General features: G+C 66.2%; 53 protein-coding genes, 4 tRNA genes and 1 pseudogene (2 of these 58 running past the window's edge). 29 read left to right on the forward strand and 29 right to left on the reverse strand.

Annotated elements, in window-relative coordinates:
• Positions 1-440 carry the 5' portion of a helix-turn-helix domain-containing protein gene (locus tag ACWEO2_RS11710; RefSeq protein WP_452405256.1) on the reverse strand. Its footprint begins 130 nt before the window's first position, so only the first 440 of its 570 coding nucleotides appear in the window; its start codon is at positions 438-440; its stop codon lies off the left edge, out of view.
• A 132-nt stretch (positions 441-572) separates the two neighbouring features.
• Between ACWEO2_RS11710 and ACWEO2_RS11715 the strand changes: the two genes are divergently transcribed.
• Entirely contained in the window at positions 573-947 is a 375-nt protein-coding gene (locus ACWEO2_RS11715; protein ID WP_452405257.1) for a DoxX family protein, read from the forward strand.
• Positions 948-1,503: 556 nt separating this feature from the next.
• Here ACWEO2_RS11715 and ACWEO2_RS11720 read toward each other — a convergent pair.
• The 5 genes from ACWEO2_RS11720 to ACWEO2_RS11740 all read right to left on the reverse strand — a co-directional run bounded on the left by ACWEO2_RS11720 (position 1,504) and on the right by ACWEO2_RS11740 (position 3,633).
• Positions 1,504-1,917 (reverse strand): PIN domain-containing protein, encoded by a 414-nt coding sequence (locus ACWEO2_RS11720; RefSeq protein ID WP_452405258.1) that lies wholly within the window; start codon positions 1,915-1,917, stop codon positions 1,504-1,506.
• On the reverse strand, positions 1,910-2,161 hold the full coding sequence (locus tag ACWEO2_RS11725; RefSeq protein ID WP_452405259.1) for a type II toxin-antitoxin system Phd/YefM family antitoxin: 252 nt from the start codon (positions 2,159-2,161) through the stop codon (positions 1,910-1,912). The genes ACWEO2_RS11720 and ACWEO2_RS11725 overlap by 8 nt, the downstream gene beginning before the upstream one ends.
• Before the next feature lie 274 nt (positions 2,162-2,435).
• Positions 2,436-2,526 (reverse strand) — tRNA-Ser (locus tag ACWEO2_RS11730).
• A gap of 95 nt (positions 2,527-2,621) precedes the next feature.
• Positions 2,622-3,056: a nucleoside deaminase gene (locus ACWEO2_RS11735; RefSeq protein WP_452405427.1), complete on the reverse strand. Its 435-nt coding sequence runs from the start codon at positions 3,054-3,056 to the stop codon at positions 2,622-2,624.
• Between the two features lie 37 nt (positions 3,057-3,093).
• Positions 3,094-3,633 (reverse strand): tRNA adenosine deaminase-associated protein, encoded by a 540-nt coding sequence (locus tag ACWEO2_RS11740; RefSeq protein WP_354955378.1) that lies wholly within the window; start codon positions 3,631-3,633, stop codon positions 3,094-3,096.
• Positions 3,634-3,691: 58 nt separating this feature from the next.
• Between ACWEO2_RS11740 and ACWEO2_RS11745 the strand changes: the two genes are divergently transcribed.
• Positions 3,692-4,642 carry a prephenate dehydrogenase gene (locus ACWEO2_RS11745; RefSeq protein WP_452405260.1) on the forward strand — a complete coding sequence of 317 codons (951 nt, stop codon included), beginning with the start codon at positions 3,692-3,694 and terminating at the stop codon, positions 4,640-4,642.
• A 9-nt stretch (positions 4,643-4,651) separates the two neighbouring features.
• Here the strand turns inward: ACWEO2_RS11745 and ACWEO2_RS11750 are convergent, their stop codons facing one another.
• From ACWEO2_RS11750 to ACWEO2_RS11770, 5 genes are all read right to left on the reverse strand, one after another.
• The gene (locus ACWEO2_RS11750) at positions 4,652-5,257 is read right to left on the reverse strand and encodes a putative glycolipid-binding domain-containing protein (protein ID WP_452405261.1); all 606 of its coding nucleotides are present in this window, start codon (positions 5,255-5,257) and stop codon (positions 4,652-4,654) included.
• Positions 5,258-5,293: 36 nt separating this feature from the next.
• Positions 5,294-7,624: an ABC transporter transmembrane domain-containing protein gene (locus tag ACWEO2_RS11755; RefSeq protein WP_452405262.1), complete on the reverse strand. Its 2,331-nt coding sequence runs from the start codon at positions 7,622-7,624 to the stop codon at positions 5,294-5,296.
• Entirely contained in the window at positions 7,621-9,441 is a 1,821-nt protein-coding gene (locus tag ACWEO2_RS11760) for an ABC transporter ATP-binding protein (protein ID WP_452405263.1), read from the reverse strand. Before ACWEO2_RS11760 ends, ACWEO2_RS11755 begins: the two co-directional genes overlap by 4 nt.
• A 263-nt stretch (positions 9,442-9,704) precedes the next feature.
• Entirely contained in the window at positions 9,705-11,633 is a 1,929-nt protein-coding gene (fadD32, locus tag ACWEO2_RS11765; RefSeq protein WP_452405264.1) for a long-chain-fatty-acid--AMP ligase FadD32, read from the reverse strand.
• 106 nt (positions 11,634-11,739) lie between these two features.
• The gene (locus tag ACWEO2_RS11770) at positions 11,740-12,990 is read right to left on the reverse strand and encodes a KasA/KasB family beta-ketoacyl-ACP synthase (protein WP_452405265.1); all 1,251 of its coding nucleotides are present in this window, start codon (positions 12,988-12,990) and stop codon (positions 11,740-11,742) included.
• 310 nt (positions 12,991-13,300) lie between these two features.
• Here ACWEO2_RS11770 and ACWEO2_RS11775 point away from each other — a divergent pair, with 310 nt between their 5' ends.
• The 3 genes from ACWEO2_RS11775 (at position 13,301) to ACWEO2_RS11785 (ending at position 15,860) form a co-directional block, all read left to right on the forward strand.
• Complete coding sequence (locus ACWEO2_RS11775; RefSeq protein WP_452405428.1) at positions 13,301-14,434, forward strand: DNA cytosine methyltransferase; 1,134 nt, start codon at positions 13,301-13,303, stop codon at positions 14,432-14,434.
• A gap of 13 nt (positions 14,435-14,447) precedes the next feature.
• Positions 14,448-14,873 (forward strand): very short patch repair endonuclease, encoded by a 426-nt coding sequence (locus tag ACWEO2_RS11780; RefSeq protein WP_452405266.1) that lies wholly within the window; start codon positions 14,448-14,450, stop codon positions 14,871-14,873.
• A gap of 276 nt (positions 14,874-15,149) precedes the next feature.
• Positions 15,150-15,860, forward strand: a complete 711-nt coding sequence (locus tag ACWEO2_RS11785) for a DUF998 domain-containing protein (protein ID WP_452405267.1) — start codon at positions 15,150-15,152, stop codon at positions 15,858-15,860.
• On the opposite strand, the gene ACWEO2_RS11790 is transcribed toward ACWEO2_RS11785, so the two are convergent.
• A complete protein-coding gene (locus ACWEO2_RS11790) occupies positions 15,857-17,425 on the reverse strand; it encodes an esterase-like activity of phytase family protein (protein ID WP_452405268.1) in 1,569 nt (522 codons plus the stop codon). The two genes, ACWEO2_RS11785 and ACWEO2_RS11790, sit on opposite strands and share 4 nt — an antisense overlap.
• Before the next feature lie 71 nt (positions 17,426-17,496).
• Here ACWEO2_RS11790 and ACWEO2_RS11795 point away from each other — a divergent pair, with 71 nt between their 5' ends.
• Together ACWEO2_RS11795 and ACWEO2_RS11800 are read left to right on the forward strand one after the other, a co-directional pair.
• Positions 17,497-17,889: a RidA family protein gene (locus ACWEO2_RS11795; RefSeq protein WP_452405269.1), complete on the forward strand. Its 393-nt coding sequence runs from the start codon at positions 17,497-17,499 to the stop codon at positions 17,887-17,889.
• Positions 17,890-18,010: 121 nt separating this feature from the next.
• Positions 18,011-18,739, forward strand: a complete 729-nt coding sequence (locus tag ACWEO2_RS11800) for a maleylpyruvate isomerase family mycothiol-dependent enzyme (protein WP_452405270.1) — start codon at positions 18,011-18,013, stop codon at positions 18,737-18,739.
• Here the strand turns inward: ACWEO2_RS11800 and ACWEO2_RS11805 are convergent.
• From ACWEO2_RS11805 to ACWEO2_RS11825, 5 genes are all read right to left on the reverse strand, one after another.
• A complete protein-coding gene (locus tag ACWEO2_RS11805; RefSeq protein ID WP_452405271.1) occupies positions 18,642-19,127 on the reverse strand; it encodes a hypothetical protein in 486 nt (161 codons plus the stop codon). The two genes, ACWEO2_RS11800 and ACWEO2_RS11805, sit on opposite strands and share 98 nt — an antisense overlap.
• The gene (locus tag ACWEO2_RS11810; protein ID WP_452405429.1) at positions 19,127-20,260 is read right to left on the reverse strand and encodes a molybdopterin-dependent oxidoreductase; all 1,134 of its coding nucleotides are present in this window, start codon (positions 20,258-20,260) and stop codon (positions 19,127-19,129) included. The genes ACWEO2_RS11805 and ACWEO2_RS11810 overlap by 1 nt, the downstream gene beginning before the upstream one ends.
• A 128-nt stretch (positions 20,261-20,388) precedes the next feature.
• Positions 20,389-21,060: a methyltransferase domain-containing protein gene (locus tag ACWEO2_RS11815; protein WP_452405272.1), complete on the reverse strand. Its 672-nt coding sequence runs from the start codon at positions 21,058-21,060 to the stop codon at positions 20,389-20,391.
• Entirely contained in the window at positions 21,057-21,752 is a 696-nt protein-coding gene (locus tag ACWEO2_RS11820) for a TIGR04282 family arsenosugar biosynthesis glycosyltransferase (RefSeq protein ID WP_452405273.1), read from the reverse strand. The genes ACWEO2_RS11815 and ACWEO2_RS11820 overlap by 4 nt, the downstream gene beginning before the upstream one ends.
• Positions 21,749-22,420, reverse strand: coding sequence for a glycosyltransferase family 2 protein (locus ACWEO2_RS11825; RefSeq protein WP_452405274.1), 672 nt, complete (start codon positions 22,418-22,420; stop codon positions 21,749-21,751). The genes ACWEO2_RS11820 and ACWEO2_RS11825 overlap by 4 nt, the downstream gene beginning before the upstream one ends.
• A 125-nt stretch (positions 22,421-22,545) precedes the next feature.
• Between ACWEO2_RS11825 and ACWEO2_RS11830 the strand changes: the two genes are divergently transcribed.
• From ACWEO2_RS11830 to ACWEO2_RS11840, 3 genes are read left to right on the forward strand one after another with little or no spacing between them, the layout of a single operon-like run.
• Positions 22,546-23,886, forward strand: coding sequence for a hypothetical protein (locus ACWEO2_RS11830; RefSeq protein ID WP_452405275.1), 1,341 nt, complete (start codon positions 22,546-22,548; stop codon positions 23,884-23,886).
• 3 nt (positions 23,887-23,889) lie between these two features.
• The gene (locus ACWEO2_RS11835; protein WP_452405276.1) at positions 23,890-24,585 is read left to right on the forward strand and encodes a response regulator transcription factor; all 696 of its coding nucleotides are present in this window, start codon (positions 23,890-23,892) and stop codon (positions 24,583-24,585) included.
• Positions 24,578-25,603: a sensor histidine kinase gene (locus ACWEO2_RS11840; RefSeq protein WP_452405277.1), complete on the forward strand. Its 1,026-nt coding sequence runs from the start codon at positions 24,578-24,580 to the stop codon at positions 25,601-25,603. The genes ACWEO2_RS11835 and ACWEO2_RS11840 overlap by 8 nt, the downstream gene beginning before the upstream one ends.
• Before the next feature lies 1 nt (position 25,604).
• Here the strand turns inward: ACWEO2_RS11840 and ACWEO2_RS11845 are convergent, their stop codons facing one another.
• The 3 genes and pseudogenes from ACWEO2_RS11845 to ACWEO2_RS11855 form a co-directional block, all read right to left on the reverse strand.
• Positions 25,605-26,663 (reverse strand): NAD-dependent epimerase/dehydratase family protein, encoded by a 1,059-nt coding sequence (locus ACWEO2_RS11845; RefSeq protein ID WP_452405278.1) that lies wholly within the window; start codon positions 26,661-26,663, stop codon positions 25,605-25,607.
• Positions 26,664-26,872: 209 nt separating this feature from the next.
• Positions 26,873-27,946 (reverse strand): nitric oxide synthase oxygenase, encoded by a 1,074-nt coding sequence (locus tag ACWEO2_RS11850; RefSeq protein WP_452405279.1) that lies wholly within the window; start codon positions 27,944-27,946, stop codon positions 26,873-26,875.
• A gap of 786 nt (positions 27,947-28,732) precedes the next feature.
• A pseudogene (locus tag ACWEO2_RS11855) lies at positions 28,733-28,798 on the reverse strand (HoxN/HupN/NixA family nickel/cobalt transporter); the annotation flags it as partial.
• Positions 28,799-29,137: 339 nt separating this feature from the next.
• On the opposite strand from ACWEO2_RS11855, the gene ACWEO2_RS11860 reads away from it, so the two are divergent.
• A complete protein-coding gene (locus ACWEO2_RS11860) occupies positions 29,138-30,199 on the forward strand; it encodes an alpha/beta hydrolase (protein WP_452405280.1) in 1,062 nt (353 codons plus the stop codon).
• Positions 30,200-30,242: 43 nt separating this feature from the next.
• Here the strand turns inward: ACWEO2_RS11860 and hisC are convergent, their stop codons facing one another.
• Positions 30,243-31,325, reverse strand: coding sequence for a histidinol-phosphate transaminase (gene hisC, locus ACWEO2_RS11865; protein ID WP_452405281.1), 1,083 nt, complete (start codon positions 31,323-31,325; stop codon positions 30,243-30,245).
• Between the two features lie 95 nt (positions 31,326-31,420).
• Between hisC and ACWEO2_RS11870 the strand changes: the two genes are divergently transcribed.
• The 3 genes from ACWEO2_RS11870 (at position 31,421) to ACWEO2_RS11880 (ending at position 32,456) form a co-directional block, all read left to right on the forward strand.
• Positions 31,421-32,161, forward strand: a complete 741-nt coding sequence (locus tag ACWEO2_RS11870; protein ID WP_354955420.1) for a dienelactone hydrolase family protein — start codon at positions 31,421-31,423, stop codon at positions 32,159-32,161.
• 93 nt (positions 32,162-32,254) lie between these two features.
• Positions 32,255-32,344, forward strand: a tRNA-Ser gene (locus tag ACWEO2_RS11875).
• A gap of 39 nt (positions 32,345-32,383) precedes the next feature.
• Positions 32,384-32,456, forward strand: a tRNA-Arg gene (locus ACWEO2_RS11880).
• 549 nt (positions 32,457-33,005) lie between these two features.
• Here the strand turns inward: ACWEO2_RS11880 and ACWEO2_RS11885 are convergent.
• Positions 33,006-34,262: a cytochrome P450 gene (locus ACWEO2_RS11885; RefSeq protein ID WP_452405282.1), complete on the reverse strand. Its 1,257-nt coding sequence runs from the start codon at positions 34,260-34,262 to the stop codon at positions 33,006-33,008.
• Between the two features lie 622 nt (positions 34,263-34,884).
• On the opposite strand from ACWEO2_RS11885, the gene ACWEO2_RS11890 reads away from it, so the two are divergent.
• Entirely contained in the window at positions 34,885-35,232 is a 348-nt protein-coding gene (locus tag ACWEO2_RS11890) for a hypothetical protein (RefSeq protein ID WP_452405283.1), read from the forward strand.
• Between the two features lie 576 nt (positions 35,233-35,808).
• The gene (locus ACWEO2_RS11895) at positions 35,809-36,228 is read left to right on the forward strand and encodes a hypothetical protein (protein ID WP_452405284.1); all 420 of its coding nucleotides are present in this window, start codon (positions 35,809-35,811) and stop codon (positions 36,226-36,228) included.
• A 487-nt stretch (positions 36,229-36,715) separates the two neighbouring features.
• Here the strand turns inward: ACWEO2_RS11895 and ACWEO2_RS11900 are convergent.
• A tRNA-Ser gene (locus ACWEO2_RS11900) sits at positions 36,716-36,800 on the reverse strand.
• A gap of 54 nt (positions 36,801-36,854) precedes the next feature.
• Positions 36,855-37,346 carry a MarR family winged helix-turn-helix transcriptional regulator gene (locus ACWEO2_RS11905; RefSeq protein ID WP_452405285.1) on the reverse strand — a complete coding sequence of 164 codons (492 nt, stop codon included), beginning with the start codon at positions 37,344-37,346 and terminating at the stop codon, positions 36,855-36,857.
• Between the two features lie 339 nt (positions 37,347-37,685).
• Between ACWEO2_RS11905 and ACWEO2_RS11910 the strand changes: the two genes are divergently transcribed.
• Positions 37,686-38,690, forward strand: a complete 1,005-nt coding sequence (locus ACWEO2_RS11910; protein WP_452405286.1) for an NAD(P)H-quinone oxidoreductase — start codon at positions 37,686-37,688, stop codon at positions 38,688-38,690.
• On the opposite strand, the gene ACWEO2_RS11915 is transcribed toward ACWEO2_RS11910, so the two are convergent.
• A complete protein-coding gene (locus ACWEO2_RS11915) occupies positions 38,691-39,893 on the reverse strand; it encodes a cysteine desulfurase-like protein (RefSeq protein ID WP_452405287.1) in 1,203 nt (400 codons plus the stop codon).
• 228 nt (positions 39,894-40,121) lie between these two features.
• On the opposite strand from ACWEO2_RS11915, the gene ACWEO2_RS11920 reads away from it, so the two are divergent.
• The 8 genes from ACWEO2_RS11920 to ACWEO2_RS11955 all read left to right on the forward strand — a co-directional run bounded on the left by ACWEO2_RS11920 (position 40,122) and on the right by ACWEO2_RS11955 (position 47,708).
• Positions 40,122-40,721 carry a bacterial proteasome activator family protein gene (locus ACWEO2_RS11920; protein WP_452405288.1) on the forward strand — a complete coding sequence of 200 codons (600 nt, stop codon included), beginning with the start codon at positions 40,122-40,124 and terminating at the stop codon, positions 40,719-40,721.
• 294 nt (positions 40,722-41,015) lie between these two features.
• Positions 41,016-41,855, forward strand: a complete 840-nt coding sequence (gene wzm, locus ACWEO2_RS11925) for a galactan export ABC transporter permease subunit Wzm/RfbD (protein ID WP_452405430.1) — start codon at positions 41,016-41,018, stop codon at positions 41,853-41,855.
• A gap of 13 nt (positions 41,856-41,868) precedes the next feature.
• Entirely contained in the window at positions 41,869-42,708 is an 840-nt protein-coding gene (wzt, locus tag ACWEO2_RS11930; protein ID WP_452405289.1) for a galactan export ABC transporter ATP-binding subunit Wzt/RfbE, read from the forward strand.
• A gap of 299 nt (positions 42,709-43,007) precedes the next feature.
• Positions 43,008-43,958, forward strand: a complete 951-nt coding sequence (gene glfT1 / locus ACWEO2_RS11935) for a galactofuranosyltransferase GlfT1 (protein WP_452405431.1) — start codon at positions 43,008-43,010, stop codon at positions 43,956-43,958.
• Positions 43,959-44,161: 203 nt separating this feature from the next.
• The gene (gene rsgA, locus ACWEO2_RS11940) at positions 44,162-45,217 is read left to right on the forward strand and encodes a ribosome small subunit-dependent GTPase A (protein WP_452405290.1); all 1,056 of its coding nucleotides are present in this window, start codon (positions 44,162-44,164) and stop codon (positions 45,215-45,217) included.
• A gap of 125 nt (positions 45,218-45,342) precedes the next feature.
• Entirely contained in the window at positions 45,343-46,077 is a 735-nt protein-coding gene (locus tag ACWEO2_RS11945; protein ID WP_354959664.1) for a hypothetical protein, read from the forward strand.
• Between the two features lie 185 nt (positions 46,078-46,262).
• Entirely contained in the window at positions 46,263-47,114 is an 852-nt protein-coding gene (locus ACWEO2_RS11950) for an SDR family oxidoreductase (RefSeq protein WP_452405291.1), read from the forward strand.
• Positions 47,115-47,198: 84 nt separating this feature from the next.
• Positions 47,199-47,708 carry an O-acetyl-ADP-ribose deacetylase gene (locus ACWEO2_RS11955; RefSeq protein WP_452405292.1) on the forward strand — a complete coding sequence of 170 codons (510 nt, stop codon included), beginning with the start codon at positions 47,199-47,201 and terminating at the stop codon, positions 47,706-47,708.
• Positions 47,709-47,904: 196 nt separating this feature from the next.
• On the opposite strand, the gene ACWEO2_RS11960 is transcribed toward ACWEO2_RS11955, so the two are convergent.
• Together ACWEO2_RS11960 and ACWEO2_RS11965 are read right to left on the reverse strand one after the other, a co-directional pair.
• Entirely contained in the window at positions 47,905-49,800 is a 1,896-nt protein-coding gene (locus tag ACWEO2_RS11960) for a glycosyltransferase (RefSeq protein ID WP_452405293.1), read from the reverse strand.
• 123 nt (positions 49,801-49,923) lie between these two features.
• Positions 49,924-50,484: a GtrA family protein gene (locus ACWEO2_RS11965; RefSeq protein WP_452405294.1), complete on the reverse strand. Its 561-nt coding sequence runs from the start codon at positions 50,482-50,484 to the stop codon at positions 49,924-49,926.
• Positions 50,485-50,590: 106 nt separating this feature from the next.
• Between ACWEO2_RS11965 and ACWEO2_RS11970 the strand changes: the two genes are divergently transcribed.
• Entirely contained in the window at positions 50,591-51,550 is a 960-nt protein-coding gene (locus tag ACWEO2_RS11970) for a glycosyltransferase (RefSeq protein ID WP_452405295.1), read from the forward strand.
• Complete coding sequence (locus ACWEO2_RS11975) at positions 51,547-53,199, forward strand: DUF2142 domain-containing protein (RefSeq protein WP_452405296.1); 1,653 nt, start codon at positions 51,547-51,549, stop codon at positions 53,197-53,199. Before ACWEO2_RS11970 ends, ACWEO2_RS11975 begins: the two co-directional genes overlap by 4 nt.
• A 156-nt stretch (positions 53,200-53,355) precedes the next feature.
• Here ACWEO2_RS11975 and rfbB read toward each other — a convergent pair whose 3' ends face one another.
• Entirely contained in the window at positions 53,356-54,363 is a 1,008-nt protein-coding gene (gene rfbB / locus ACWEO2_RS11980; RefSeq protein ID WP_452405297.1) for a dTDP-glucose 4,6-dehydratase, read from the reverse strand.
• 305 nt (positions 54,364-54,668) lie between these two features.
• On the opposite strand from rfbB, the gene ACWEO2_RS11985 reads away from it, so the two are divergent.
• The gene (locus ACWEO2_RS11985) at positions 54,669-55,379 is read left to right on the forward strand and encodes a hypothetical protein (protein WP_452405298.1); all 711 of its coding nucleotides are present in this window, start codon (positions 54,669-54,671) and stop codon (positions 55,377-55,379) included.
• Between the two features lie 313 nt (positions 55,380-55,692).
• Here the strand turns inward: ACWEO2_RS11985 and ACWEO2_RS11990 are convergent, their stop codons facing one another.
• Positions 55,693-56,700, reverse strand: coding sequence for an alpha/beta hydrolase (locus ACWEO2_RS11990; protein WP_452405299.1), 1,008 nt, complete (start codon positions 56,698-56,700; stop codon positions 55,693-55,695).
• Positions 56,701-56,961: 261 nt separating this feature from the next.
• On the opposite strand from ACWEO2_RS11990, the gene rfbA reads away from it, so the two are divergent.
• On the forward strand, positions 56,962-57,304 hold the 5' end (the start) of the coding sequence (rfbA, locus tag ACWEO2_RS11995; protein WP_354959674.1) for a glucose-1-phosphate thymidylyltransferase RfbA. It continues 530 nt past the right edge of the window; 343 of the gene's 873 nt are visible here — the first part of the coding sequence; the start codon lies at positions 56,962-56,964; the stop codon falls past the right edge of the window.

The following is a 57,304-nucleotide window of genomic DNA, read 5'->3' on the forward strand; positions in this document are numbered from 1 at the left end:
GCCGTCCGCAGGCGCTGCCACTGCCGTACCCGTCCCAGCGGCACCCCGATAGCCGAACGTGCCAACGCACGAATGCGCGGCGCCGAGAGCCCGACCTCATGAGCGAGGTCGGCGAGGTGTCCGACGTCGCCGCAGCGGCGCAGGATCGTCTCCAGGCGCGGATCCAGTGTGGGCGCGGGCCCGAACAGTGTCGCGACTTCCGATCGCAGCGCATCGAGATCCCACTCGGCGCCGAGAGCGTCGAGGAGTCGACGGGTGACCGATGGCTCCAGCAACGCCAGCCCCACTCTCGGCGGCAGGCACCACGGTTCGAGCACGACCGCGACGAACCCGGAGGTCGTCACACAGTCGTGCGGTAGTTGCGGCGGGACGAGGGCTCCACCGGCAGCCAAGCCGTTCACGATGACCTGCCCGGACGTGGGCAGCACAAGCTTCCACACCGGGTGCCTGTGTCGAGCGGTCGAGGCCATCGCGGTCTCGCCGTAAGCATCGAGGTCGGCTCCGGTCACAAACCGCCGGACCCGATCGTTTTGTTCAATACGCCAGCCTGTCGACGTGGCGATCTGGTCGGTATGCCCACCGTCGCCGCCTTTCTGCTAGCTGTGCTCTTGACACTCACCGGGTTCGGTCACTTCATCTTCGTCCGCTACTTCCGATCGCTGGTTCCCCGGTGGATCCCCGCGCCTGGCTCACTGGTAGTAGCGACCGGGCTCACCGAGCTCGTCACCGCGACGCTCATTCTGCTGCCGGATACCCGTGTGCTCGGCGGATGGGCGGCGGCGGTGCTCATCTCCGGATTCCTGGTCGTATGGCTCGATGCGCTGCGGACCGCGACGCGGGATTCGACCGGTCTCACGAATCATCCACTGGGCGCGTTGATTTCGTTGCTAGTAAACCTCGGCTACCTTTCCTGGGCCATCTATGTCGCACTGAACGCTTCCCATTAACGGGGATGCAATTCGGTGAATGGATATGTCGACTTCCAAGCCACAGTTGACGCATTCAGCCATCCGCCTGAGATTCCATGAATCAACGCCAGTAGCAGCGCCGCGCCGCTGCTCATCACCTGATGACCGTCCCCGCGAGGGAGGAAGAAGCCCCTCACGTGCGCAAACAGGTGAGGGGCTCGAGCGGTGGCGACGGGATTTGAACCCTGCCGCAGCCGTATGTAGACCGCGCTTTCGGCCAGATTCGTTGCGTTTCAGCATGTTCCGGGGATGCCGACGACGATCAACGTGCGGCCAAGTGTTGACGTGGTCAACGCCCCTGGCGAGGCATTTCCGGGTGCGGATCGGTCCGCACCGTGGCCTACTCTCACGGGACCACGACGGTGCAGCCATGCTGCGCCGTCATAAGAAGGAGTGGTACGGCAACGCGCCCCTGCCGTGTATTGTGCCGGTGGACTCGCGGCGCGGGTCAAGTCGGTCGAGCGGAAAGCCCGCTGGCATCGGCTTGTTCGGGATGGTAGGTCTGTCACCCCCGGGGCAGGTGCCAGACGCTCGTCTACACCGCGACGATATTCAGCAGCGGTCCGAGCCCCTTGAAGTCGTCTGGGTTGCGGGTGTACAGCGGCAAGCTGTACTGGACCGCTGTGGCTGCTATCTGGAGGTCAGCCACTCGTCCTCGGGGTTTACGCCCGATCTGTTCGAGGAGAAAAGCCAACGACCCGTACACATTCGCCGTCTCAGCGTCGAACGCGAGTGGGTTGAACGATTTCGCGACCCACTGGAACTGGAGCTGGCGTTGGGCTTGTTTCAGCGGATCTTTAGTGGAGTGCAATCCGGCGGCGAGTTCGGCCAGACTTATCGCACTTATTGCGGCTTCCGCTTCATCGGGCAGCGATGTCTGCACCTCGAGATAATCGATGAGGACCGATGTGTCGAGCAGCACGTGCCGGGGGCTGGTGGGTTCACTCACGAGCCGGGATCTCCTGGTCGATCATCACATCCATATCGGCGCGCCACTCGTTGTAGTCGATACGCGGCAGATGGGCGCTGGTGCGGGCCAATTCGGCGATCGGTACGAAGGTTCGCCGTGTCAAGGGCTTGAGTTCAGCGACGGGTTTGCCATTGCGGGTAATGGTGAAGCTCTCGCCAGCTTCGACAGCGGCAAGAACTTTGCCGCTGTCGTTGCGGAGGTCGCGTTGCTGGATCGTTTTCATATCTCTAGGCTACCCGGCCTGCTACGCGGTGTACAGAGTGCTACAGACTGCCCCGGGAGTGGGGCGTGACCCGCACTTCGAATCCGGGGCCGGGCCCGCACCTGCGGCAATGCTCGCGAGGAATCCAATGCGGACCTCAGCCCCACGGACTCGGTCGAGTACCAGTCCGATTTCATGTCGGCACGTGTTGATCGGTCAACACAGCCAAGCCCCGAATCCCGCCCACCGCGGAGAAGAAAACAGCCCCTCACCTGTGTGAACAGATGAGGGGCTTTGGCGGTGGCGGAGGGATTTGAACCCTCGGAGGGGGGTTACCCCTCACACGCTTTCGAGGCGTGCTCCTTAGGCCGCTCGGACACGCCACCGCCGACAACCATACCGGACGGGGGGCGGATCGCTAAATCGGCTGTAGGGGCGGCCGGAGGGGTGCTCGGCAGGCTGTGGGGGTGTGGTGCGCGCCTCAGCGTTGGGCTCGGAAGAATTCGTCCAGCAGCGCGACGCATTCGGCTTCCAGAACACCGCCGCGCACTTCTGGGCGGTGATTGAGACGGCGGTCACGGACCACGTCCCAGAGCGAGCCGACGGCACCGGTTTTCGGTTCCCAGGCGCCGAAGACCAGGCGGCCGATGCGGGCGAGCACCAAGGCACCGGCGCACATGGTGCACGGCTCCAGGGTCACCGCGAGCGTGGTGTTCTCCAGACGCCAGCCATCGCCGACGACCGCGGCGGCCCGGCGTAGGGCGAGGATCTCCGCGTGGGCGGTCGGATCGCCCAGGGCCTCCCTGGCATTGGCCGCGCGGGCGAGTTCATGTCCGTTGGCATCGAAGACGACGGCACCGACGGGTACGTCGCGAGCGCCCGCATCGGCCGCTGCGGCGATCGCGGCGCGGACCATATCGGTGTCGGAAAGTCCGTCGGCGAGCAGACCCACGTCAGCGGGGCAGCTTGTCCAGCACCGCCGAGAGTTCATTGGCGAAGCCGAGCCGCTGGGCGATCATGCCGAGCTGCTCATCCGGATACAGGTCGGTTTCGGCGAGGATCACGCTGAGCACCGGTTCGGGCAGGCCGAGATCGGCGAGCACGCCGAGATCGCCCTCCTCCCACGGCTCGATATCGTCGAGTTCGTCCGGGTCGATATCGGGTATTTCGACATTGAGGGCCTCGAGCACGTCGGCGGCGATGTCGTAGTCGATCGCGGCCGTCGCATCCGAGACCAGCATCCGGGTGCCGCTCGGCGCGGGCCGGAGCACGATGAAGAACTCATCGTCGACGTCGAGCAATCCGAACACCGCACCGGAACTACGCAATGCCTTGAGTTCTGTTTCCGCCGCGGCCAAATCGGTGAGCGCGGCCTGACTCAACGGACTACACCGCCATTGTCCTTCTTCGCGGACAACCGCCACTGCGAACCCCTCCACGTCGTCGAAATCATCCGACGCAGCCTTGTTCGTGCCCGAGCGCTGTGCTGCCATGGCCGCAACGGTAGTCGGCTCGAGCCGAAATGTTGAAGTCGTATGCGAATCTGTTCCGATGACTCCTGACCAGAAAGCACCGGTGTGTGTCCTCGGGACGGGCTTGATCGGCGGCTCGCTGCTGCGCGCGGCCGTCGGCGCGGGCTACGACGCCTGGGGTTACAACAGGTCAGAGGGGGGTGCGCAGGCCGCACGCGCCGACGGCTTCGACGTCACGGGTGATCTGCTCGGGGTGCTGACCCGGGCCGCCGATACCGATGCGCTGATCGTCGTCGCGGTGCCGATGCCCGCGGTGGATCACATCCTCGCCGAGGTGGCGAGCTTCGCGCCGCACTGTCCGCTCACCGATGTGGTGAGCGTCAAGGCGCCGGTGGCCGCGGCGGTGCACCGGCACGGGCTCGCGGCCCGCTATGTCGGCGGGCATCCGATGGCCGGCACCTCCGAATCCGGTTGGGCGGCTACCCAATCCGGCCTGTTCCAGGATGCGGTGTGGGCCGTCGGGGTGGATGCGGGCACCCACCCCGAGCCGTGGCGACGAGTGGTGCGGCTGGCGCTGGCCTGTGGCGCGGTGGTCACCCCGGTGGTCGCGGACGAGCACGACCGCGCGGTGGCCCGGATCTCTCATCTGCCCCATGTGCTCGCGGAGGCGCTGGCCGTATCCGGTGCGGCGGGCGGTGACCTGGCACTCGGACTCGCCGCTGGTTCGTTCCGCGACGGCACCCGCGTCGCCGCAACCGCCCCGGACCTCGTCCGTGCCATCTGCGAGCCCAATGCCGCAGCCCTTTTGGACGTGCTCGAGGAATCGCTGACCATACTCAGCGCGGCCCGCGACAGCCTGCGCGCGGAAGGCACCCTCGTCGACCTCGTCGAAGCCGGGCACGATGCCCGCGAACGCTACGAAACCACGCAGCACTGGGCAATCACCGATATCCATCCCGGCGACCACAACTGGCTCGAAGCCTTGCGCGACGCAGGCCAGCGCGGTGGGGTGATCACCGAGCTGGACTGATCCGGGTGGTCAGATGCGTTCGGCGAGGCCGGGGTAGTCGAGGAGGAAGCCGTCGGCGTCGACAGTGACGGTGGCGCTGGACACCGGGGACAGGACGCTGATGCCGGTGGCGCCGCTGCTGTAGGTGAGGCTGGCCTCCTGGACGAGGAGGTCGGGCAGGCGGACGTAGACGACCGGGACCTGGATGTCGTCGACGGCGTTCTGCAGGCCGAAGCGGCGGATGGGGAGGGTGTTGAAAAACGGGCTGAGTACGACGTCGACATCGAGGGCGCCCGCGAAGGTGGAGCGGACATGGCCGCCGCCCGCGTCGACGAGCCAGTAGTTCTCCTCGTCCCTGGCGATGGAGGCCTGACGTTCCCCGGCGGCGGTGGTGCTGCGCAGGGATAGCCGCTTTGTGACGCCGTTCTCATCGGTGACCAGGTCATACGAGGCGCTGAACGCGGGGTGTTCCGCGCACGCGCCGCCGATCATGCGACCGGCGGCGCGGATGCGGTTGCCATTGAGGGTCACGCGGACCGACTCCATCCGCGACCCGTTGTGCGCGCGCCAGGTGAGGATCGCCGGCCACCGGGATGCCGCCGGTTGGCTGTCGGAGCCGAGGGCTGGGTTCGTCACGTATCTACCGTAAGCGACGCGGACCATGCACCGGCATTACACCAGCGACTCGCGCCACGCGGCGTGCAGGCTGGCGAACCGGCCGGTGCCCGCGATGAGCTCGCTCGGTGTGCCGTCCTCGACGATCCGGCCGGACTCGAGCACCAGCACCCGGTCGGCGATCGCGACCGTGGACAGCCGGTGCGCGATGATCACGGCGGTGCGATCGCGCAGCACCGTTTCCAGTGCCCGCTGGATCAGCCGCTCGCTCGGAATGTCCAGGCTCGAGGTCGCCTCGTCCAGCACGATCACCGCGGGATCGGCGAGGAATACCCTGGCGAACGCCACCAGCTGACGCTGACCCGCTGACAAGCGCCCGCCGCGCTTGCGCACGTCGGTGTCGAAACCCTCCGGCAGTGCGGTCACGAAGTCGGACAGACCGACCGCGCGCGCCGCGGCGAACACCTCCGCATCACTGGCCTCCGGCCGCCCGAGCCGGATATTGTCGGCCACCGACCCGGAGAACAAATACGACTCCTGGGTAACCATCACGACATTGCGCCGCAGATCCACATCGGACAGCTGCCGCAGATCGATCCCATCCAAACTCACCGTGCCGCCGGAGGGGTCATAGAACCGCGTCAGCAACTTGGCCAGCGTGGACTTGCCCGCACCGGTCGCACCGACCAGCGCGATCACCTGCCCGGCCGGGATGTCCAGCGTGAACTCCGGCAACACCGGACGCGCCCGACCGCGCTGCTCGGCTTGCGGCACAACGACTTCGAGCTCCGCCGCCGCGTCACCCGATGTCGGCCCGGCCGCACTCGACTGCACCGAACCATGGCTCTCCGAAACCGCTGCCACAACCACAGATCCAGCCGAATCCGGCAGCGCGAGATCGGCCAGGCTTCCTGCACTCGGAGTCGCCCCAGCCACCCTCGGCTCCACGGCACCGACGCTCGTCGACACAGCGTCCACAACAGCGCGTCCAGCCGAATCCGACGGCTCGAGATCAGCCAGCCGCCCGACACCCGGCGTCGGCCCGGCCGCATTGGGCCCCAACGCACCGGCGCTCTCCGACACAGCGCTCGCGACAGCCACGCTGGGCAGCACTGCTCCAGACTTCTCGGACACGGCTTGCGCGACAGTGCGCGCAGCCGAATCCGACAGTTCGAGCATGGCATCGGAATCCGATGGCGCCTCCAGGGGACCTGCCGGTGATCCGTAGCCGAACCACACGTGGTCCATGCGCACGGCGCCGGTTGCCTTGGTCAGGGCGACCGGGTTGCTCGGTTCCTCGACCGAGGGTTCCTCCTCCAGCACGCCGGAGATCTTTTCCAGGGCGGCGGCCGCGGATTGGTAGGCGTTGAAAACCTGGGCCAGTTCGTCGAGGGGGCCGTAGAAATCGTTGAGGTACAGCAGGTATGCGGCGAGGACGCCGACGGCGAGGTTGCCCTCGATCACCAGCCAGGCGCCGACCACGATGACGATCACCCTGGTCAGGTTGCCGAGCAGGCGGGTGAGTCCGGCGTAGTCGCCCATACCGCGCATGGCGGCGGTGGTCGCCTGCAAGTATTCGGCGTCCTCGGCCGCCAGCACCGATTCATTGCGGGCCTCGCGCCGGAAGGTCTGCACCGCGCGCATGCCGCCCATCGACTCGACGAACTGCACGACCACCTTCGCGATGGCGCCGCGGGTGCGCCGGTATCCGGCCCGCTGCCTGCGCTGGGCCCAGCGGGTGACCAGCACCAATGGCACGAATCCGAGCAGCACGATGGCGGCGAGCGTCTGATCGAGGTAGATCAGCAGCACCGCGATGGTCAGCACCGAAAGAATGGCGCTCAGTGCCTGATTCAGCGCACTTTCCAGCAGCTGCTGCAGCGTCTCGATATCGCCGGTCAGCCGTGCCACGACCTTGCCGGAGGTGTACTGCTCATGGAAGGCGACGCTGAGCCGCTGCATATGCGCGAACAGCCGGACCCGCAGATCGAAAAGCACACTCTGGCTGAGCTTTCCGGAGATCCGCAGGAACACGAAGGTGGTGCAGACGCCGAGCCCGATCGCACCCAGATAGCCGGCCACGGTGCGCGCCAGCGGCACCCAGTTCCCCTCGGCCCCCTTGGCGATGCCGGTGTCGAGCCCGTGCGCGATGAACAGCGGCGCCGAGACCATCGCGGCGTTATCGAGCACGATCAGCACCATGGCCAGGATCGCGAGCTTGCGATACGGCCGGACCAGGCTCAGCAGTAGCCGCCGGGATCGACCGGCCAGCACCAGATTTCCGGTCTCTGTCACCTCTTTGTCCTCATTGGCGATGCCGCGCCAGTCGGCGACCTCGTCGCGCTGGGCCGAATCGTCGGCGGGGACAGCGGTTTCGGTTGTGGTCATGATTCACCTCCCATCAGCTCGCGATAGCGACTGCTGGTCTTCAGCAGTTGATCGTGGGCGCCCTCGGCGATGATCCGGCCGTCGGCGAGCAGCGCCACCCGGTCGGCGAGTGCCGCGGTGGAGGGCCGGTGCGCCACGAGCAGCGTGGTGGCACCGGCCAGCACTGTGCGCAACCGTTCCTGCACGCGCTCCTCGGTCTCCACATCGAGTGCGGAGAGCGGGTCGTCGAGTACCATGATCCGAGTCCGCTCGCCGGTACCCGCGCGCGCGAGCACCGCGCGGGCCAGTGCCAGCCGCTGGCGCTGACCTCCGGACAGACGCAGGCCCTGCTCGCCGATCCTGGTGTCCAGGCCCCACGGCAGGTCCTGCACGAAGTCGGTGGCCTGGGCGACATCGAGCGCGCGCCACACATCGTCATCACCGGCCTCCGGATCGCCGAGCGCGACGTTTTCCCGCACACTCGCCGAGAAGAGCACCGGCTCCTCGAATGCCACCGAGACCAGCGAGCGCAGATCGGCGACCCGCATCGAGGCGATATCGATGCCGTCGATGGTGATGGCGCCGCCGGTCACATCGTAGAGCCGCGGAATCAGATTGAGCAGCGCCGTCTTTCCGCTACCGGTCGCACCGACCAGTGCCACCGTCTCACCGGGCCGCACCTTCAGCGAAATATCGTGCAGTACTTCACCTTTTGCTTCGGGAAAGGCGAAACGCACACCGTGCAGAGCCAATTCGCCGATGATTCGCTCGGGCAGCGCGACCGGATCCGCGGGATCGGTGATATCGACCGGGGTGTCGATGATCTCCCAGAAGCGGTCGGCCGCGGTGCGCGCATCGTTCCATTCGGCGAGCAGGAAGCCGGTCCAGATGATCGGCCACTGCAGGAAGGTCGCCAGGGTGATGCCAGCGACCAGGGTGCCCAGTGTCATGGTGTGGTGCGCGACGGCGTATCCGCCGTAGCCGAGCGCGAAGGCGATGGCCAACTGCGGCAGGCTCACCATTGCCGACCACAGCGTGGCGTCCAGCCGCACCTTGAACAGTTCGGTCTGTTGCAGCGCACGTGACTGCGCGGTGAACCGCCCACCGAAGAACCCACCGCGACCGAATGCCTTGAGCACCCGGATGCCCTGCGCCGACTCCTCGGCGGTGGTGGCCAGATCGCCGGACTGATCCTGGGAACGCCGCGAGGCGACCGCGTAGCGGCGCTCGAACCGCAGGCAGACATAGGTCAGCGGCAGCGCGACAATCGCGAACATCAGCCCGACCTGCCAGCTCAGCGCGAACAGCACGAGCAGACCGACCGGGATCACAATGCAGTGGATGATCAGGAACGGCCCCGCGAACGCCACGAACCGCTTCATGGTGCTCATATCGTCGATCGCGCGCGACAGCAGCTGCCCGGACTCCCAGGCATCGTGGCGTCCGATCGACAAGGTCTGCAGCTTGCGGAAGATCTTGGCGCGCATGGCGATCTCGAACTGGGCCGCCGGTTTCGCGATGAGCCACCGGCGTCCCCACACCCCTAACGCCTCGACCAGACCGAGCAGCAACACGCCCAGCACCGGCAGCACGACACCCACGAAATCGCGCCGCTGAATCGGACCGTCGATGATCCGCGCGATGATCAGCGGGATCATGATCGCGGTCAAGGCGGCGACCGCCGCGAGCCCGGTCGCGCCGAGCAGTGCAGCCCGATGCGGCCGCAGATACGGCAGGAACCGGCGCAGCGAATGCAGGCGACCCGACGCCGCGGTGGCAGGTCGCTCAGGTCTGTCGACCTCCGTATCGGCCGACCGCGTATCGAGCGTGACGGACAAAGCTCCCCCTCGTGGTCCCGTGGTTGGCTGGTGTCGCGAACGGATCTCCCGGTGATGTTCGCACCGGGGTCCGACATTTCAGGGTGGCATCGGTCCCGAGATCGGCCAACCGATTTTCCGCCACACCCACAGCCAACAACCCTCGAGTGACCTCGAGGTCAAGCCCCTACGGCAACCCCCCACAGATCAGCACCACCCGCAGACGGCATCGGCGCCCGGATTCCGGGCGCCGATATGCGCTACTTCGATGGTACGGACCGCAGTCACCGAACCCGGACGCTCGTGTGCTCCTGCTCCGTCGGCGCATCCGGAAAGTCCTGCTGCTGATAGCCCCCGCGCAGCGTGCCCGCCAAATATGCGGCGCGGCAGGCCCGTCGGGCGATCTTGCCGCTGGAGGTGCGCGGGATCGAACCGGCCGGGACCAGCAGGATATCGCGCACGGTCACGCCGTGGCGCTGCGCGATGGCCGCGCGCACAATATCCACGATCGGCTCCGGATCCAGTTTCGCCGCACCGGTGCCACGCTCGGCCACGATGACCAGTTGCTCCGAGGTGTTATCGGCGTCGAAGGTGAGCCCCGAACGACTGCCCTGTTCGAAGACCAACGCGGGCAACTGATTCGCGGGCACCGAGAACGCCGCGATAAATCCGGGCCGCAGCGCGGTGCTGGCTTCCTGGGCCGAGAACTCCAGATCCTGCGGATAGTGGTTGCGCCCGTCGACGATCACCAGATCCTTCACCCGGCCGGTGATGTACAGCTCGCCGTCGAGATAGACGCCGAAATCGCCGGTGCGCATCCACTGGGCGTCCGGATCGGTGCCCTGCGCGTGACTGTCCTCCGGCAGTCGGCGCGCCAGGGTGTTCTGGAAGGTCGCCGCGGTCTCCTGCGGCCGACCCCAATACCCGATGCCCATATTGTCGCCGTGCAGCCAGATCTCGCCGACCTCGCCGTTTTCGCGCTCGATACCGGTCTCCGGATCGACGATCACCGCCCACTGCGATAGTGCGACAAAGCCGCACGACACCTGCGCGATCGAATTCTCGGTGCCCCTTGGCACTTCGACCATGCGGCCCGCATTGAGCTCATTGCGATCGACGTAGACGACCTTGGCCTCGTCCTCGGCCTTGGTCGCCGAGACGAACAGCGTCGCCTCGGCCATGCCGTAGCAGGGCTTGATCGCGGTCGCGGGCAGACCGTACGGCGCGAACGCCGCATTGAACTTCTGCATCGACGACACCGACACCGGCTCACTACCGTTGATCAATCCGATCACATTCGAAAGATCGAGCTCCTCATCGGCTTTCGGCTTACCGCGGGCCGCGGCATGCTCATACGCGAAATTCGGTGCGGCGGCGAAGGTTCCGGCGCCATCGGAGGCGGCGGCCAATTCCTTGATCCAGCGATAGGGTCGCCGCACGAACGCACTCGGCGACATGATGGTGATGAATCCACCGCCGATTGTCGGCAGGATCACCGATAGCAGACCCATATCGTGAAATAGCGGCAGCCAGGTGACACCACGTGAATTCTCTTCTACACCAATGGCATCGATCATTTGCAAGAGATTGGTGCCGACCGCGCGGTGGGTGATCTCGACACCGGCCGGTGTCCGCGTGGACCCCGAGGTGTACTGCAGGTAGGCGACACTATCGATATTGATCTCCGGCCGCACCCAGCTCGATCCGACACTGTCCGGAATGGCGTCGACGGCGATAATGCGCGGCCGCTGTGCCGCCGGGAGATGCCGGAAGAAGTTCCGCACGCCCGCCGCGGCCGAGCCGACGGTCAGAATGGCCGCTGGTGTGCAGTCACCGAGCACCGCGCGCAGTCGATCGGTATGGCCCTGCTCCTCCGGATCGAACAGCGGGACCGCGATATTGCCCGCGTACACCGCCGCGAATATCGAGACGACATAGTCCAGCCCCTGCGGGGCGAGGATGGCCACCCGGTCGCCCGGCTGTGTCACCTGCTGCAGCCGGGCCGCGACGGCACGCAGCCGAATGCCGAATTCGTGCCAGGTGAGATCGACGTACTCGCCATCGCGTTCCCGCGAGTAGTCGATATAGCGGTAGGCGAGCTCATCGCCGTTCTCCGCGCTGTGCTTGTCGACGAAGTCGATCAGGGTCTTGTCGCCACGGATCTTGATATTGCCCTGATCGTCCAAATAGTCGTCGAAGGTTTCGTCGATCATCGCCTTATCCTTTTGCCAACGCAGGCACTCAGGCCATGCGGTTACACCGAACACAGGTCGATAACGAAGCGTCGGGAAGGCTAGCAGGTGCGCCGCCCGACGGTGCTCAGTACCGTCCGAAGGCGATTGCCACGTTGTGCCCGCCGAAACCGAACGAGTTGTTGACGGCGTAATCGATCCGGCCGGGTCGGGCCCGCCCCTTGACCACGTCGAGATAGATCTCCGGATCCTGGTTGTCCAGATTCAGTGTCGGCGGCACGATGCCGTCGCGCACGGTGAGCACGGTGAGCACCGATTCGAGCGCCCCGACCGCGCCGATCGAATGGCCGAGCGCGGATTTGGGCGCGTAGACCGACGCATGGTCGCCGACGGCGGCATTGATGGCCTGCGCCTCGGCGGTATCGCCGATCGGAGTAGCGGTCGCGTGCGCATTGACATGGGTGACATCGCGCTTGGAGATTCCGGCCTTATGCATGGCCCTGGTCATCGCCCGCGCGGCACCCTTGCCACCGATATCCGGTGCGACCAGATGGAAAGCGTCAGAAGTGATTCCGGCACCCAGCAAGCGTGCGTGAATGGTCGCGCCGCGCGCCTTGGCGTGCTCTTCGGTCTCGATGACCATCATCGCGCCCGCCTCGCCGAAGACGAATCCATCGCGGTCCTTGTCGAACGGTCGCGAGGCGGCCCTCGGGTCCTCATTGCGGGTGCTCATCGCGCGCATCATGGTGAACGCCGCGATCGGCACCGCCTGAATGGAGCCCTCGACACCACCGGCGACCACCATGTCGGCATCGCCCATGACGATCATCTGCCAGGCATTGGCGATCGCCTCCGAACCCGACGAGCAGGCCGAGACCGGGGTGACCGCGCCCGCGCGTGCGCCGAGTTCCATGCCGACACAGGCGGCCGAACCGTTGGGCATAATGCGCTGCACCGTCAGCGGCGGCACCTTGCGGTAGCCGCCGTTGCGCAGCCGATCTCGCGCGTCGGTGATGTATTCGCCCCCACCGAGTCCCGTGCCGATGGCGACACCGAGCCGGTTCCTGTCCACCTCGGGACTGCCCGCATTGCGCCAGACCTCACGCGCCAGCGTCAGGGCCATCTGTTCCACATACGACAGGTTCTGTGTCTCCTGCCGGGTGAGGTTCTGTGACGGTTTGACCTTCAGATGTCCGCCGATGCGCACCGGTAGTTCGAACTGCTCGATGAAGCTGTCCTCGAGGACATCGATGCCGCTCTCGCCATTGAGCAACCCCTTCCAGGTGGAGTCGACATCACCGGCTATCGAGGTGGTCGCCGCCAGACTGGTCACGACCACATCGGGATAGTTCCCGTTCTTGGTAAACGGAATCTGCATTTCGCTCACTTTCCTGGCGTAACACTTTGGGATAAACCGGGAACTGCGCGTCGACGCTGGAGCGCCGGAAGGGTCAGCAGGAGCGGAAGCTCGAAGTATGCCTGCTGCCGTCGAACGGCCGTGCATACGCGATTCGACCGTGAGCACTACCGGGGCAACCGATCGGACCGAGTGCACGACACACTACCGTGGCCGTCGCCAGGTCGTCGCGATGACCGCTCGAGTAACCTGCTCAGCGGAGACGCAGCGCTGGTGGGTCCGAGCGATCCGCGAGCAACCGTGAGAAGGGAAGACTGTGACGGGCGGGCGGATGGTCGGGCTGTTCGCCGGTATCGGCGGGCTGGAGCTCGGCCTCGGCAACCATGGCTGGCACACCGAGCTGCTCTGCGAGATCGATCCCGGTGCGCAGGCGGTGCTCGCGGCACGCTTTCCCGGAATTCCCTTGCACGCCGACATCACTCGGCTGCGCGCCCTGCCCGCCGGTACCGAACTGGTCGCCGCCGGATTTCCATGTCAGGACCTCTCCCAGGCCGGGCGCACCGCCGGCATCACCGGAAAACGCTCCGGACTCGTGGACGAGGTGTTCCGGCTGGTACGCCGACAGCGCGGGCCGCGCTGGCTGCTGATCGAGAATGTGCCGTTCATGCTGCAGCTGGGTCGCGGTGCGGCCATGCGGCATATCACCGGCGCGCTGGAGGAACTCGGCTACACCTGGGCATACCGGGTGGTCGACGCGCGGGCCTTCGGGCTGCCACAGCGCCGCCAGCGGGTGCTGATGCTGGCCTCGCGCACCGAGGATCCGCGCCGGGTGCTGTTCGGTGATGATGCCGGACCGCTCGATCTCGGTGACCCGGAACAGGATCCGTGCGGCTTCTACTGGACCGAGGGCGTGCGCGGACTCGGCTGGGCGGTGAACGCGATCCCGACCCTCAAGGGCGGTTCGGCGCTGGGCATCGCGAGTCCGCCCGCGGTGCGGTTGCCCTCGGGCGAGCTCGTCACGCCGGGCATCGTGGACGGTGAGCGGCTGCAGGGCTTCGCCGCCGACTGGACCGAACCGGCGACCTCGGTGCCGGGCATCCGGCACGGACACCGGTGGAAGCTGATCGGCAATGCCGTGAGTGTGCGGATGGCGTCCTGGGTCGGCGCCCGGCTGGCCGCACCGGGCGAGCCGATTTCCGGCGATGAGCCGCTGCCGCCGGGACGGCCGTGGCCGGTCGCCGCGTGGGGCCGGGCGGGCGCGGCCTACCGGGTGCCGGTCTCGACCTGGCCGGTGCACGAGCCGTATGAGGATCTGCACCACTTCCTCACCGATGCGCGGCTGCTCTCCGCCCGTGCGACCGCCGGATTCCTGCGCCGCACCGGAATGGGCAACCTACGGTTCCCGCCCGGATTTCTGGACGATGTGGAGAGTCATCTCGATCGAATGGGCGGCTGGGCGGCATGAGGTTCGGACGGTCATGAGCACGAATCGGCGGCCCCCGACCGATGTCGCGACGAGTGCCCGGATGGCCCGCCAGCGGCGCACCGGAACCGGCCCCGAACTCGCGCTGCGCCGGGAACTGCACCGGCGCGGCTTGCGCTATTTCGTCGACCGCGCGCCGCTGCGCGGGCAGCGACGGCGCGCGGATCTGGTATTTCCCCGGCTGCGGGTCGCGGTCTATGTCGACGGATGTTTCTGGCATCGCTGTCCGCAGCACGCGACCGATCCGAAGCACAACTCGCAGTGGTGGGCGGACAAGTTGAGCGGCAATGTCGCCCGTGACCGGGCCACCGATGCGGCGCTGGCCGCGGCGGGGTGGCAGGTGGTGCGGGTATGGGAACACGAGGACGCGGCCGCGGCGGCGGACCGGGTCCAGGCCACGCTGGCCGAGCGGGCCAACTGACACCAGTCGCTAGCGGCGCTGCCGCACTCGCACCAGCGTGCGCGGTGCGTGCGCGGCCAGGTAACCCGACACCGCCATTACCGCCAGCACCATCAACCCGGCGATGGCCGTCGCGAATCCGATCATGGGAACCTCCTTAGGTATGTCCAGCATCACGAATGGACCTGACAGAACGCTGTGCCCGGGTTGGTAATGAGGTGTGCGAAAGAGCTGTCGGTTAGGACACACTGACCTACTGTTGAACACCGGACCAGCGAGGAGGCGGAGAATGGTCCAGTGATTGATCGCCGGAGGATCGCCGAACGACACGTCCTGGTGGCCTGCGGGCTGATCGCGGCGGCGATCGCGATCGCCGGACTCTGCTATTCCTCCTGGTTGCTCGAGTTCGTACTGAAGATCGATGTCGATCCGGTGAATTCGTTCCTCAGTGAACTCGATGCCGAGGGCAAACCGCACCGCGAAGTATTCGCCACCGCCGACAAGATCGTCGGCCTGCTGCTGATGCCAGCGGCGATCGCCGGGCTGCTGTTATTTCCGCGCCGCAGATTCACCACCATCGGCTGGGTCGCGCTGTTCTGCTTCGGCGCCGCAACCGTCGGCGACGTACTGCTGCCGCTGCGCGATTGCACCCCGGAGAACAACGCCGAATGCGGCGGCGGTGGCAGCGAACTGTTCCCGCAGTTACATCAGCCGCACGCACTGACCAGCACCATCGCGGTTACCGCGATCGCCATCGCGACCTTCGCTTTCAGCCTGGCCGCCTTCCGCTATCACCGCTGGCGGATCCTGCGCGAGGTCGGTCTGGTGGTGCTGGTGATCGGATCGGCGGCGACCATCTGGATGCTGGTCGCCGACAACCTGACCGGTAATTACGCGCTCGGGATCGCCCAGCGGATCCAGGTCGGATCGATGTCGCTGTGGTTGGTCACGTTGGCGGCGGCGGTGATTCTGGAAGGCCGCGAATGGATCGAAGGTGATCCCGGTTAGCCGACCTTGATCCGTACGGTGTGTGAGTCGACCTTCGCGGGCAGTTTGGTGGTGTCGATCTCGAGGATTTCGCCGGAGTCCTGCAGACCGTTGGGCAGCGTCTTGGGCTTCAGGCCGAAGGGCGGCTGCTCACCCTTACTGGCGGCGAGGCCGAAATCGCTGTCGTTGGCGATGTAGAGGGTCTTACCGCCGTCCAGGGTGGCGACGCCCTCGATCTTGTCGTGGCCGTAGAACTTGCCGTCCGCGTTCAGGCCGGTGATCAGCGCGATGAAGTCCAGGTTCGCGGTCTTGGCGACGGGAGTGATGCCCGCCTTCCGCAATGCCGCGACGCCGTCATTCGTCGAGACGGTGCCGACCAGCGTCTCCAGCGGCTTGCCAGCGATCTGGAGCCCGCCACGTTCCGGATCGTAGTGCGCGCCCGCGACCTTCGACTCCGGGCCGACATCGGTGGCGCCGGAGATATCGACGGTCCACAGTTTCTTATCGGCCTTCGGGGGCAGGTTGCCGTCGCGCTCGTCGACCAGGAAGGTGGTGGCGCTGAGCGCGGTGATCTCGGAGTCGGCGACCTTGGTGCTCTTCGGATCCTGCAGCGGGAGCACGAATTCCTTGACCGCCTTGGTCTTCAGGTCGATGGTCACGATGCGGGTCATCGGCACATCCTTGGCCGAACCGTCCAGGTCGGGGGTTTTCAGACCGCTCTGCACCACGCCGACGAGGGTGCCGCCGTCCGGGGTGATGGTCAGCCCCTCCATGCCCTGGTTCGGGGTGCGCAGCGAAAGTTCCTTGGGCAGACCGGATCCCGGCCCGAGGCGCTCGAGTTCGGCGCCCTTGGCATCGAAATGCACCAGGAACGGGCCGTATTCGTCGGAGACCCAGAAGGTGCCGTCGGCCAGGGCGACCAGCCCCTCGGGGTCGAGGCCGTGATCGGTGGGCGGCAGCACATTTCCGGCGAGGTCCTTGATGGTCTCGCCGGTGCTGGCCGCGGTATCGACCTGCCCGTTGAACGGGGTGCCGTTGGCGGTGTGCAACTCGATGGTGGACTGCAGCACCGCGCGATTGCCGACCAGTCTGAACCGGCCGATCTTGGGCACGAAACCCGGAGTCGGCGTCAGCTTCTCGTTCTTGCCGGGGCCGTCCACATTGGGGCCGCGGTCGGTGAGGCCGTAGAACTCGCCCGGTGCGCCAGGGACCGGCGTCCACGCGGAGCCGTAACCGCTGGCCTGCACGGTGGTGCCGCCGAATTCGCCGAGCGGCGGAATATCGGTGGTGTACAGGCGAACCGCGTCGGTGGTGCCGACCTTCAGCTCGTCGGTACCGGTGTAGCCCGCCTTCGGCTGGTAGACGAGTGCGCCGTCGAGGCGGCGGGTCAGCGTGCCGTGTTCCGGATCGGCGATTGTCACGGCGGCGCTGCCACCCGTGGCGGCCAGCAGATCGTCGAGGGAGATAACCAGCGGCTGATCCTTGGCCACGGTGAAATCGGCCTTACCGTCCGAGGACGAGCAGCCTGCGGCCAGCACGCCGATGGCGAGGACGGCGACGGCGGTAATACGGGTGTGCGCTTTCACCGTGTCTGCCTACCCTGTACATCCGACAAAAGCCCTACGGCCGAATGACCAGTTGATGTCATGCTGTCGCCATGGGTGATCGTGTGAATATCGCATCGGGCTCGGAGTTCGAGGATATCGTCGGCTACTCGCGGGCGGTCCGCGTCGGCAATACGGTCGTGGTGAGCGGCACCACCGCCTCACTACCCGGCGGCGATGCGGTCGGCGGCGCCGATATCGGCGAACAGACCAGGGAAACCCTGCGCCGCATCACCTCCGCACTCACCGACGCCGGTGCAAGTCTGGCCGATGTCGTTCGGACCCGGATCTTCGTCACCGATATCTCGCGCTGGCCCGAAGTCGCCGAGGCACACGCCGAAGTATTCGGCGATATCCGGCCGGCCGCGTCGATGTACGAGATCAAGGCGTTGATCACCCCCGCGCTGCTGGTGGAGATCGAGGCCGACGCGATCGTCGGCGAATAGCGCCGGTGCCCGACTCCCGCGAGGACGCGATTTCGAACTGTGCGGCCTAGGTGCAGCGCATCACAGCCCCGTGACGCGGTTTCCCGGGCGGGGTCGGGGGTGAATCGCTAGGGTCGGACGGGTGACCAGCGATGCTGCGGAGACCACGGTTCAGCTCGAGACCGTTGCCGAGGCCACGGCACGGCTGTTCGACACGGTTCGTGGTCTCGAAGACGATGTGAGCGTGCCCTCGCTGCTGCCCGGTTGGAGCCGGGGGCACGTGCTGGCGCATCTGGCGCGCAATGCCGACAGTCTGGTCAATCTGTTGCTGTGGGCCCGCACCGGTATCGAAACTCCGCAGTACGCAAGCATGTTCCTTCGGGACGCGGATATCGAAGCGGGTGCGCCGCGGCCGCTCGCCGAGCAGTTGGCCGATAACGAAGCCGCGGCGAACCGCTGGCTCGCGGTGGCCCAGACCACGCCCGCGCAGGCTTGGACGGCGACGGTGCGCACCCGGCAGGGCAGGCCCATTCCGGCGACCGAGGTCATCTGGATGCGGTTGCAGGAGGTGCAGATCCACCATGTCGACCTGGGCGCCGATTACCAACCTGCCGACTGGCCGAGCGAATTCGTCGCCCGTCTGTTGCCCCGGGCCACCGCGGATCTGACCAAAGCCAATGCCGCGGCACCCGACCCGGCACCGGCGTTCGAAGTGCACACCACCGATACCGATTTCACTGCCACCATCGGCACGGGGGCCGCTGATCACACCATCACGGGCTCCGCCTCCGGTGTGCTCGCCTGGCTCCTCGGGCGATCCGACGGGGCCGATCTGAGCGGAGCGCTCCCGGTACTTCCCTCTTGGAAATGAGCCTGGGCACGGCGTGGGCAATGCCGACCAGGGACCAAACGAGGAGCAGGGCGACCGTCAGGCCGAGGGCATAGTCGCGGTCCAGCACGGTCGGATTGCTCGCCATGGCATTGCGACGGTCCAGCACCGGAAGGGCGATCAGCACGAGGGCCACCGAGCAGATGGCACCGCAGGCGGTGACCGCCCACCAAGTAGGTGGGAGCAGGCGGCGCGCGGTCAGTCCGAAGGCGGCGCAGACCGGGGCGAAGACCGCGTCGTGCAGCAGGATGCCGCCCGCGAACCAGATTGCCGCGGAGGCGAGATCGGTGGGCGGTAGATCGAATAGCGCGCTGATGCCGTACCAGCCGAGCCACAGGCCGACGACGAGCAGCAGGATGCGGACCGTCATCACGACAGGACCTCGATTTCGGACAGCCATTTGGTTTGCAGGACGCCGGGCCGGTTGGGGGCGATGAGGCGGCAGGGGTAGCCGTGATCGAGGTCGAGGGTTTCGCCATTCACGGCCAGCGCGACCAACGTGCTCGCATCGACGACATGACGTTGCGGGAGCACGGAACTGCCGTAGATACCGGTCTGCTCGAGGGAGCGGAATCGCACATCGCCGCCGGGATAGTTACCGACCGCCGCGAGCAGGTCCAGCAGGCGAACACCGGACCAGTCGGCACTCGCACTCCAGCCCTCGACGCAGGCGATCGGCAGGCTGGCCCGAGTCTGCGGCAGCGATAGCAGTTCGTCCCGGGTGAACTGGCGCTTCCGATTGCCCACCGTGACCGTCAGCCGGTACCCGGCATCGCGGGCCCGATCACCGACGCCCGCCGCCGCGGCCGATCGATTGACCGGAACCCCTTGCGGCCCATGCCCACTGCGCGGCGCGAGCACGGCGGCCCAGCGGAGGAAGGGGACGGTCTGTCCCGCAACGGCCAAACCTGCGGCAACGGCGGCAAGACTCGCACCGGTCAGCACTGCGCGCCGCGAGATATGGGGTCTGGTCTCCGGCCCTGGTGTCCCGGCGCCCGATTCGACTTCGGGGTCGGTCAGCGGGCGTTGCAATGCGTCGCGGATAACGGGCAGTTTGACCGCCACATGCACCGCGAGTGCGCCGACGGCGATATAGGCCATGGCGTAATGCGCGGTGGGAAAGAAGAATTTCCACGGGTAGTACTGGGCGATATTGATCAGGCCGGTCGACAGTTGGAAGATCGTCGCGCCGACGAGCAGGGCGATGGAACCGCGTTCGAGCATTCGCAATGGCGAACCGATGATCGGACGCCGGAACAGCCTGGGGTACACCGCCCACAGCTTCACCAGCAGCAGCGGGATGGCGGCGACCCCGGTGATCACATGGGTGCCCTGGGTGACCCGGTACAGCCAGACGGGATGGGCGGGCCACCAGAACCAGCTCGGCGGATGCTGGATCCAGTGACTCAACAGACCGGTCGCGAAGCAGACCAGGATCGCGGTGCCGAGCGCGCTGCCCACCCGACTCGCGACCTCGGGGCCACGTGCGGATGTCGGGCGCATCGCCTGTGCCCCCGCACCGGTCGCAATACCAGCGTTCGCGCGAACTCGTGACGGCCGCAGCACGGTCGCGAGACGATGTGCCAGGCGGGACAACGCACTGGTTCGGAGCATCGTGCCGCGGGTATTCGTCATGACGCCCACCGATTGCTCGCCGTGTGCATCGAATGCCCGCCCCAACGCAGCCACCCGATGTACCGACCGGACACCTCCATGGCTGCCAGCACCCGAAATCCCGCCGCCACGGCCAGGTCCTCCGCGCGATCCACACCCACGCGCGCCCACGGAAACCATTCCCCCACTCGGGTTCTCGTCTCCAGCCGAATCGGATGCGACACCACACCGGTGCCGGGGCGGGCGAATTCGACGACCGCGATGCCATCGCGAGCAAGCAGTTCACCCGCGCGGGTCAGTATCCGCACCGGATCGCCACCGATGCCGATATTGCCGTCCGCCAGAATCGCGTAGGACCAGCGGCCGGACCCGGGCAGCGGTTCGAACAGATCGCGCCGCAATGCCGGTGCACCACGAAATCTGGTGGCCGCGACGGCCATCGGCGAGATGTCGACCCCGAGTGCGATGACGCCGCGCCGCAACAGTGCCGTTACCAGCCGTCCCGGGCCGCATCCCAGGTCCACCGTCGGTCCGTCGCAGCAGCAGGTCAGCGCGGTATCGGCGCGGCTGTCGGCAGCGTCGAAACCCAGCCAGCGCCGGGTCCGCAGCCGGTGGCGTCGGCCATCGCTATCGCGCACCCAGCAGTCCTCGCCCGTCAGCGCGAGATCGAAGATATCGATGCCGCTCATCGGGATGCCGTTAGGGAGCGGTGCAGTTGCTGGACCAGCCGGGCGAAGCGGCCATCGGATGCGGCGGCCACCTCCAGGGCGTCGGCGAAGGTATCGACATCGTTGTAGCGCGGCAGGGCACGCACCTGAAGATCGCAGCGCAGCATGGCATCTCGGGTGAGTTCGCCGGTCCGGTCGGTCGACATGGGCACCTCGACCAGCATGCGAGCCGCCCGCGGCGTCGGCAGCCCGAGCGCCCACCAGCCGCCGTCATCGGCGGGGCCGAGCAGTGCGTCACCGCGCAGGACCAGCTCGCGAGCGGCCCAGGTCAATACGTCCGGACCGATTTGCGGTGTGTCCATGCCGATCTGCAGTACCGGCAGTCCGTGCCGCGCGGCATCGGCGTGGGCATTGGCCAGGCGCTCGCCGAAGGATGCGCCGCGCTGTGGAATGACCTCGAAATCGGTCAACGCCCTTGCCACTTCATCGGCGTATTCGGCGTCGGCGAGCGCCCCGGTGAACGCGACGATATGGTGCGCGACGGGACTGCGCGACATCGATGCCAAGGTGTCCAGCAGCGATGCCGCGGCGACCCGGGCCGCGTCGCGCGGCGAAAGCGGCGGTGTCAGCCGGGTTTTGGCGAGTCCGGGAATCGGGGCCTTGGCCAGCACGAGCAGTGTCGCGGCCACGGGCGACGGGCGGCGATAATTCATCGCAGCACCGCCAGGAAGTCCCGGGTGGCACGCAGGGTGCCGAGCCACGATCCGGAGACCTTCGAAATACCACCTGCCCGTGGTCGATACGCGATATCGCGCTCGACCACGCGCCAGCCCGCACCCGCCGCACCGATCAGCAGGTGCAGTGGATAGCCGGAGCGGCTGTGCAGCGGGCCGAGGGAGAGTAGCGCGGTGCGGCGGGCCACCCGCATGGCACCGATATCGTGCACGGGCAGCCCGTAGCGGCGGCGCAGTCGCCCGGCGATGACGAGATTGCCCAATCGCGCATGCCACGGCCACACGCCCCGGCGCACCGGCTTGCGCCGGCCGACCGCGAGATCCGCACCCGCACGCACCAAGTTGACCAGGGGCGCCAGCTCACCCGGATCCATCGATCCGTCGCCGTCCAGAAAGGCGATCAAATCCGTACCGGCGGAGGCGATTCCGGCCTGCACCGCGGCCCCGTACCCGGGCCGCGCCTCGGATACCACGGCAGCACCGCACCGGCGCGCGACCTCAGCCGTCGCATCGGTCGAACCATTGTCCACCACCAGCGCATGGAATCCCGCCGGAATCGCGGCGAGCACGGCCGGCAACGCTTCAGCTTCGTCTCGGCACGGGATGACCACGGTCACGCCGTCCGGGTTGTGGAAGGTCTCGGTCATGGTTTCGACGCTAAGCCAAGCAGGGCCGAATCGATGTGGCGAAACTCCTGACGAAACCGTGACATCACTGCCCGGCACCGCTCGAGCACCGCCTTTTCGGGCGCTGCCGTCATATCGTGAGGTTCGTGCATGACGTGACGGAGGCCGTGGCGCGCCCACGTGGCCGGGTACCGAGCGAACTGGTGGGCGCGGGCATCGGCGCTGCGCTTGCATTAACAGCATTCCTTATTCCGCGAATTGCCAGCGAACATTGGCGGAGCAAGCTCTACGCGGGCGCGGCCCCGCTCTTCGGCGACTGGTTGACGCACGTCGGCTGGGGTTCGGTGCCGGCCATCGCCATCGCGATACTGGTCATCCGTTTCGGTCCCGCGCTGGCCGGGCGGCTGCCCTGGCGTCGCCTGCTGACCCTGTCCTGGCTGACCGCCGTGGCCTGGGCATTCGCCTTGGCGATGATCGACGGCTGGCAGCGTGGATTCGCGGGACGGCTCACCACCTCGCACGAGTATCTGCACGAGGTGCCCGGTGTCCGCGATATCCCGGCGATGCTGCGCGGCTTCTCCGGCCGCATCCTGGATTTCCAACCCGATTCGTGGACCACCCACGTGTCCGGGCATCCGCCCGGCGCACTGTTGTTCTTCGTACTGCTCGATCGCATCGGCCTGGGCGGCGGAGGCTGGGCCGGGCTGGCCTGCCTGCTCATCGGATCGAGCGCGATTGTCGCGGTCGCGGTCACGCTGCGGACGCTCGGCGCCGAGGAACGGGCCCGAAAGGCGCTGCCGTTCTTGACGATAGCGCCAGCCGCGGTATGGATCGCGGTCTCCGCCGATGCGGTGTTCGCCGGTGTAACGGCGTGGGCGGTCGCGCTGCTCGCCATCGCGGTCGGGCAGCCGCGACGCCGGTGGATCGCCGTAGCTTCCGGTGTGCTCTTCGGCCTGGGAATCTATCTCAGCTACGGCCTCGTGATCATGGCCGTACCGGCCGTCGCGGTGCTGATCGCGGGCCGAACCGCCCGACCGCTGCTGCCCGCGCTACTCGGCGCGCTGCTCGTCGTGGCGGCCTTCACCGCGGCCGGTTTCTGGTGGCTCGACGGATATCACCTGGTGGTCGCGCGCTACTACCAGGGCATCGCCGCCGAGCGTCCCTATGGGTACTGGGTGTGGGCGAACCTCGCCGCCACCGTCTGTGCGGTCGGCCTGGCCACCACCGCCGGGCTGCCGGGCGCGCTATCGCACCCGCGCAAACCACGCGATCCGACCGCGCTCTTGGTGGCGGCGGGTTTGTGCGCGATATTGGTGGCAGACCTCAGTGGCCTGAGCAAGGCGGAGACCGAGCGCATCTGGCTGCCGTTCGACATCTGGCTCCTGGCCGCGACCGCGTTTCTGCCGCGGTCCACCGTCCGAGTCTGGCTATTCGTCCAAGCGCTCGGCACCCTGGTACTCGCCCACACGATCCTGACGAATTGGTAGGCAATGAGCATTCTGATCGCCGACGACGACCCATTGGTCCGTGATGTGGTGCGGCGCTATCTCGAACGTGACGGGCTGAGCGTCGTGGAGACCGCGGACGGCCCATCGACCATGGCCCAACTCACCGACCCCACCGGCGACCCCGTCGAACTGGCCGTCCTCGATGTCATGATGCCCGCCCCGGACGGTATCGAGATCTGCCGCGCGGTGCGCTCGGGCCCGCGGCCGGACACTCCGATCATCCTGCTCACCGCGCTCGGCGATGAGGACGATCGGGTGCTCGGCCTGGAGGCGGGCGCTGACGACTATGTCACCAAACCGTTCAGCGCCCGCGAACTCGCGCTGCGCGTCGCCTCGGTGCTGCGGCGTTCGCAGGCGATTCGGCAGCCGGGCACGGAGGTGCTGCGCGACGGTGCCGTCGAGGTGCGGCCGGATTCGCAGTCGGCGCTGGTGGACGGCGTGCCGGTGGATCTGACCGCGCGCGAATACGATCTGCTCGTCTTCCTGCTGCGCCATCCACACCAGGTGTTCAGCCGCGAGGAACTGCTGGCCAAGGTGTGGGGCTGGGATTTCGGCGATTTGTCCACTGTCACTGTGCATATCAAGCGGTTGCGCGCGAAACTCGGCGACCGGCACCGGATCGAGACGGTGTGGGGTCGCGGCTACATCTGGGGCCGGAATGGAGAATCCAGTGCCTGAAGACACCGTCCAACTGATTGCCTACGCGCTGGCCTGTTCGCTCCCGATCGTCGCCCTCGGCGCGGTGATCCTGCGCGCCACCAGCAATCGTTCCATGACCACCAGCATGGCGGTGCTGGTGCTGATCCCGACCCTGTCCACGCTGGCGGGTGTCATCGGGGTCAGCGGGTTGATGTTCACCGACGAACTGGAGCGCACCGCCGTCGTACTCGCGGTGGTCGCGGCGGTCACCGTACCCGCCGCCCTGCTGCTCGGGCGGGAACAGGCCCGAAAAACTGTCTGGGAGAAGCAGATCCGCGAACAGGAGCGGATGGCCGAACACTCCCGCCGCGAACTCGTAGCCTGGGTGAGTCACGATCTGCGGACCCCGCTGGCGGGCATTCGCGCGATGGCCGAGGGGCTTGCGGACGGCGTGCTCACCGGCACCGCCGAGGTGGCGCGCTATGCCGAACAGATCGTGCGCGAGACGGATCGGCTCTCGGTCATGGTCGACGATCTGTTCGAGATGTCGAAGATCAATGCGGGCGCATTGCGATTGGAACTGGAGCCGGTCGATCTGCGCGAACTGATCGATGAAGTGCTCGCCGCCAATCGCCCGAACGCCGAACGCGCCAAGGTCCTGCTGCGCGCCGAACAACCCGACTCCGAAATCGTCGTCGCGGCCAGCGACCGCGCCCTCGGCCGGGTACTGACCAACCTCGTCTCCAATGCCATTGCCCACACCCCGCCCGGCGGCCAGGTCGCGATCTCCGCTGGCACCGCCAACGGCCAGGCCTGGGCGCGGGTCGACGACACCGGACCGGGTATTGCCGAGGCCGACCTGCCGCGCATCTTCGAGGTCGCCTACCGCGGCACCGCCGCCCGCTCCCCCGTCGCCTCCGACGGCGTGTCCTCCGGCAGCGGTATGGGCCTCGCAATCGCCGCCGGACTGGTCGAAGCCCACCACGGCGATATCACCGCCGAGAACCGCGACCAGGGCTGCCGCTTCGAAGTTCGGCTGCCCCTCAGCGGAAACTGAGTCACATCAGCGGCGCACCCGCCCCGGCGACCGCGCGCAACGGTGCGAAGGCGAATTCGGCCAGGCCGTCGAGCGGATCCACCTGCGCGGTGAATCCCAGAATGCGTTGCGCCTGTTCGGGACTGGCGACAATATGGCGCACATCGCCGGGCCGGTAGCGTCCGGTGATCTCCGGTTCCGGCCCGCCGCGAGCCGCGGCGAGGGCACTGGCGACCGCGCCGATGGTGATCGGCCGTCCCGAGGCAATATTGAGCGGCAGGAACCCGGTGTGCGGATATTCGACCGCCGCGAGATTCGCCGCCGCGATATCACTGACATGGACGAAATCCCGTGCCTGCCTGCCATCTTCGAATACCTGCGGCGGTTTTCCCGACTCCAGTGCGGACCGGAATATCGCCGCGACACCGGAATACGGTGTATCCCTCGGCATATCGGGGCCGTAGACATTGTGATAGCGCAGCGCGGTCACTCCGGAATCGGTCACCGCGGCCCACGCAGCCGCATAGTGCTCCTGCGCCACCTTCGCCGCCGCATAAAGACTGCGCGGGCGCAGCGGCGCATTCTCGGGCACCGCCGCCCAACTCAGCACCGCATCCGAATCCGGATCCCGATGCTCGTACATCCCCTGCTCGAGATCCCCCCGCCTGCGCACTCCGACCTCGACCGCCCCGGGCCGCACGCCCCGATACCGTCCCTCCCCATAGACCACCATCGACGAAGCGAGCACCAACCGCCGACATCCGGCCCGATCCATCGCCGCCAGCAGGACCGCCGTCCCGAGGTCGTTATGGCTCGCATAGGCGGGCGCATCCTGCGCACTGACCCCGGCCCCGACCACCGCCGCCTGATGACACACCACATCGACCCCGCGCAATACCGAATCCAACGCATCCGGATCACGCACATCGAGCACCCGCACGTGCTCCGGCGCTCGGGCGCCGACCCCGTGCGCGGCGGGCAGCATCATGTCGACGGCGACCACATCATGCCCCGCATCGGCCAACTCCCGATGCACTCGCGCCCCGATGAACCCCGCGGCCCCGGTCAAAAGCACCCGCATATCAACGCCACCCCGAGCACAGCCGCAATTCCCGGCCCAAACCACGGTTTTCCAAGGTCATGAACCCGATTCTGCTGCCAGACCCGCAACTTTTCGCGCAACCGGGCCGCCACGTCAGACTTTCGTCACGATCGTCCGGCCACCGAAAACGTCCCTGAAGCGCGCGCCGCTTCAAACGCCGCGAGAGCACTGCCGCTGGCAAACGGAGATCAGATTCCGTCCTCGCCGTCGAAATCCCGCCGCACGAAGTTGGGCCGCAGATCCGGTTCGGGTTCGTCGTAATAGCGGTGGAAGGTCGGGGTCAGACCGGATGAGATCGGCGGATTGACCCAGCTCCAGTCCGTCGGACATTTCCGACCCGCGGCCTGCTCGCGGTTGACGTGGTCGCAGAACTGTTTGGCAACGGTGTGATGGTCGACGATGTACACCCCCGACTTCCGAAAGCTGTGCAACACCGCACGATTCAGTTCCACCAGTGCCCGGTCGCGCCACAGTGAGCGTTCGGTCCTGGTGTCCAGGCACATCATTTCGGCGATGAGCGGCAGCATGTTGTAGCGGGTGGTGTCGCTGAGGTTGCGCGCGCCGATCTCGGCGCCCAGATACCAGCCGTTGAATGGCGCGAACGGGTAGGTGATGCCGCCGACCTCCAGGTTCATATTCGAAACCGCTGGCAGTGCATGCCATTTCAGGCCGAGTCCGGCGAACCAGTCGAATTCGGGATGTTCCAACTCGACCTCACGGGCCAACTCGGGCGGGACATCGAACCAGCGGATCGGCTCGTCCGGGGTGCTGATCAGCACCGGCAGGACGTCGAAGGGGGTGCCCGCGCCGCGCCAGCCGAGTTTCACGGCGAGTTCGGTGATCGCGATATTGGCGGCATCGCCGGTCACCGTGCCGTCACCATTGCGGTATCCGGCGTAGCGGATGAGTTGTGGGCTGACAATGCGGAATTCACGGCCGTCGGCCTGGCGCGGCGGTCCGACGGTGATCATCGATTGGATGGCGCCGCCATTGGTCGCCATATGCAGGTGCTGCCAGCAGACCTCGGCGAGGTCGCGGGCCGAGCGCACCCGCCGCGCGTCGAGCAATTTCAGTGATCGCCAATGTTTTCGCCCGACGCAGCGGGCGTGGTTGCGCCACGCGAGCTTGGCGCCGATGAGGATCTCCTCGGCGGTCTGCACGTAGCTGCCGGTTTGTTGGAGCTGTTCCAACGCGGTGCGGCGGCGTTGCGGGGACAGGTGCGCGAGTTCGGGTAATCGGAAGAACTCATCGCACTCCCGCATCCGCCTTTTCAGATCTAGGCCGAAAGGCTTTGTGTCAGTGGTGCGTTCGAGCGACACGACAGGTAACGCTTGGTTCACGGTATTTCTCCGGTCGGACATCAGGTACTGCGGCAACACAGACAGGCATTGATCGAGCAGAGAATTTCGCGCGCGGAGCGCAGGTGACACCGGGCCGGACGGGCGGTCCACGAGTTAGCCCCGACGTTGCGGGACCTCCGAAAGCCAAGGGCCGATCATGAATAGGCGCCGAGCAGGCTGTCGGGTTGCCGTCCGCGCACACAGCAGCATGACCTGCCTGCTGATGTTTGCTGTCAACGATCATGCTCGTCCCCATCGACACCCGAAAAGGCCCGTGTAGAAGCGTAGGACCGGTGTGCTGGCCGTGTGCCTGAATTCGACGTATTGCCTGTTCGGAATCTGCCGACACCGGGAGCTGTCTACCGATCCAGCCAAACCAGACCGACCTGTATGTTGCTGCCGCAGTACGGCTATTCGATCGGTTCGCCCAACAGCGAGGTCGGCTGCTGCCCAGCCTTGTCGGTATGGCGGCGACCATGCTGGCACTTCATGCCATCGGCTGGGGGACGCTGCTGTTGTTCGCGGTGTCGGGCCAGCACGGCGTGCAGGATGCACCGGCGTGAGCGCCGGGTTCGGCATGCCGCGGCTGTCCGGTTCACGCTCGAGTTGCGCCGTATCGAGGTCGCCGTGGTGCATCGGCGGACGATTCGCCGAATGGCCAGCAGGGACGTCGGATTCAGCAGGCGGACAACGATCGGAAAGGCGCCGGATCAACTTTCGGGTGGTGTTTTCGATCGCAGCAATGTGGTCGGCGTCAAAGGCGTGGCGCATGCCGGTGCCGTGCAGCCACAGACGCACGTGCGCCCGCGCCAGGCGATCGGCCCGGGGCGGGCGCACGGTCTCGATCAGCGGATCCCATGAATTCGGCGGAGAGTCCACGAACCTTCTCGTGGATCGAGAATTCAGATCCGAGTGACCTCGGTTACATTGCCGCCGGGCTGTTCGTGCTGACCTGGGCGACCGCGGCGAGGCGGTAGCGCTTCACGAGAGCGGAACGCCGCTGGCAGCATGACCTCGCCGCACGGTAGCCCACAGCAGTGGCCCGAATCACATATTCACCGCTGATTCCATCGCTGGCAGGCTCGCCTTCGCATCTCTGGCAGGATGGTCGGCATGCTGTCTCGGCGCGAGGTGCGGCGTTGGGTCTCCAGCGCAATCGTGAGTGTCGCACTGATTTCCGGCGCGGCCGTGTTCGGGGCGCCGTACGGACTAGCCGCTCCCGATGTCCCCCGGCCCAATACCGGATCAGCGGGCGGTCCGGATCCCGCGGCGCCGACCGTCCCCAATGTGCCGCCGCCCTCGATCGATCACATCGTGCCCATCAACGACCGGTGGCTGCGGGTGTGGGTGAACTCGCCCGCGATGCGCCGCGCCGTCGAGGTGCAGGTGCTGCTCCCCCGCGACCAGACGCATCCGCGGCCCACCGTGTACATGCTCGACGGGCGCAGCGCCGAGGCGGAGAGCAATAACTGGACCACACTCGGACACGCCGACCGATTCTTCGAGGACAAAGACGTCAATGTGGTGCTGACGGTCGGCGGCCCGGCCAGTTTCTATACCGACTGGAAGCGCCCGGATCCGGTGCTCGGCACCAATATGTGGGAGACCTTCCTGACGCGCGAACTCCCGCCGCTCATCGACGCGAAGTTCAACGGCAACGGAAACAATGCCGTCATGGGCGTTTCGATGGGCGCCGAGGCCGCGATGATGCTGGCCATCCGGCAGCCGAAGCTGTACACGGCGGTGGCCGGGCACAGTGGCTGCTTCTCCATGGGCACCGATCTCGGACAGGCGCAGGCCCGCGCGGTGGTGGCGACCTATGGCGGCACGCCGGACAATATGTTCGGCGATCAGCACGATCCCACTTGGCTCGACCACGACGTGCTGCTGCACGCGGAAGCGTTGCGCGGCAAGGCGATCTATCTGTCGGTCGGCAGCGGGCTGCCCGGCCGATACGACACCCTGGACAACCCGGATGTGGTCAGCACCGTCGGATTCGGCGGTCCGCTCGAGGCCGCCACCAATCTCTGCACCCGCAGGCTGACCGATCGGCTCACCGCACTCGGGATTCCGGTGACCGCCACCTTCCGAGCGACCGGTACCCACTCGTGGCCGTACTGGGCCGACGAACTGGGCCAGTCGTGGCCGCCGATCGCACGGGCGCTGGGCGTCTGAGGCGAGCTGGGCGTCTGAGGCGTTCGGGTTCGAAGCGTCCCGGCTAGCCGATTCCGAAGCGCGCCAACACATCCGGATCGGTCGCGAACCGCAGGAACTGCTCGTTCTCGTGCGTGTCACCGGTGGTCACCCGCACGCCGTCGGTGGCATACGGCCGCACCAGCACCCCCGCCTCCGCGCTCGCCTCGCCGTATTCGGCGCTGCGCGCACCCAGCGGCAGCCACAGGAAGTTCGACTCGCTGGGCGGCACCGCATAGCCCGCCGCGAGCAGCGCATCGCGCACCCGATCGCGTTCGATGACGAGACTGTCGGTGCGATCGAGTAGTTCGTGCCGCGCCTCCAGGGATGCGATCGCGGCGGCCTGCGCGACTCGGTTCACACTGAACGGGATGTGCACCTTCATCAGCGCCGTGATCACGGCCGGATCGCCGACCGCATAGCCCGCACGCAGTCCGGCCAGACCGTAGGCCTTGGAGAAGGTCCGCAGCACAACGACATTGGGCCGATTGCGACCGAGCTCCACGCCATTCGGAAACTGCTCGGGGGCGAGCCGCATGTACTCGAAATACGCCTCGTCCAACACGATCAGCACATGCTCCGGAATCGCGTCCAGGAAGTGCACCAGCTGGGCCTCGCCGACCGCGGTGCCGGTCGGGTTGTTCGGATTGCAGACGAAGATCAGCTTGGTGCGCTCGGTGACCGCGGCGGCCATCGCATCCAGATCGTGCACATGCTCCGGGGTGAGCGGCACCCGCACGGCGGTCGCATTGCCGACCTGAGTGACGATCGGATACGCCTCGAACGAACGCCAGGCGAAGAGCACCTCGTCGGTCGGCGCGGCACAGGTGATCTGCACCAACTCCTGACACAGCGCGACGCTGCCGCAGCCGACCGCGACGTTCGCCGAAGAGACGCCGAGAAAGTCCGCAATCGCCGCGCGCAGTTCGGTGACCTGATTATCCGGATAGCGGTTCGCCAGTTCGGCGGCCTCGGCAATGGCCTTCGCGGCGGCCGGCAGCGGACCGAAGGTGGTCTCGTTGCTGGCGAGCTTGACCGCGCCTGGATGGTTGCGGCCGGGGACGTACGCCGGGATCGAATCGAGATCCGGCCGGATATGCGCTGTCACGCTTCAACCATATGCCGGGTACCGGAATTCTGGGCGTCAGGGCCGCTCACGTGCAATTTCTCGCGAAGATCAGCAGATCCACCTACCCTGGTTCCATGTCGGGCATTTACGACGATATTGCGCCGCTACGTAGTCGCGACGACATCATTTCCGGTGCGGAAGCACAACCATCGACCGAAGACCAGCGCCGGACCGCCGACACCCAGGTGCCCATCACGGTGGCCGAGCCGGAGGGCAACGCGCGCGGTGGCATCGTGGTGCTGCACGAGTCGCGGGAGTTCACCGGGCCATTGCTGGACCTCATGAAAACCCTGGCGACCGAGGGCTGGACGGTGGTCGCGCCCAATCTGTTCCATCGTGCCAACGGCGAACCCGCGCACGAGGTATTCGGCGACGACCTGTTCGACGATTTCGACGCCTGTTTCGACTGGCTCACCCGCCGCGGCGTCTTCCCGGACTGCATCGGCGTGCTCGGCTTCGACCACGCGGGCACCGCAGCATTCCTGGTCGCGACGAACCGCCCGGTCGGCGCCGCGGTCAGCGTCGCCGCACCCGGCATCATGGAGCCGCTCACCGATGAAGCCGACGCCCTCATCCGTGCGGCCCCGAACCTACAGGCGCCCTGGCTCGGCCTCTTCGGCGCCGACGATCCCGACACCCCGCCCCAGCAAGTCGACCAACTCCGCGATGCCGCCGCCCGCGCCGCGGTCGCCAGCCTGGTCGTGACCTACCCCGGCCTGTACCGCCGCGCCGACCGATCCGGCGGCGACGAAGACTACGACCTCACCGATTCCCAGACCCGGATCTTCGACTGGTTCGATAGCAATCTTCGGTAATGACCTGGCGTTTTGCGATCTGGACGTCGGCTACTGTAACCTTCCTGTTCGGCGGTTCGGAAAGGAACCGGTGCCCTCGAAGAGAAGGCTCCAGGAGGCGTGCCAGAGCGGCCGAATGGGACTCACTGCTAATGAGTTGTCCCTTCACGGGGACCGGAGGTTCAAATCCTCTCGCCTCCGCCACACCCCGGTTCGCCGGGCTATATAACTGAACACAGGCATGCGCCCGTAGCTCAACGGATAGAGCATCTGACTACGGATCAGAAGGTTAGGGGTTCGAATCCCTTCGGGCGCACTTCACTCGCCAGCGGCTCATGCTCACGAAGAGCGTGAGCCGTTGCTCGTTTCGTCATGTTTTGTGGGGGTGCAACCCCCACACCCCGCCCGGCGGGCTTCGCCCCCGGACCCCCCAGCCGGGGCATCGGTATAGTCCGTCACTTCCTCCGGGGCGTCCACATAGAACCGGTTCCGTGATCGCCTTGGAGCCATGTTGCAGCTGTTCGGACGCGGCCGCCAACCCCTTCTTGCGCTTCACCCTCGTACCGACTGTTTGCGGAATGTTTCGGCGTCACCCACGCGAAGTTGCTACCCCGCGCCTTACGGAGTTGACCACTGAGCTTTCGTGGACTGACGATCCCACCGGTACGGGTGGTCAAGGGGCGGCGGCCCTTCAGGCCAACCCGCCCTTTGATCTTCATGAGCCCACTCCGCGCACGACCGAGCAGCTGGGCAGGCACACGACGAACCTCACGCCTAGCGATTCACATCGTGGCTTGGGTTCCCGCCTTCTCGTGGCCCCATGATCCGACTTCGGTCCGGGTGCGTGAAGGGCGCTTCGCGTCGCTCAAATCGCCTCCAGTGGAGAGGATTTCGGGTAGGTCACGGGCAGCGACGCCAAGGCTCGATGGAAGGGCCCGGGCCGCCAGGTCAATCGGTCGGCGGGCACGGCCAATTGGATATCGGGCAGGGCGTCCAGAAGCTGGTCTATGGCATCCTGAGCGACCAGATAGGCGACGTCGCGGGCAGGGCACGCATGCGGTCCCGCACCCCACGCAAGGTGCGAGCGGTTGTCCGTGTACTCGCCGATATTCACCCCGGGATCGGTGTTGCAGCCCGTCATACTGATGATGATCGGCTGATGAGCAGGCAACCAGACATCGTCGATCAGAGTCGGCTGCCGCGGGTAGCTGGGGCAGTGGTTGGCGAATGGTGGGTCGGTGAACAACACTTCATCGAGAGCGTCGCGGGTTTGCAGGCTACCGCCGAGGACGCCGCCGGCGAATCGTTCGTCGGTAAGGATCAGCCGGAGGGTGTTGATGATCAGGTTGAGTGTCGGTTCGATGCCGCCCCCGTAGAGGTTGGCCAGCTGGTGGACCATCTCCATGTCGTCGAGCTCGGCCGGGTGGTTCAGCAGCCGCGTGGTGGCGTCGTCGCCGGGGTGGGCGCGCTTGAGGGCAACCAGCTCCGACAGCGCCTCGGTGAACATCTGGATTCCCTGCTGCGCTTCGATGCCTTCGAAGATCGCCGCCATGGCGGTTGTGACGCGCTGCCCGATCTGCGCCGAGCAGCCCAGTATGTCGTTGACCACGGCGAAGGTGAGCGGGAACGCGTACTGGCTGATCAGATCCGCCGAACCGGCTTCGCAGAATGTGTTGATCAGCGACACCGCGATCCGCGCCACGGTGGTGCGCATGGCGTAGAGGTCGACGCCCGCGAGGGCAGCGGTGTTCGCCTGACGGAACCGGGTATGTTCGGCTCCGGCGCTGTGCACCGCGGTCGGCCGGTATTGCAGGATCGGCAGTACGGGGCAGTCGTGGGGGATGTCCTTTTCCCAGATGCGTGGGTCGGCCGGGAACCGGTCAGGGTCGTTGAGGATCCGCAGCGCCTGGTAGTAGCCGATCACCAGCGTCGCGGGAACCCCCGGAGCCAGTTCCACCGGCACGAGCGAACCGTAGCGGTCGCGCATATCGCGATAGACGCGGTGCGGATCGGAGGAGAACTCCGGGGAGTACAGCGGGAAGCGGGGCCCGTCGGTGTCGCCGGGCGATGCGGATGCCACAGCAGGGGTCTCTGGCTGGTCGGGGGACAGCGTTGTACTCAAATGCGTGACTCCAGACGATGACGAAACAAGCACTCGACAAGCGTGATCAGCGACAACACATAGGTGTGCCGCTCGCTCGGCATCGAGCGCGGTGGTCGTCAGGGACAGTACACCGACGTGGTTTTCGCGCGAGCCGAGACGAGGACAGGGCGAGTTGCGAGACGGATCAGATGTTCGGAGGCAGCGGAAAGGCACAGACCCGCACGAAACCTCCTGGGACAGAACACACTTGGGAACTGCTCGCCGACCGGTTTACAGGCACAACATCGTGCCCAACCCTTTTCCACCGGTACGGCATCCCTACTTCTGCGCGCAGCACCGGCACTGCTCACCGAGCCTGCTCAACCATGTCCGAATGTGGTTGGCCTGCAACGACTCGAGCTTGTGCTTGCTCAGGCCTGCAATGCCGCGTATCGCGGGTTCCTTCGGTCGGCAATTGAGTCATCTCGGTAGCCGCGCGCAGTCCGTCACGCAGACAGGTATCGGGTTTCCAGGGACGCTTGACGTTTCGGCTTCACCAGAAGCTTGACCTCGGACCTGGACAGATTGGTGGTTGTTGGCTCTGTGGCGGGCGACATCGCCGAGCCCTGATTACGGGGCGGGCGGGCGATACACTCTCGGCGTGCCGTTGATCGAGGTGACCTATGCACCGCGTGTCCCCGAGACGATTCTTCGGGAACTCGCGCAACAACTTCCGCATCTGGTGTCGGTGGCGGTCGAATGCCCGGAGGAACCATACGACTCGAATCTGCGGCCGGGAGATGTCGAGATTCGATTCCGGGAGTTGGGTCGGTTCGATCGCAGCGGGCTGGATGTGGTGATCGAGGTGCGGTCGAAGTGGTTCGCCAGCCGGGCCGACAATAGGCAGGAGCGGGTCGAGCGGCTGCATGCAGATATCGAGCAGGCGACAGGACTGGACGATTTCGGGGTCTACTTGTCGCTGCCGGTCGCCGCGTGGGAGCAGAGCTAGCCAGATCGCCCGGGCAGGTCAGGCTCGACTCGGACCCGAACAGGTTCTGTTGGCCAGGCCGACGTAGCCGATCGCGCTGACGGTCCGGTCGACCTCGATGGCTCCGGTCGCGAGCTGGGTGGATTGCTCGTGGTCGAGGATGCGGGCCTGCTCAGCAGGTTAGGGGTTCGAATCCCTTCGGGCGCACTTTCTATCAGCATGAAAGCTGGAAATCATTGGGACGGAATTCGATCCGATTACACGGAATAGACATGCTTTCGTGAACAATGCCATTGCGCCTGGGCCGACCTTCCCGCCGTGCGTTCGGATTCCGAACGCGGCTGTCTCCGCGGCCTGGGCAACCACCAACTCGACAAATGACTCATAGGACGGAGGCGGCATTAACACACTGCGCCACAACGAAATACGCCAGAGACGATGACGCGCCGGCCGGACCGCCACCAATTACAATTTTCCTTTCCTTTACTCGATGGTATACGGGATTCGAGATACACATTCGTCGCATCTTGTCGTTCAAGTTCACCACGACTATAATAGTATTCGTGGATATATTAGGAAATGAAAGGAAAGAGGGTCATGACGAAGATTTCAGAAAAAGTACAAGAACTTAAAGACCACGCACAGCACGCAGAACAGGAGATAGTGGCGGCCCAGAAAGAAACTGGGCAGAAAGTGGATGCCGCTATCAACTCCGCCAAAGCGCAGGCAAAAGTCAGGCAGGATAATTTCAAGGCGGATATCGCAGCGCGGAAGGCTGCCGCGGCTTCCGACTGGGGAACACTCCAGGCGGAGCACAACAAGCGGATCGAGAAGATCAAGAACACTATTGCGGCCAAGAAAGACATTCACGACCGGAAGGTCGCAAGTCGCCGAGCCGACGACGCAGAGGGCTATGCCTCGGCTTCGATCGACTATGCCTTGATGGCAATTGACGACGCCGAGATCGCCACCCTGGAAGCCATTGACGCTCGGGCTTATGCAGAATCGTTGAGCTAGTTCCGCAAATCGACTGACAGGCAAGGACATATCTCAATCGACCCGCGACACAATTACAACACGGGCACGATCTCGAAGTCGCACCACCGGTGAATTGATGGGTGCTGGCCTTTCGCCGAACGAACGCGGCTCATGAGCCAACCGGGCGCTCGGTATCAGATCGAGGTGAGTGCCATTGTGCTGCAATGGAAAACGCGGAGATCGGGCGGACCGTAGGTCTTGTCCACATGCAGCACCAAGCCCAGCCCAGCACCCCGCGAGTTCTGTGCGGCCGCCCAGCGATATCCGAAATGTTGAACGACGTCTACAGCCGGGATATGACCCACAAGCTGGAGAGCGCGCGGTCGACGGCATTATGTCGCTGTCATGTGTCAGTACCCAGACGGCGTCCGTTTACTGGCCAGCCCGGTCGCGGACCTACGCGACGACCGCACCATCGACCAGACCTCGATCCAGGCATGCGACGAGTAATCGACGAAAACCGTTGCGGAGACGGAGGGATTTGAACCCCCGGTCGCTCTCGCGACGCTCGCTTTCAAGGCGAGTGCATTCGGCCGCTCTGCCACGTCTCCAGGCCAACGAGAGTACCCGGCGGGCCGGGGCGCTCGTCGAGGGGTGGTGCCGGGTCAGTCGGCGCCGCTGCCGATCTCGTGGTCTACCCGCGTGAAGACCTCGCCCACCACCTCGAGCTGCTGGGAATCGAGCAGGTCGATGAAGTTGCGGCGGACGGCCTCGACGTGGCCGGGGGCGGCGGCCTCCAGGCGGCGCATGCCCTCGTCGGTGAGTTCGGCGATTACGCCGCGGCCGTCCTCGAGGCAGGTATTGCGTCGGACCATCCGCTGCGACTCCAGGCGGCGGATCTGGTGGGTGAGCCGACTGCGCGAGGAAAGCACGCCGTCGGCCAGTTCGCTCATCCGCAGTGAACGGTCCGGGGCCTCGGACAACAGGACGAGGATCCGGTACTCGGCGAGGGTGAGATCGGAATCGCGTTGCAGCTGGCGGTTGAGCGCCGTTGCCAAGCGCTGGTTGCCATCCATATACGCCCGCCAGGCACGTTGCTGCGATGTTGAGAGCCACCGCGGCTCAACGGGCGCGATGCTGCTCGTTTCGGGTTGCACGATACCTATTCTAAGCCCGCCTGAACTGGGGAAACGGATCGCCGAATCACTTGGACATGTGATCAAACCAATGCTGACGATCGCCGCGTCGGCGCCAGCGTCCACCACCTGGCGAGCGTCAGGATGCCCCTCACCGCGATCGGCAGATCGGTCCATTCCCGCAGGTAGGCCAGTTCGGCGGGGCGCAATGCATGATTGCCAACAGGCCGAGTCAGGTGCGGATGGCGGCCCGCATCGCGTCCTCGCCTTTCGCAGCATGCTCGCCGTACTTCCGCCCGGCGGGCCGCGTTTGCCGGGGGTTCGGGTGCGGCTGGGCGATGGCCGAGGCAGGATGGGGCGGTGCGCGCTATCAAGCTGAACGGGTTCGGCGGACCCGAGGTGATGGAGTGGGGCGAGGCGGCCGATCCGGTGCCGGGACACGGCGAGGTGCTGATCGAGGTTGCCGCCGCGGGGGTCAATCGCGCGGATCTGTTGCAGCGGAAGGGGTTCTATCCGCCACCGCCCGGGGCCAGCGAGGTCATGGGGTTGGAGTGCTCGGGCGTCATTGCCGAGGTCGGTGACGGTGTGCGGGAGTGGCAGGTCGGTGACCGGGTGTGCGCGCTGCTGTCCGGCGGCGGATATGCGGAAAAGGTCGTGGTCGCCGCGACCCAGGTGCTCGCGGTGCCCGATGGGCTCGATCTCGCCGCCGCGGCGGCGCTGCCCGAGGCGGCCGCGACGGTCTGGTCGAATCTCGCGATGACCGCCGGACTGCACGCCGGACAGCTGGTATTGATCCACGGCGGCGGCAGCGGCATCGGTACCCACGCCATTCAGGTCGTGCTCAGCCAGGGCGCACGCGTCGCGGTGACCGCGGGCTCGACCGAGAAACTGAAACAGTGCCGCGAATTGGGCGCGAGCGTGCTGATCAATTACCGCGAGGACGATTTCGTGGCCGCGATCCGCGCCGAGGAGTCCGGTGCCGGCGGTCCGGGCGCGGATATCATCCTCGACATCATGGGCGCCGCCTATCTCGCACGCAATGTCGAGGCGCTGGCCAAGCACGGCCACCTGGTGGTGATCGGCATGCAGGGCGGGGTCGCCGCCGAGCTGAATCTCGGTGCGCTGCTGGGCAAATGGGGCACGATTCACGCCAATAACGTCCGCAACCGGCCCACCACCGGCGCCAATAGCAAGGCCACCATCATCGCCGAACTGAACCGCCACGTCTGGCCGCTGATCGCCGACGGCACGATAGTTCCGGTTGTGCACGCCGAACTGCCGATCACCGAGGCCGCCGAGGCCCACCGGCTGCTCGACTCCGCCGAAACCTTCGGCAAGGTGGTCCTGAACGTCAGGGACGTCTAGTCACTCCAGCGCGGCGAGGGCGCGGCCGAGTTGGTCGATTTCGAATTTCGTTGTGTACGGGGCCAAACCGACGGTTACCGCACCGCCTTCGTCATTGACGCCGAGGGCGTCGAGCAGGCGGCTGCCGCCGTGCACACCGCTGAGGGTGCCGATGCGGGCGTCGGCGAGTTTGGCGGCGACCTTCTCGGCCTGCATGCCCGCCATGGTGAAGCTGACGGTCGGGATGCGGGTGGAGGCGCGGCCGATAACGGTCAGGTTGGCGATCTTGTCGAGCACATCCATCAGGTGCTCGAAGAGCTGATCGTGGTAGTCCTGCAGCGAGGTAATGGAGACCTCCAGCCGCTCGCGGCGCGAGCCCCTGGCCCGTTCGTCGAGACCGGCGAGGAAATCGATGGAGGTGGTCAGCCCGGCGAGCAGTGCGTACTGATGGCCGCCGACCTCGAGGCGCTCGGCGCCCTTGGCATAGGGGTTCAACGACATCGACGGAATCCGGTCCAGGAAGGCCGGATCGCGGAAGACCAGCGCGCCGATCTGCGGACCACCCCACGCGGGCGCGCTCAGCGCGATCACATCGGCATTGAGTTCGTCGATATCAATAAGGGCATAGGGCGCGGCGCCGAAGCAGTCGGCCACGAGCAGCCCGCCCACCTCGTGCACCCGATCCGCAGCGACGCGCACCGCGGGCGCGGAACCGACGATCGGCGATGCCGCGGTCAGCGCGACGAGCCGGGCGGTCGGGCCGATCAGTTCCTCGAACTGCCACGACGGCATCTCACAGGTCTCGATCTCCACCTCGGCCCAGCGCACATGGGCGCCGTAGCGATTCGCGATCCGCAACCACGGCGCGACATTGGCCTCATCGTCCAATCGCGACAGCACGATCCCGGTGCCGAGGCCGAGGCGCGAACTCAGCGACTCCGCCAACCAGGCCAGCAGCACCGCGCGGTCCGGCCCGAGCACGACGCCCGCCGGATCACCGCCGACCAGATCCGCGACGGCCTCGCGGGCCGCCTCCAGAATCGCGGCACTGCGCACGGCGGCACCGTTGCGACCGATATGGGAAAACGAGGAGGTTCGGAAACCTGTTGATACGGCACGAGATACCGAATCCGGGACCAGCATTCCGCCCTGCGGGTCGAGATGGATCCACCCGTCGCCCAGGGACGGTATCAGGCCCCGCACCCTTGCGACGTCGTAAGTCATGTTGGCCACTCTAAGGGGCGCGGGCGAGCCTGGGTAACCGCGTTCCCCCTCGCCGGCGGGCGGGGGTGCAGTGAACTGGGACTCAGCATGGCAACCGACTTTCAGCAAATCCGAACCACACGACCCGAACAGAATAGACGTCGCCTCCCGGCCGCGGCACCGACCCGGTGACCTGATGGAAGGCGACCGACTTAGCGCGTTCGCGGCGGACGCGACATGATGGGGACCATGACGCAATCGGACGGAGCACCGGAATCCATTGTCGTGATCGGGCCCGACGGCAGGCCGCTGGCCATCCCGGCGGAGTCCGGCACCGACACGCCCTTCACCGCGCAGGTCGTGACCGACGGCGACGATAAATCCGGCAATTCGGACGATAAGGAAGACGCCGAGGAATCGCTGGCCGATATGGTCGAGCAGCCCGCGAAGGTCATGCGCATCGGCACCATGATCAAGCAGCTGCTGGAAGAAGTGCGCGCGGCTCCGCTGGACGACGCCAGCCGGACCCGGTTGCGCGAGATCCACAAATCCTCGGTGCGCGAACTCGAACAGGGTCTCGCCCCGGAATTGCGCGAAGAGCTCGAGCGGCTCACGCTGCCGTTCACCGATGACGCCATCCCCTCCGATGCCGAACTGCGCATCGCCCAGGCCCAGCTCGTGGGCTGGTTGGAGGGCCTGTTCCACGGCATTCAGACGGCGCTGTTCGCGCAGCAGATGGCGGCGCGGGCGCAGTTGGAGCAGATGCGGCAGGGGGCGCTGCCGCCCGGCATCCACGCGACCGACCCGCGCGGGAACCCGGCCACCGGCGGATCCGGACAATATCTCTGAGCCGCGCCGCGCCCGGCCAGTGTGTGCCAGCCGGATCGGTTGGAATTTACGAGGGTAGTGTCGAGCACCGTGCCGTCCGCTGCCGCTCGCCCCGACTCGGTTACCGATGTAAATACGGCGCGTCCCGAAGACAGCCCGGATCGTCCTGAAGAGAGTTCAGTGCGTTCAGATACCAGCCAAGCACGTTCCGACGAGAGTCCCGAAACCGTGCGACCTGACGAGAACACCGCAGCCGCGGATGCCACCCCGGTCGATCAGCCGACCGAACAAGCCGAGGACGCACAGTCCGCGGCGATCGAAACACCGATCGTCTCGGACTCGCAGACCTTCGGTCGCGCGTTCAACGACTTCCGCGGCGGCTTCGCCCAGCGCGAGCTCTGGTTGTCGCTGGGCTGGCAGGACATCAAACAGCGCTACCGCCGGTCGGTGCTCGGTCCGTTCTGGATCACCATCGCGACCGGTGTGCAGGCCGCCGCGATCGGCATTCTGTACGCGGCGCTGCTCGATCAGTCGATCAAGGACTATCTGCCGTATGTGGCCATCGGCATCATCGTCTGGAATGTGATCCAGGCCAGCATCCTCGAGGGCTCGGAGGTGTTCATCGCCAATGAGGGGCTGATCAAACAGCTGCCCTCGGCGCTGAGCGTGCACGTCTATCGCCTGGTCTGGCGGCAGCTGCTGTTCTTCGCGCACAACATGCTGATCTATCTGGTGGTGCTGGTCGCCTTCGGGGTTTGGGAAAAACTGCACTGGACCGCGATTTTCGCCATTCCCGCGCTGGGGCTGGTGTTCCTGAACTCGATGTGGGTCTCGATCGTGTTCGGCATCTTCAGCACCCGCTACCGCGATATCGCGCCGATCCTCGGCAGCCTCACGCTGATGCTTTTCGTGCTGACTCCGGTCATGTGGAATACGAAAAGTCTGCAGTCGCAGGGCGGTCAGGTGAGCGAGCGCGCCAAGCTGGCCGAAATCGTGCCGACCTTCCACTATCTGGAGATCGTCCGCGCGCCGCTGCTCGGTGACGATCAGCATCTGTATCACTGGGTGATCGTCGGCGCCATCACCGTGGTCGGCTGGATCGTAGCGATCTTCGCCATGAAGCAGTACCGTTCGCGCGTGCCGTACTGGGTATAGGAGATCGGGCCCGATGACCGACCATGTGAGTATCGAAACCCGCCAGGCGTGGGTCGAATTCCCGATCTTCGACGCCAAATCGCGGTCGCTGAAGAAGGCGTTTCTCGGCAAGGCGGGCGGGGCGATCGGCCGCAATCAGTCCGATGTCGTGGTGGTGGAAGCGCTGCGCGACATCACCCTTTCGCTGAAAGAGGGTGACCGGGTCGGCCTGGTCGGCCACAACGGCGCGGGCAAATCGACACTGCTGCGGCTGCTCTCGGGAATCTATGAGCCCTCGCGCGGCAGCGCGCGCATCCGCGGCCGGGTGGCACCGGTCTTCGACCTCGGCGTCGGCATGGATCCGGAGATCTCCGGCTTCGAGAACATCATCATCCGCGGGCTTTTCCTCGGGCAGACGCGCAAGCAGATGCTGGCGAAGATCGATGAGATCGCCGATTTCACCGAACTCGGCGAATATCTGTCCATGCCGCTGCGCACCTATTCCACGGGTATGCGGGTGCGGCTCGCAATGGGCGTGGTGACCTCGATCGATCCGGAGATCCTGCTGCTCGACGAGGGTATCGGCGCGGTGGACGCCGAATTCATGAAGAAGGCGCGGCTCCGGTTGCAATCACTGGTGGCCCGCTCGGGCATCCTGGTGTTCGCCAGCCATTCCAACGAATTTCTCGCCCAGCTCTGTGATACCGCCATGTGGGTCGACCACGGGCAGATCCGCCTGCGCGGCGGTATCGAAGAAGTGGTGCGTGCCTACGAGGGCCCCGAGGCGGGGAATCATGTCGCCACCGTGCTGCGGGAAATGGAAGCGGAACGGACAATGGGAACCGAGCGAGAATTGGAGCGGAATCAGGCATGAGTGAGCCGACCGAGCAGAACGCCTCGATCGACGCGGGGCGCGAGGCCCCGATCGACTCCGTGCCAGCAGATTCCGACGCACCGACCCCGGCCGCCCCGGCGAACGACCCCGCGCCACACGACCCCGCGCCACACGACCCCGCGTCGCACGACGCAGCGCCGCACAACGCAGCGCCGCAGCCCGCAAACGATGCGGCAGCGCAAACCACGGACGCCACGGAGCCTCGATCCGCGGACGACCGGGCCCGGCCGATCCCGGACGACCTGGCCGACGACTCCGATGACCCGTCACCAGCGCAGATCGAAGCCGCCCGCACCCCCGCCAGCACCGGCCCCGATGCCAAGATCGTCGCCGTCGTCGTCACCCACAAACGCGTTGAACTGCTCGCCGAATCCCTGAAAGTCCTTGCCTCCCAGAGCCGCCCGGTGGACCACCTGATCGTGGTCGATAATGGCAACGAACCCGAGGTCGCCGATCTGGTCGCCCAGCAGCCGCTGGAATGCACCTACCTCGGCTCGGCCCATAATCTCGGCGGCGCTGGTGGTTTCGCGCTCGGCATGCTGCACGCGCTGACCCTCGGCGCGGACTGGGTGTGGCTGGCCGATGACGACGGCCGCCCCGACGGTTCGGAAGTCCTTGCCACCCTTCTCGATTGCGCGCAGCGGTACGGCCTGGTCGAGGTATCGCCGGTGGTCTGCGATATCGACGAACCCGATCGCCTCGCCTTCCCGCTGCGCCGCGGGGTGGTCTGGCGGCGGCTACGTTCCGAACTGGGCGATGAGGATTTCCTGCCCGGCATCGCCTCGCTCTTCAACGGCGCGCTGGTCTCGGCCAAGGCGGTAGATCTGATCGGCGTCCCCGATCTGCGGCTGTTCGTGCGCGGCGATGAGGTCGAGGTGCACCGCAGGCTGGTCCGCTCCGGCCTGCCCTTCGGCACCTGCCTGCAGACGGCCTACCTGCATCCCAATGGCGCTGCCGAATTCAAGCCGATCCTCGGTGGCCGCATGCACACGCAATATCCGGACGACCCGGTCAAGCGCTACTTCACCTACCGCAACCGCGGCTATCTGATGTCCCAGCCCGGCATGCGCAAACTGCTTCCCCAGGAATGGATCCGCTTCTCCTGGTTCTTCCTGGTCACCCGCCGCGATCCGGCCGGTCTGCGCGAATGGTTCCACCTGCGCAGCCTGGGCCGCAACGAGCAGTTCGGCAAGCCCGATCCGGATGCGAAGACCCCCGGCGAAAAATAGGTTGCGCGGGGTTTCCGCGCTGTGCCAAAGTGGGCGAACAACGTCGAGAGATGAGTGAGGAGGTGGAAATCGTGACACGCAACGTTGAGTTTGTCGTGCCCGGGTCAGCTGCGCAAACGCACGCTGCCGCACGGATTTCCACCTCAGATACCTCTCGCTGAGTCCGGTTCGGGCTCGGCGCCCGACGAAGGATTCCTTCCATCATGGTCGACCACGACCTTCTCGTCCCTTACGGCTGGACCGAAGCCGTTGCCAACGAATATGCCGTGCTCATCGAAGACGGGTGTGTACCGGCCCGGGTGATCCGGATGGATCGCAGCGAATGCGATGTCGCAACGTCGACCGGATCCGCGCGTGCCCGCTGCCCGCGGTTGAATACGCCCAATTCCGAGATCAGCGGATTGTGCACGGGTGATTGGGTGAGCATCGATGCCGAACTGAATGTGCGACAACTGCTTCCGCGCCGGGGCGCGATCATGCGCTCGGCCGCGGACCGCCGCGCACAGGGCCAGGTGCTCGCCGCGAATGTCGATACCGTGCTGATCTGCAGTGCGGCCGATGGCGATATCGATCTCGGCCGAATCGAGCGGATGCTCGCACTGGCCTGGGAGAGCAACGCGCAGCCGGTCGTGGTGCTCACCAAAGCGGATGCGGCGCTGGATATTCCGCTCGATGAGGTGCAGGCCGTCGCACCCGGTGCGGTCGCGCTCGCGGTCAGCGCGGACAGCGGATACGGACTGGATGTGCTCACCGCGATGCTCGACGGCACCGTCGCGCTGATCGGTCCTTCCGGCGTCGGGAAATCGACGCTCGCCAATGCCCTGCTCGGCCAGGAAGTCTTCGCCACCGGTGCCGTTCGCGCGGCGGATAAGAAGGGCAGGCATACCACCGTGCATCGGGAGCTGCGGCCGCTGCCCGGCGGCGGCACCCTGATCGATACGCCCGGACTGCGCGGCATCGGCATCTGGGATGCGGCCGAAGGCATCGAGAAGACCTTCAGCGATATCGAATCCCTCGCGGCGCAATGCCGATTCGACAACTGCGCGCACAACGGCGAACCCGGCTGCGCGGTACAGCAGGCCATCGACAACGGCGCGCTCACCCAGCGGCGCTTCGACAGCTACCGCAGGCTCGAACGGGAAAACGCCTGGAACGCAGCGCGATCGGATAAGCGGCTGGCGGCCGAACGCGCGAAGGTGTGGCGCGGCATCCGCAAGCAGCAGCGGCAGTTCTACCAGGAGCGCGGCTCGCAACGCTGATTCGACCGCATACCCGGCGGGGAGCGACAGGCCGGGCAGGCGGCCGGCGCGCCCCGACGGGCCCAGCGAACCCCGCAGCAACACGGTAGGGTCGGCACGCACAATCGCTAAACGGGAGGGTTCCGATGAGTTACCCCGGCGGGTATCCGCCTCAGGGCCAGCCCGGGCAATGGCCCGGACAGCCCGCGTATGGTCAGCCTGCGCCACAGGGCGCGCCGAATCCCTACGGTGCGCCACCGCAGTATGCGCCGCCCGCCGGGCAACCACCGGTCAGCCAACCGCATATTCCGCAGCCGCCCTATGGCAGCCAGCCGCATATTCCGCAACCGCAGTACGGCAGCCAGCCGCACCTCGCGCAGCCGCAACCGTACGGTCAGCCCGCTCCGCCCTACGGCCAGCAACCGTACGGCCAGCCACCCGCGCCCTATGGGCAACCGGCCCCGCAACAGGCGGGCTACGGCGCACCTCCGGCCCCGCCCGGAATCACCGTCGAGGCCTCCTATGAATGGTTCTCCTTCCTGCTGGCGATAACCAAGCCGAAGATTCTGGTGAACGGTCAGCGGGTGCCGAATACGCGGTGGGGACAGAACCACATACCGGTCGGTCCCGGTCAGTACCACGTGCGGGTTACCACGCCCTGGCTGTTCGATATGGGCCCGGCGAATGCGACGGCGGTGGTTCAGGAAGGTCAGGGCGCGCGGTTCTACTACAAGCCGCCCGCGATCATCTTCCTCAATGGCGCGATCGGCCCGGTTCCGCAGAAGACGCCCGGCGTCGTCTTCATCTACATCACCTGGGCCTTCGCGGCGCTGATCATCCTGCTGAACATCCTGTTGATCGCCGGAGCCTCCAGCATCTGACAGGTGGGACGGAAAGGCGTCGGATTTCCGGCGCCTTTTTTCTAGCATCCTATGCAACTGGTTGCATAAGAATCTGGGTTACGCTTAACCTGCACAACACCCGCTGGCGACTGCTCGCAGGTCGCCCACCGGGTCAGCACGGCCGCGGGCGCACCCACCCGCGGCATCGACGACAGGAGCAGGTCATGACGGAACCGGGATCCAAGCCGCTCGCGGGCGCGACGATGATCATGTCCGGCGGCAGCCGCGGCATCGGTCTGGAGATCGCCAGGCGAGCCGCGGCCGACGGCGCGAATATCACCCTGATCGCCAAGACCGACCAGCCCCATCCCAAGCTCCCCGGCACCATCCATACCGCGGCGGCGGAGCTCGAGGCGGCGGGCGGCACGGTACTGCCCTTCGTCGGCGATGTGCGCATCGATGAGTCGGTCGCCGAGGCCGTGCGGCAGACCGTCGAGCGCTTCGGCGGCATCGATATCGTGGTCAACAACGCGTCGGCGATCGACCTCTCGCCCACCGACGCCATCTCCATGAAGAAGTACGACCTCATGCAGGACATCAACTGCCGCGGCAGCTTCCTGCTCGCCAAGCTCAGCATTCCCGCGCTGCGCGAATCGGCCGCGGCGGGCCGCAACCCGCACATCCTGACCCTGTCCCCGCCGCTCAACCTGGACCCGAAGTGGGCGGGCATGGCACTGGGCTACACCATCGCCAAGTACGGAATGTCGCTCACCACACTGGGTTTGGCCGAGGAACTCAAGGGCGACGGCATCGCGGTCAACTCGCTGTGGCCGCGCACCACCATCGCCACCGCCGCGGTGAAGAATCTGCTCGGCGGCGAGGAGATGATCGCCACCTCCCGCACCCCCGATATCTACGCCGACGCCGCCTACCTGGTGCTCACCTCGCCGTCGAAGGAGACCAGCGGCAACTTCTTCCTCGATGACGAGGTCCTGGCCGCCCACGGCATCACCGACCTCGACAAGTACCGGGTGGTCCCCGGCGATTCCGAACTGACCACCGACCTGTTCCTCTGACCGACGGCGGCCACCCTCGCCCGCGCCACACCGGCCGAGGGTGGCCTTTCGGCAATGGCCTTACTTGCCGCTACCGTCGATACCGTGGTCACCATCATCTTGGTCCGTGGCGATATCACGAAACAGTCGGTGGACGCGATCGTCAACGCGGCCAATTCATCGCTGCTCGGCGGTGGCGGGGTCGACGGCGCGATCCATCGCGCGGGTGGTCCCGAAATTCTGGATGCCTGCCGTGATCTGCGGGCATCGCACTACGGCAAGGGGCTACCGACCGGTCAGGCCGTCGCCACCACCGCGGGGCGGCTGTCGGCCCAGTGGGTCATCCACACCGTCGGCCCGGTCTGGTCCGCGACCGAGGACCGCAGCCCCCTGCTCGCCTCCTGCTACGGCGAATCACTGCGGGTAGCAGACGAATTGGGTGCCCAGACCATCGCCTTCCCCGCCATCTCCACCGGCATCTACCGCTGGCCGATCGATGACGGCGCGCGCATCGCCATCGAAACCGTCCGCAGCACAACGACAAACCTCACCGAAGTTCGCTTCGTCCTGTTCGACGAGCGCGCATACACCGCATTCGAAACCGCGCTGCACTGAACAGCCGCGCCCGAAGACCGGTCACGTTCCGCGAACCGCGCGCAAATTATCGGCAGATCAACGATCATCACGCATAACCAGTGCCGGTCGCGCAGACCTCACACCCTGTGCGCGCTAGTCACTGGTTGTGCGACAGCAGTTCTAGTCCGCTAGGCCGGGATGTAGCGCGCAACGGGTGCGTGGCGAATGTTCGGGGCTAGTCCGGCTTGATGCCGTACAGGCGCTCCCAGTTCTCGCGGCTGGTCAGTTCGGGGACGGCGGCGCGGTACTGCCGGGTCAGGGTGGGCAGCTCGCGGCGCAGGCGGCGCAGGACGCGGATGGTGCGGATCAGCAGGGCGCGGGCGCGGGCCTTGTCGCGCTGGCGGATTCGGACGCCGGACTGTGAGGCATCGGTGACCACGACATGGTCGAAGAGCGCGACGTGCCACCAGTGCGCGTCCTCGCGGGTGACGCCGATCAGGCCGTGCTGGGTGCGGCCGGTCCACTGGGCGATGGCCCGCTTGATCAGGACCGCGGTCACCCGGCTCGGTTCGCCACCGGCGCGGCGCATTTGGATATCGGGCGAGCGGACCGGCGGAGTCGCGGCCGGATGTTTGATCGTCTCCGGGTAGTCCGCGCGGCCGGTGCGGGCGGCGGCCAGGGCCGCGATACCGCCGTCGCGCAGGATCTTCGGGCCCTGGAGGAAATCCTCGATGCCCTGCAGCGTGGTGTGCACCAGGCCGTACTGCATGGCGACCAGGTGTTCGGCCAGACTGCGGAACAGCTGGCGGGTAATGGCCTTGCCATCGAGATCGGCGTGCAGCGAACCGACGATGAGCGAATTGCGCGTGCTGAAGTAGCGCGCCCAGTCGTCGTAGTCCTTCCAGTAGAAGTCGGCATGCCACACCGCGGCATTGGGCAGCGTGACCGTGACGAATCCGTGCTCGCGGGCCCGGATGCCGTATTCGACATCGTCCCACTGGAAGAAGATCGGCACCGGCAGCCCGATCTTGGCGACCACCTCGGCCGGGATCAGACAGGTCCACCAGGCGTTGTACCCGGCGTCGACGCGGCGCTCCTGGTTCTTCTTGAGCATGCTGGTGTTGCGCAGCGCCTTCGACACCTTCTGGCCGTGCTTGAGTTCGTGCAGATGCACTTCCTCGGCGCCGACATTGAGGTAGTCCGGGTTGAGCAGGAACAGCATCTGCGCGCCGACCAGGGTCGGTTCCGCGGTCAGATTGGCGAAGGCATTGAGCCGCAATACCGTTTCCGGCTCGCAGAGGATGTCATCGTCCATCAGGATGACGTCGGCGTGCTCGTTGACCGCGGACACCTCGTAGAGACCGCGGGTGAACCCGCCCGCCCCACCGAGATTCGGCTGGCGGATGTATCGCAGCTTGTCACCGAAGACCGGCAGGGTCTCTTGGAAGCGCGGCTGGTTCTCGACCAGATCGGTGCCCTGATCGACCACGTACACCGCGTCGATGGCCGCGAGTATCGGCGCGTCGGAGGCCAGTGCGGCCACCGTCTCGGCGCAGTCCGCGGCCCGGTTGAAGGTGCAGATCGCGATGGCGACGGGGCGCACGTGATCGGGCGCGGTCGCTGTCCAGGTCTGCGCGGAGATGCCGAGTTCGCCGCCGATGGCATCGAATTCGAGCCACAGCGCGCCGCCGTCGACGTACTGGTCCAGCGGTGCGGTCAAGGTCAAGGGGCCACTCGCGGTGACCTCGGCGGTGTCGATGATCCGGCGGTGCCCGGCGATGTCGGAGGCGACGAGCCGAATCCTGGCCCGCTTGGTCACATCCAGCACCATGGTCGCCCACACCTCGGTGACCGTGGTCCAGCGCTGCCAGTAGCTGGCCGCGAACCGCCCGAAATAGGTGTTGGTGTGCGCGGAGGCGCCCTTGTCCAGTCGCAGCTCCAGCCGTTCCCGATGCGCTCTGCCCTTGACGACGGCGTAGAGCTCATCGCTCACCTTCGCCGACGGCCCGGTGAAGATGCCGCGCTGCAGCACCAACCGATCGGGCGCCTGGTGATCGGCGCGCAGCGAGGCGGGCGCGGTCGAAGGGCGGTCATTCGTCTCGGTAACGGCTTTGGTAGCCGACTGATCCATGAAGGTCCTCGAAATCGTTTTGGTGCCGACGGGACAGACATGCCCCAGGATGGCCGTTCGCGGCGGGGCCGAGGATATCAACCGGACTCGGCAACCGCCTGTCCAGCAACCCGGCCACCGCCATCATCTATGTTGCTCGCTATTAGCTGATGTGGGCGCCGAACCGACGAATACGAATTTGTCATAGGCCCAATAGCGGAATACCACCGCGACGATCTGGCCGATGAGCGTGCCGGAGATGTTGTCCGACAGTGGTGACGACAGTTCGAGAACATAGCGGGAGAATCCGAGGCAACCCAGTTGCAGACCGATAGCGACCACGTTGAATACGGCATACAACAAATATTCGCGACCGGGATTGTCGGATTTCTTGTGCCCGAAGGTCCACCACTTGTTACCGAAGTAGGTCACCACGGTCGCTACGGCGATCGCGATGATCTTGGCGGGCAGCGGCGCGTGGTACAGCACACCCTCGCCGCCCCAGAAAACCAGCAGGTTATAGGTGCCCGCGTCGACGAGGAAGCCGATCGCGCCGACCACCAGGAACGCACCACCGCGCCGCAGCGCGGCGATCACCTTCGCGGTCAGCGAGTCGTCCACCGGCGGCTCCGCAGCGTCGACCGGCGTCGATTGCGGGGAGCCGGACCGCTCGGAGAATGACACGGGCTGCTCGGGGTAAGGCACTCGGCGACGGTACCCCAGTAGGCTCGGAACCGAGTGAGCACCAAGCGGTGCAGCCCTGTACCCTCCCGGTGTTCCCCATTCACCGCCGACATCGAGGATTGACCGGGTGGACTCCACCGAGCTCCGAATTGCCGCAGTGGTGCCATGCCACAACGAGGAGGCTTCGGTCGCCAAGGTCGTCGCCGACCTGCAGGCCGCCGTGCCGGGAATCGTCGTCTACGTCTACGACAACCTCAGCACCGACGCGACCGCCGAACGGGCCCGCGCGGCCGGGGCGATCGTGCGCCATGAACACACCAAGGGCAAGGGCAATGTGGTGCGCCGCGCCTTCGCCGATATCGAGGCCGATATCTATCTGATGATCGACGGCGACGACACCTATGAGGCGTCGGCCGCACCGCTGATGATCAAGACACTGCTCGACGGCCCCTATGACCATGTGCTCGGTGTGCGTAAGCAGGACCAGGGCGCATCGGCCTACCGGTCCGGCCACGAGACCGGAAACAAGGTGCTCAACGGCGTCGTCGGCAAGGTGTTCGGCGAGAACGTGGAGGATATGCTCAGCGGCTTCCGGGTGTTCTCGCGCCGGTTCGTCAAGAGCTTTCCGGCCGTCTCGCGCGAATTCGAGATCGAAACCGAACTGACCGTGCACTCCCTGCATCTGCGGGTGCCGCAGACCGCGGTTCCGGTCGGCTTCCGTGATCGGCCCGCGGGCAGCGAGAGCAAGCTGCGCACCTATCACGACGGGTTCAAGATCCTGGCGCTGATCATCGGATTGGCCAGACATGAGCGGCCGGTCGCGTTCTACGGACTGTTCGGCACGCTGAGCTGGCTGGTCTCGATCATCCTGACCATCCCGATCGTGGTCGAGTTCTACAACACCCATGAGGTGCCGCGCTTCCCGACACTGTTCCTCGGCTTCACCCTGCTGCTGCTCGGCAGCCTGGCCTGGACCGCCGGCCTGATCCTGGATGGCATCCGGCGCTCCCGGCACGAGGCCGCGCGACTTGTCTACCTGCGGTATTCGGCGGTCGGCGCGGATGACACCGGTGGAGCCGAGCGTTGACCACCTCGGCGGATCGGACCGCAACCGCCGCAACCGAATCGAACCCGGAACCGGCGCTGAGCGCGGATAGCGATACCGCCGTTGGGGATTCGACGACACTGCCCGCGTCCGCATCCGAATCCAGTGCCACCGAGCCGGATTCGAGCAGCACGGACAGCGACGCTCCGGCCACAAACAATCCGAAGCGCGATTTCGGACGTCGGATCGTGGCCCGGTTCGGCGCCGCCACGATCGCCTTCACCATCATCGTCACGGTCTTCGGTGCGCTGTTCGCGTGGATCACCCCGCCGTTCTGGGGCCACGACGAGATCACCCAGTTCGGTCGCGCCTATCAGGTCGCACACGGCGGGTTCCGACCCGAGCGGATCCCCGACAATCGCGGCATCTCCTACGGCGGCGATGTGCCATCGAGCATCACCGCGCTGATGGGCTACGCGCTGCACGATTACACGACCAATCCGGATGAGCCGGATCCGATGGTCGCCGATCCCGGCGCCTATGCCCGATTCGAGGGCGCCGCGGTGTCGAAGACCGAGGAAGCGGTCTGGTTCACCAATACCGCCGCCTACTCGCCGGTGCCGTATATCCCGGCCGCCATCGGCATTCGGCTCGCCGAACTGTTCGGGCTCAATGTCGGCGCCATGATGCTGCTGACCCGCCTGGCGGGCCTGGCCGTCTATCTCGCCCTCGTCGGATTCGGCCTCTACGCCCTGCGCGCGCATCGGGTGCAGTGGCTGGCGTTCACCGTCGCCGTACTGCCGATCGCGGTCTTCCAGGCGGGCACCGTCACCGCCGATACGCTGACCAACGCACTGGCCATTCTGGTCTCCACGCTGCTGGTCAAGGCACTGTTCCTCGGCAACGGCCTCGGTCGCGTCGAGACCGCGGCGCTGCTGGCCGCGACCGTCGCGCTGCCGGTCAGCAAGCCGACCTATGTACTACTGGCCGTGCTCGTGGTGCTGGTGCCGACGGACCGGTTCGCCTTCGGCGGCAATTCCGGCTGGAAGCGTCTGCTCCCATGGGGTTTCGCGGCATTGGGTGCGGCGGCCTTCGCGGTCTGGATGAAGATCGCGGCACCGACCACCGACGGTATGGGCCTGATGCGCCCACCGCACCAATGGAATTCGGTGCGGCCCAGCGATCAGCTGCACGGCATCCTCAGCGACCCGTTGGATTTCGTGAACGTCTTCGGCGAGAGCATCGCACTGCGCGACCAGCGGTGGTTCACCCAGTTCTTCGGTGAACTCGGCTTCGCCTACATCGACGTCCCCGCCCTGACGGTGCTGGCCTGCCTGCTCGCATTCGCGGTGAGCGTCGGTATCGCGGACCGGATGAACACCGCGACCGCCACCTTCCGGCGCACGCTGATCGTGGCGCTGACCGTGCTCGCGAGCGTCGCGATGATCTACGTGACGCTGTACATGTCGTTCACCCCGGTCGGCTACTACATCATCGACGGCGTACAGGGCCGATACTTCGTACCGCTGGCGATCCTGGCACTGGCGGTGCTGCTGCGCTGGATGCCATTGCGACTCACCGATGTCCGCGGTCGGACCCCGGCCAAGGGTCCGGCGATCACGATCATCGCGGCCACGCTGGTGGCCCTGATCGCCGCGCTCTGGAAGTACTACTCGATCGTCTGGGGCTGACAGACCCCCGCCGCTCTCGGTCCGTGCCACGGGCCGACCGAGGCGACAACTGATTTCGGAAGGACCTGGGTACACCCAGAACCCGGGCGCACACCGACCGTCGGCCCGGGAGCTGAACCTCAGCGCTCCCGGGTCCGGCCAGCGGCTCGGGGGAGTTCAGGCGTTGATGGTCCGCTCGCCCGCATCGGCGTACGCGCGTTCGGTGTTGGCCTTGGCCGGACGCCACCAGCTCTCGTTATCGCGGTACCACTGGATGGTGGCGGCCAGCCCGGCACGGAAATCCGAATACCGCGGCGTCCAACCGAGTTCGGTGCGCAGCAGCGATGCATCGATCGCATAGCGCTGGTCGTGGCCGGCGCGGTCGGTGACATGGTCGAAGTCGTCCGGATCGCGGTCGAAGGCCTCGAGGATCATCCGCACCACCGACTTGTTGTCGAGTTCGCCGTCGGCACCGATCAGATAGGTCCGGCCGGTCCGCCCGCGCTCCAGGATGTCCCATACCGCACGGTTGTGGTCATCGACGTGGATCCAGTCGCGCACCTGGTGTCCGGCACCGTAGAGCCGCGGCCGAACCCCATCGATGAGATTGGTGATCTGGCGCGGGATGAACTTCTCCACATGCTGATACGGCCCATAGTTGTTGCTGCAGTTGGAGATCGTCGCGCGGACGCCGAACGAGCGGGTCCAGGCGCGCACCAGCAGATCGCTCGATGCCTTGGTGGCCGAGTAGGGGCTGGACGGGTTGTAGGGGGTGTTCTCGTCGAATGCGGGCCCGTCCGGGGTGAGATCGCCGTAGACCTCATCGGTGGAGACATGGTGGTAGCGCACCTCATGGCGGCGCACCGCTTGCAGCAGCGAGTAGGTGCCGACGATATTGGTCTGCACGAACGGCCACGGTTCGGCGAGGGAGTTGTCGTTATGCGATTCGGCGGCGAAGTGCACCACGGCGTCGACACCGCTGACGAGTTCGTCCACCAGATCCAGATCGGCGATATCACCGTGTACGAAATCGATGCGGTCGGCCACCGACTCGAGCGAGGCCCGATTTCCCGCGTAGGTCAGGGCGTCAAGGACGGTTACCGTGGCGTCGGGCCGCTCGGCCACCGTCTGTTGGACGAAATTCGCACCGATGAACCCGGCCCCGCCGGTTACGAGCAGTCGCACCCCCTGACCTTACGTCGCCGCGGCAGTGTGCCGACGCCGGATCCGCTTCCCTACGCCCACCTGCGCAGCGAGAGTTCTAATCTGTGAACTTCATCACGCTAAGCGATTGTAAAGAAAAGCGATTAGTTCGGATTCCCACAAAAAACCATGGTCAACGTAGTGATTTCAAAGAACTCACCAAGCTTCGGGTCGTGATGGTGAACAAAATTTGAATAAACGGTCACAAACGGTTCACCACGCGTTAGCTGCACTAGATTTCGATCGTCTAGTCCCCTCCGAACGCTTCACATCGAGGTCCAGAACAAATGCTGATGAGGAAATTCGCCGCGACGTCGGCACTGCTGATCGCCGCCATGGGCATCACTGCAGGTACCGTGAACGCGGCTCCGGCGGAGTCCGCCGACGCCCCGATCAACTTCACCGCCCACGCAACCGACACCCAGTCGATCATCTCGATCGACGCCGGCTCGCTGGTCGTCGAGGACAACGCCCTCAAGATCAAGGCCGCCGACGGCACCACCGTCGCGGGCACCCCGCTCACGGCTCGCATCGATGATTTCGAGTTCCCGGTCGCGGCGGAGATCTCCGACCGCACGGCCACCCTGACCCCCCAGATCGACATGGCGCACGCCACCTACAAGCCGGTCGCGCTGCCCTTCGAGGACCAGGCCCCGTTCAAGACCCCGTACGACCGTGAGGTGGCCGCCTTCAACCGCATGAAGGACACCGTCGCCATGGGCGCCACCATCGGCACCCTGGTCGGCGGCCTCGGCGGCGGCGCCATCGGCTGCGTCCTCGGCGGTATCGCCGGTGCGACCGTTGCCTCGGCCGCCATCGTCGGTCTGTTCGGTGCGTTCATCCCGGCCGCCGCCATCGGCTGCCTCGGCGGCATCATCGCCGTCGGTGCGCTGGGCACCCTGGCCGGTCAGATCCTGATCACGGCTCCGGTTGCGATCGGTGCGGCGATCCAGTACTTCGCCACCACCTCCGCGCCGTTCAACGCGCCGCCGAAGTAAGTCGAGCGCTCTACACAACTGAAGCGAACAGCAGAAACCCCGCCCGGTCCGATCGGGCGGGGTTTCTGCTGTTCGGCCGAATTACGGAACCGTGATAGCAAAGTTGGACACGGCAGAGTCAGAAAAACTAGACCCGTCCAGCAGATGAATAAAAGGTTAATACGGTCGAACTAAATGGCGGCCGGAATTTGCGGCGCACGGAATTCTCCGGACCACGGAAATTCCACAGCCGCGGCGCAAGCAAAGAACCCCGCCTCCCGACTGCCCGAACGCGCAGTCAGGAGGCGGGGTCGACTCGTCCGGCCGATCCAGGTCAAGCCGTCCGAGCCCGCTGCGGCTGCTCGAGTCGGGCGCGGACGAACCGGGATACCCGGGCCAGCGCCATCCTGCTCTCGGGCAGATTGGGGGCAATGGCCATGAAGGCGTGCACCTGACCGCGCCAGATCTCCAGCGCGTTCGGTACACCGGCCGCGGTCAGCCTGCGGGCCATCAGCTCGCAGTCATGGCGCAGCACCTCGTCCTCGGCGGCGATCAGCAGCACCGGCGGCAGACTCGCCAAGGCACCGTTGACCGGCGACATCATCGGATCCAGCTTGCCGTCCAGCTCCGCACCGATCCGCACGACCGCCTCCAGCGCGGACAGCGGAAGATAGGGATCGCGCTCGACATTCACGTAGTCCCGCTTGGCCGCGTAGTCCAGATCGAGGAGCGGGCTCAGCCCCACCAGCCCACCCGGGGACGGCAGACCGGCCTCGATGGCGCGCAGTGCGGTGCTGAAGGCCAGGAACCCACCCGCCGAATCGCCCGCCAAGACGATCCGGGACGGGTCCGCGCCGTGCCGCAGCAGCCAGCGGTAGGCGCTCAGACAATCCTCGATCGCCTCGGCGATACTGCGTCCCGGCAGTTGCCGGTAGTCGACATTGACCACGGGCAGTCCGGTGCGCCGGGCCAGGCTGGCCGCAATGGGACGATGGGTGCCCAGTCCGCAGATGGCGAAGCCGCCACCGTGCATGTACAGCACCGCGCCGTGCCGCAAGGCACGCGAACCACCGGACGGGCGCAGGATCTCCATTCGAAACCCGTTCAGCGCCACCTGTTCCCGATCGACGCCGCGCGGCTGCGGCCGCAAGCGGGCCAGGGTATCGATCGCGACGGCACCGACCGGAATGGTCGCCCGGCTGACCGGAAACAGGCGCAATACCGGGCGCACCGCGCCGAGGCAGGTCGCCAGGAGCATTCGCGCTGGCGCGCTCGGGCCGTCCGGGTTCATCAGCAAACCCGGCTCACGCGGGTCGAATTCACTCACGCTGGTCGCCGACATCGCGCACCTACCTCACACTGGCGCGCCGAGCCCGACCGAACGGTTACCCAGGCAAGAGTCGACGCTGACATCTCACACGTACCCAGTGTGCGTCACTTCCCAGCAGGGGTGACGCACTGATGTTTCAGAACATCACGGATGCGTGACCTACGCAACACTTATCGCCCGCCGCGCCCGGTTACCAAACGTTCGTGATCAATTTGTAGGCGAGTCGGAACCTCGCCGAAGCCGAGCCCGATGCGCCTGGCAGACTCGGGGACCATGCGCGGAATCATCTTGGCCGGTGGCACCGGTTCCCGGTTGCATCCGATCACGCGCGGGGTGAGCAAGCAGCTGGTCCCGGTCTACGACAAACCGATGGTCTACTACCCGCTGTCCACCCTGATGCTGGCGGGCATCCAGGACATCCTGGTCATCACCACCCCGGAGGATGCGGAGGCGTTCGCCCGCCTACTCGGCGACGGCTCGCAATTCGGCATCGCGATCAGCTATGTGGTGCAGCCGGAACCGGACGGACTCGCCAAGGCCTTCGTGCTCGGCGCCGACCACATCGGCGGCGACAGCGCCGCACTGGTGCTCGGCGACAATATCTTCCACGGCCCCG

The sequence above is a fragment of the Nocardia sp. NPDC004278 genome (genome assembly GCF_053602975.1).

Bases quoted from the DNA above. Each gene is read 5' to 3' on its own strand.
- ACWEO2_RS11870 (WP_354955420.1), top strand. From the start codon at position 31,421: ATGTCGGGCATTTACGACGATATTGCGCCGCTACGTAGTCGCGACGAC.
- ACWEO2_RS11850 (WP_452405279.1), bottom strand. From the start codon at position 27,946: ATGCGGGAGTGCGATGAGTTCTTCCGATTACCCGAACTCGCGCACCTG.
- ACWEO2_RS11755 (WP_452405262.1), bottom strand. From the start codon at position 7,624: ATGACCACAACCGAAACCGCTGTCCCCGCCGACGATTCGGCCCAGCGC.
- ACWEO2_RS11950 (WP_452405291.1), top strand. From the start codon at position 46,263: ATGACGGAACCGGGATCCAAGCCGCTCGCGGGCGCGACGATGATCATG.
- ACWEO2_RS11810 (WP_452405429.1), bottom strand. From the start codon at position 20,260: ATGCGCCCGACATCCGCACGTGGCCCCGAGGTCGCGAGTCGGGTGGGC.
- fadD32 (WP_452405264.1), bottom strand. From the start codon at position 11,633: ATGATCGACGAAACCTTCGACGACTATTTGGACGATCAGGGCAATATC.
- ACWEO2_RS11815 (WP_452405272.1), bottom strand. From the start codon at position 21,060: ATGAGCGGCATCGATATCTTCGATCTCGCGCTGACGGGCGAGGACTGC.
- ACWEO2_RS11920 (WP_452405288.1), top strand. From the start codon at position 40,122: ATGACGCAATCGGACGGAGCACCGGAATCCATTGTCGTGATCGGGCCC.
- ACWEO2_RS11860 (WP_452405280.1), top strand. From the start codon at position 29,138: ATGCTGTCTCGGCGCGAGGTGCGGCGTTGGGTCTCCAGCGCAATCGTG.
- ACWEO2_RS11915 (WP_452405287.1), bottom strand. From the start codon at position 39,893: ATGACTTACGACGTCGCAAGGGTGCGGGGCCTGATACCGTCCCTGGGC.
- ACWEO2_RS11735 (WP_452405427.1), bottom strand. From the start codon at position 3,056: ATGGTCCGCGCCGCGATCGCCGCAGCGGCCGATGCGGGCGCTCGCGAC.
- ACWEO2_RS11845 (WP_452405278.1), bottom strand. From the start codon at position 26,663: ATGCGGGTGCTTTTGACCGGGGCCGCGGGGTTCATCGGGGCGCGAGTG.
- ACWEO2_RS11960 (WP_452405293.1), bottom strand. From the start codon at position 49,800: ATGGATCAGTCGGCTACCAAAGCCGTTACCGAGACGAATGACCGCCCT.
- ACWEO2_RS11725 (WP_452405259.1), bottom strand. From the start codon at position 2,161: ATGAAAACGATCCAGCAACGCGACCTCCGCAACGACAGCGGCAAAGTT.
- ACWEO2_RS11825 (WP_452405274.1), bottom strand. From the start codon at position 22,420: ATGACCGAGACCTTCCACAACCCGGACGGCGTGACCGTGGTCATCCCG.
- rsgA (WP_452405290.1), top strand. From the start codon at position 44,162: ATGGTCGACCACGACCTTCTCGTCCCTTACGGCTGGACCGAAGCCGTT.
- ACWEO2_RS11895 (WP_452405284.1), top strand. From the start codon at position 35,809: ATGACGAAGATTTCAGAAAAAGTACAAGAACTTAAAGACCACGCACAG.
- ACWEO2_RS11715 (WP_452405257.1), top strand. From the start codon at position 573: ATGCCCACCGTCGCCGCCTTTCTGCTAGCTGTGCTCTTGACACTCACC.
- wzt (WP_452405289.1), top strand. From the start codon at position 41,869: ATGACCGACCATGTGAGTATCGAAACCCGCCAGGCGTGGGTCGAATTC.
- ACWEO2_RS11745 (WP_452405260.1), top strand. From the start codon at position 3,692: ATGACTCCTGACCAGAAAGCACCGGTGTGTGTCCTCGGGACGGGCTTG.
- ACWEO2_RS11775 (WP_452405428.1), top strand. From the start codon at position 13,301: ATGGTCGGGCTGTTCGCCGGTATCGGCGGGCTGGAGCTCGGCCTCGGC.
- ACWEO2_RS11795 (WP_452405269.1), top strand. From the start codon at position 17,497: ATGGGTGATCGTGTGAATATCGCATCGGGCTCGGAGTTCGAGGATATC.
- ACWEO2_RS11740 (WP_354955378.1), bottom strand. From the start codon at position 3,633: ATGGCAGCACAGCGCTCGGGCACGAACAAGGCTGCGTCGGATGATTTC.
- ACWEO2_RS11780 (WP_452405266.1), top strand. From the start codon at position 14,448: ATGAGCACGAATCGGCGGCCCCCGACCGATGTCGCGACGAGTGCCCGG.
- ACWEO2_RS11945 (WP_354959664.1), top strand. From the start codon at position 45,343: ATGAGTTACCCCGGCGGGTATCCGCCTCAGGGCCAGCCCGGGCAATGG.
- ACWEO2_RS11985 (WP_452405298.1), top strand. From the start codon at position 54,669: ATGCTGATGAGGAAATTCGCCGCGACGTCGGCACTGCTGATCGCCGCC.
- ACWEO2_RS11990 (WP_452405299.1), bottom strand. From the start codon at position 56,700: ATGTCGGCGACCAGCGTGAGTGAATTCGACCCGCGTGAGCCGGGTTTG.
- ACWEO2_RS11805 (WP_452405271.1), bottom strand. From the start codon at position 19,127: ATGACGGTCCGCATCCTGCTGCTCGTCGTCGGCCTGTGGCTCGGCTGG.
- ACWEO2_RS11835 (WP_452405276.1), top strand. From the start codon at position 23,890: ATGAGCATTCTGATCGCCGACGACGACCCATTGGTCCGTGATGTGGTG.
- ACWEO2_RS11770 (WP_452405265.1), bottom strand. From the start codon at position 12,990: ATGCAGATTCCGTTTACCAAGAACGGGAACTATCCCGATGTGGTCGTG.
- ACWEO2_RS11820 (WP_452405273.1), bottom strand. From the start codon at position 21,752: ATGAATTATCGCCGCCCGTCGCCCGTGGCCGCGACACTGCTCGTGCTG.